This is a genomic window from Streptomyces sp. NPDC020958, assembly GCF_055562175.1.
In genome coordinates this window covers 1-57,340 of the sequence record NZ_JBVHFU010000022.1, presented here as the reverse complement: position 1 = coordinate 57,340, position 57,340 = coordinate 1, and the positions used below count along the sequence as shown (strand labels likewise).

Sequence of the window (57,340 nt, the reverse complement as noted above, 5' to 3'; positions counted from 1 at the left end):
GGTCTCGAACAGCTCCGGTCCCGGGGTGTGGAGCTCGGCGAATCTCGTCGCGTCCCGGCGGGAGGCCCGCGCCGCCCTCCGTGCCTGGCGCTTGTTCTGGTGGCCCGGGCCGCGGCCGCCGATCACGCGGGCGATCGCGAAGAGGATCAGGACCAGGGCCATCAGGACCGCCGCCGAGCCGAAACCGCGGGCGATCATGGTCGGTTCGGGGGACTTGACGAAGTTGAAGACGGCCAGCGGGAGGGAGACCATCGGGCCGTTCGTCGGGTCGGCGTTGAGCGCCGCCGTGAAGCCCGCGGTGAGCAGGACCGGGGAGGTCTCGCCGATGCCCCGGGCCGTACCGAGGATCACGGCGGTCGCGAGGCCGGAGCGGGCGGTGGGCAGGACCACGTGCCAGACCGTCCGCCAGCGCGGCGCGCCGAGCGCCTCGGACGCCTCGGTGAGCGTGCCGGGGACCAGCCGCAGCACCACGTCCGCCGCGCGGATCACGATCGGCAGCATCATCACGCTGATCGCGAAGCCCGCCGCCAGCCCCGACTTCTGCATGCCGAGGCCGAGGATCCACACCGCGTACACCATGAGACCGGCCACGATCGACGGCAGCGCGGTCATCGCCTCGACGATCGTGCGGACGAACCGGGAGAAGCGGCCCGGGATCTGGTTCAGGTACACCGCGCAGGCCAGGCCCAGCGGCACGGTGATCGCCAGCGCGATGGTGATCATGACGAGCGTGCCGAGCATGGCGTGCGCGACACCGCCGTGGCTCAGCGGGTCGAGGGGGCCCGCCGCCTGCATGTCCTGGGTGAAGAAGTTGCCGTGCGGCAGGGCCTCGCGGCCGCGCCACGCGGTGAAGCCGACGACCAGCGCGAGCGCGCAGAACATCAGCCCGCCCGCCGTCCACAGCACGACGGTCATCACCCGGTCCCGGACCGCCTGGCCGTCCTCCTCAAGGCCGGTCAGTACCGCGTGGACAGCGAGGAAGGACAGGTAGGCGGTGACGAGGAAGCCCAGCGCGCCGGAGAACGGCGCGAGTTCGCCGAAGAGCAGGACGGCGACGCACAGCCCGGAGGCGGCGGCGCCGAGCAGGGACAGCACACCGGAGCGGGTCGGCCCGCCGATCCGGCGCGGGACGTCGGGAAGCGGGGCGGGTACGGCGGGCGTGGCGGGCGCGGTGTCCGCGGCGGTGTCCGGGTGAGTGGCCCCGGCGGCCTTCCCGGTGGCGCTCCGCGGGGCGTCCTGGGGAGCGCCCTTCTCAAGGTCTGCGACGGTCATCGTCACGCCTCGCTCTGTGCGCCGGACCGTGACCGGGCCACGATCGAGGAGGCGGTGAAGTTGACCGCCAGGGTGAGCAGGAACAGCGCGAGGCCCGCGGCCATCAGCGCCGACATGCCGAACGTGGAGGCATCGCCGTAGTGCAGGGCGATGAGGGAGGAGACGGAGTTCGAACCGGTCTGCAGGATGTGCGGCTGGATGGTGAAGACCGGCGAGATGATCAGGTAGACCGCGATGGTCTCGCCGAGCGCGCGGCCCAGGCCCAGCATGGTGCCGCCGATGATCCCGCCCGTCCCGTACGGCAGCACGACCGCGCGGATCATGCCCCAGCGGGTGGCGCCGAGTGCGTAGGCGCCCTCCCGTTCACCGGCCGGCGCCTGCGCGAACACCTCGCGCATCACCGAGCACTGGATCGGCGCGACCATCAGCGCGACGACGATCCCGGCGACGAACGTGGACGCCGTGTAGACGCTCTCGGAGGCCAGCGGTTCGCCGGGCCGGGTGCCGTCGACATGCAGGACCGGGATCCACCCGAGCCAGTCCGACAGCCACCTGGACAGCCCGATCACGTGGCTCTGGAGGAAGAACAGCCCCCACAGGCCGTAGACCACGGACGGCACCGCGGCCATCAGGTCCACCAGGGAGACGAGCGTGCGGCGCAGCGGGCGGGGCGCGACGTCCGAGATGAACAGGGCGGTCCCGATGGCCAGCGGCACGCTGATCGTGACGGCGACGGCGGCGATCAGCAGGGTGCCGGTGAGCACGGCCGCGATGCCGAACCGGTGGACGTCCGGCTGCCACTGGGCGGTGCTGAGGAAGGCCCAGACGCCCCGGGCCCGCAGCGCCTGCCCGGCGCGGAGCAGCAGGAACAGTCCCACCGCGGCCATGATGGCGAGGACGACGACGCCGGCGGCCGTCAACTGGACCCGGAACATCCGGTCCCCGAGCCCGCGGGCGGCGGACAGCCGCCTGGGCACGGGTCTTTCGGATTCCGCCCCGGCGGAACCCTCGAGCGCGGACACCACTGTGCCCCCCTAAACGGAAACGGTTCTCCCCAAGCGGCTCCGAATCCGGGTGCCGCGCCGCAGAGTCAATGGCCGGTTCCTTTCGCTCCAGCCCGCCAGAAGTGGAGAGAGTGTGAACAGTCCATGCCATTTCGGTGGGGGAGATGTGGGTGCCTGCGCACCGGAGGGTCGGCCGGGGCGTGGCCGGCGCGTGGCCCGGGGGACACCGTCGGGCCGTCGCGCGCGGGATTCAGCCGCGGGCCGCGCGGTCCAGGGCGTCCTTGGCGGCCTGCTCTCCCTGGCCCAGCAGCGCCTTCTCCAGGCTGTGGTCGTCCTGCCGGGAGAAGCGTTCGCCCGCGGCGACGTCCTCCTCGCTCAGCACCCGCCCGCACCACTCGCCCCGGTCGGCGGTGCGGTCGTCGAAGGGCACCGCCGCGCCCTCGCCGAGGACGGCCCAGCCGCCCTCGTGCCAGCGCAGGGCGAGCAGGTAGGTGTGGCCGACCTGGAGGCGGGGCGCGTCGGTGGCCGTGTCGGCCACGCGGGCGCCGCTGGACCGGGAGACCTCCCAGCCGGGGGCGACCATGTCGAAGGCGGCGCCGAGGGCGTGCCGGGGCGAACTGCGCGACCACAGCCTGTCGTCGGTCCGGAAGCTCACCAGCCGGTCCGTCGCGGACGCCACGGCCCCCTTGGCATAGGTCCGCCGGTTCGTCTCCCGCTCGGCGGTCGGGCTGGCGACGACGACGTGATCGGCGTACGACACCCAGTCCTTCGCGGTCTGCGACGGATACAGGTCCCCGGAGGTCCCGCACCCCACCACCGTCTCCAGCCCCGGCGCGCCGACCACCACCCCCGCGGCGATCCCCACGGCGGCGAGCAGAGCGGCGACGGGGCGCGCCGACAGTCGCCGAGGCATGACGAAACGTTCCCCCATGATGAAGAAAGACCCCCGTGTCCCCTGTGTTCCCGTGTCCCCGGATGTGCGTCCCCGGGGTGCCGGTGCGGCCCCCGGGGCGGTGGAGACGGTCAGATCTCCACGCCGTGTTGATCACCATAGGTACGGCCGAACGAAAGTGAACAAGAATCACCTCGGCCCGGCACAGAACTGTGACGCGGCACGGAACTGTGACGCGGTCCAGAACGGTGACACGGACGGCGGCCCGGCAACCCGTTCCGGTGATCGTGTCGGCCGAGCACGCACCCCGGTGCCGGCTCCGGGCGGCCCAGGTATAGCGTCGCGCAGTGGGCCCGGCCTGACCTGACCCGTTTCGTCCCGGAGTGAAGGAGCGTGGACCCGTGAGCCGGATGGCCGAGCTGACCGCCGGCCGGCTGCTGACGTCGTGGCAGCTGGACGTACCTGCGCTGCTGCTGGTCGTGGTCCTGGGCGGGCTGTACGGCTGGGGCGTGCTGCGGGTGCGCGGCCGGGGCGGGGTCTGGTCCCCGGCCCGGACCGCCGCCTTCGCGTTCCTCGGTCTGGGCACGCTGGTCGTCGCGACGATGTCGAGCCTCGCCGTCTACGACCACGTGCTGTTCTGGCCCGCGGCCGTGCAGAACATCCTGCTCGACCTGGTGGCCCCGCTCGGCCTCGCCCTGGGCGACCCGCTCCGGCTCGCGGTGGAGGCGCTGCCGGTGGAGGCGGCGGCCAGGGTCCGCCGGGCGATGACCGGCCGCGTGCTCCGCCTGCTGACCTTCCCCCTGGTCAGCACGGCGCTGGTGCTCGCCACCGAGCTGACGGTCTACTTCACGCCGTACTTCGCGACCGCGCTGCGCGTGGGCTGGCTGCACGAGCTGATGTACCTGCACCTGCTGGCGGCGGGCTGCCTCTTCGTCGTACCGGTGCTGACCCGTGAGGAGACGCTGCCGGCGTGGTGCAGCCACCCGGTGCGGGCGGGCCTGGTCTTCCTGGACGGGGTGATCGACGCGATCCCCGGGGTCGTGGTGATGACCCACGGGACGCTGATCGCGGGCGCGTGGTACCTCCACCACCATCAGAGCTGGGCCCCCGACGTCCTGCACGACCAGCAGATCGGCGGCGGCGCGATGCTGAGCATCGCCGAGCTGGTCGCGCTGCCGTTCCTGCTGACGGTCCTGTTCCAGTGGGCGCGGGCGGAACGGGTCCAGACGGCGGCCCTGGACCGCCGCCTGGACGAGCAGCAACTGGCCGCCACCGCGACCGTCCCCGCCCCGACCGCATCGGAGCCCACCGCCCCCACCGCCCCCGCCCCCGACCGGGTCCGCCCCTGGTGGGAGACGGAGGAGAACGAGGTCGCCTCCCGAATCCGCCGCCAGCACGGCGACCGGTGAGGGCCCCGGCCCAACAGCGACGAGGAGAGCGAGTCCGAGGCGGCTGAGGGGGCGCTGCTCGGCACCCGCATCCCATGCATGACCAACCAGCACAGGGAATCGGCCATTTGGCAGATTTTACGTTGGTGAGCGGGCGCCGTTCGGTGCCTGTCGTCGGTGCCGTACCACTGGGTCGCCCCTCCCCGCAGGTCAGACAGGGTGCGACGGCCTCGGCCGGTCGGGCGCGTGGTCCGGGCGGGCCGTCCGAGGGCCCTCTTTGCCCGTTCGGTCAGCCGGAGCGGCTTCGCGGGTGGGGAGGGGTGTCCCACCTGTGCATACGGGGCGGGGACGGCGGCCGCCGGAAGGTTGTCGCGAAGCGTAGGCGTGTGACGGTCCTGACGTGGAGGCCCGGCAGGACGCTTCCTATGGTGGGAAGCGACGTCGCCGGACGCGCCGAGCGCGGCGACACCGGAGGCCGCGAACCGGATCCGGGGGAGTACGGTCCACGAGATGTCCGATGTCGGAGTGACCTCATGGAAAACCTTCAGTTCGCCGAGATGCTGATGCGCACCAGACTGCGTTCCGGCATCACCCAGCAGCAGTTGGCCGACCTCTCCACCATCAGTTCCCGCGCGATAAGAAACCTGGAGAAGGGTCATGTGCGCCATCCGCGCAAAGAGACCGTCCAGCTGCTGGCCGACGCTCTGCGCATCGACGGGTCCACTCGGCACCGGCTGCTGAAACTCGCCGTGGAAGAGGAACGCGTAGACCCGGTGGAGTCCTTTCGTGACGCTCACGGAGCTCACGGACTCCCCGAACAGGGACCACGGTTGTCCGGTTCCTCGTTCGGTCAGGGATCGATCCCGCTCGCCTCTCCCGCCTCCGCCAGGGGAACGCGCCCCGACACCGACCCGGACGCGGAACCTGCCGGTCCACCGGATGTGCGGCGCCCGGTGCACACCTGCGCGTACGAGTACAGGGCCGTGCCGCTCCCCGAGGGGCCCGGCGCCGGTGCCACCGGCGTCCTCAACGACGTGGCCCGCGACGGCTGGCGGTTGGCCGCCGTCGACGGCGGCACCGCCTACCTGGAACGCCGCACCCGCTGAGGTCACGGACGCGCCCCGGCGATACGCCGGAGCCCGGCCGTGACGCTCCCACGCGCCCTGCGGGGATCCCGCTCCTGAGCGGTGCCTCCGCAGGGCGCGCACACCTGCCCGCGATCCGGTCGTCCGGCCGGCGGAATTCCGGTTATATTCCGCCGGAAAATTCCGGACCGGCCACTTCCCTCCTCTAGCTTGGAGCAGGCCAAGTTCTTCCCTGACCCTTTAGAGAACGAGGGAGCACGAAGAATGTCAGCACCCGCAGCCATGGCCGACACGCACCTCCCACCCGGCCCGCGAGCACACCTCGGCTCCGAGCGCACCCGCCGGATTCTCCGTCTGCAGAACTTATTTCTGCGACATGCCCGGGAATTCCTGTACGAAGCCGGATTCGTGGAACTCCTCCCTCCCGTCATCGGCCCGGTCACCGACCCCGGAATTCGCGGCGCCAAACAGGTCGACGTCGACTTCTACGGCCACCGCTACAAACTCATGACGAGCGCCTTCGTCTACAAGCAGGCGGCCCTGCTCGCCTACGACAAGATCTTCTACGTCGCTCCGAACGTACGGATGGAGCCGCTGGAGACCTGCTCCACCCAGCGCCATCTCGCGGAGTTCCATCAGCTGGACATCGAGATGGCGCACACCAGCCGCGAACAGGTGATGGACCTGGCCGAGGAGCTGATCGCCACCGCCACCCGAGCGGTCGTCGCCGAGTGCGAACCGGCGCTGCGCGACCTGGGGCGCGACGTGGACGCGCTGCGGGCGATGCTCGCGGCCCCGTTCGAACGACTCGCCCACACGGACGCCGTCACCCGCCTCGTCGACGGCGGCCATGCCCAGAGCGCGGCGGCCGAGATCGACTGGGAAGGCGAGCGCATCCTCTCCGAGGGCAGCGCCCGCCCCGTGTTCCTGACCGACTATCCCAAGGGCTCGCGCGTCTTCCTGGAGCGCGAGGACAGTCAACGGCCGGGCGTGCTGAGGACGTTCGACCTCCTGATGCCGGAGGGGTACGGCGAGGTCATCAGCGGCGGCGAACGCGAGTCGGACTACCGGCGTCTGATCACCCGGATGCGCGAGACGGGGGAGAACCCCGCCAAGTACGGCTGGTACCTGGACGAGGTGAAGCAGGGCATACCGCCGAGCGCGGGCTTCGGGCTCGGTGTCCAGCGCTTCACGCGCTACCTGGTGGGTGCCGACTACGTGTGGCAGACCACCGCCTTCCCGAAGCTTCCCGGCGTCGTCTCGCCCTGACCGCGGAGGTGCCGCGATGACCCGTATCACGAGCCACCCGCAGCGCGAGAGCGGCGCGAGCGCGCGGGGCGCGGTGCTCCCCGCCGCCGCGCTCCTCGACCGTCCTCCCCGCCTCCCCCCGCGCCCGGCCGGCCCCGTCGTGAAAGGGGCCGGCCCCGTGGGACCGGCCGCAGCGGCCACCACGGGAGGGCCCGCCACCGCCGGGCCCGCCACGGTGCCCGCACCGGCGCAGATGTTCGCGCCGGCCGCCCCGCCCTCCGCCGAACCGCCCCGTGTCCTCCTGGTCGACGGGGACCCGGTCTCCCGCCAGGTCTTCGGCGGCACCCTGCACGCGGACGACCAGGTCAGCCTGGTCGCCACCGGCGACAGCCGCCGCCCGCCCGCGGAGTGGCCGCTGCACCGGGCGGACCTGACGATCCTGGTCTCCGGACCGCTGGAGAACCACGTCCTCAAGGCCCAGGACGTCAACCGCCGCGGCGGCCGGACCCTCCTGGTGGGCGTCGACTGGTCCAAGCACCGGCTGGACGCCGCCCTGGCCTCGGGCACCTCGGGCTGCCTGAGCAAGGACTGGGCGCTGTCCCACCTGCCGCAGGCCGCCGCCGCCGCCGCGACCGGGCACATCGTGCTCTCGCCCGACCTCGTCGGACTCTGCGTGGCCATGCAGCCCGCCGACGCCGGCCGCGATCTCGCGGTCCGGCTGCGCTGCCTGACCCGACGGGAACGGGAGGTGCTGACCCTGCTCGCGGAGGGGATGTCGACCGGCGAGGTGTCCGACTGCCTCGTCGTCTCCCCGGCCACCATCAAGAGCCACGTCTCCCACGCCCTGACCAAGCTGTGCGTGCGCAACCGACTCGAAGCGGTCCTGCTCATGCAGGCGGCTCTGGGCTGCGGCGTCCAGCACGGCGAACTCCGCCCCGGAGAGATCTGAAAGGGACCGATCATGCCCGCATACGTCCTGGTGGGATACAGCGCGGACCTGCTGCGCGTCCTCGACGGCTTCCTGGCGCCGGACAGCGTCCTCGTCGTGGACGAACCGGAAGTCCTCGCCGTGCGGGGCGCCCGTGACCGCACCGGCGAGATCGCCTGCTTCGCCGACGTCCTGCCCGCCCCGGTCCAGACCGACGCGGACCGGCTGCCCGCCCTCGTCACCCCGCCGCCCGGTGTACGGGCCGTGCTGCCCGGCAACGACTACGGCGTCGTGGCCGCAGCGGTCCTCGCCGACGCCTGGGGCCTGCCCGGCCCCGGCACCGAGGCCGCCCGGACCTTCCGCGACAAGCGCCGTCAGCGGCGGCTCGCCGACGAGGCGGGCATCCCCCAGCCCGCCTGGAGAGAGGTGTCCGACGCGGCCGAAGCGGCGGAGTTCGCCGCCGGGTGCCCCGACGGGTTCGTCCTCAAGCCCGCCACCCTCCAGTCCAGCGAAGGCGTCCTCGTCCTCGAACCCGGCGCGGACGTGGCGGCGGCCTGGCGGCACACCACCGCGCGCAACGCCATCGGCGGGACCATGCGCCTGAACGGGGGGCCCGGCCCCTGCCTGGCCGAACGACGGCTCCTGGGCGAGGAGTTCAGTGTCGAGCTGCTGCTGCGCGACGGTACCGCGCTGTTCTGCAACGTGACCGCCAAGCGTCTGCTCGGCGGGGTCCATCCGGTGGAGATGGGACACGTCGTCCCGGCTCCGCCCGAGGGCGGCGTACGCGAATCACTGCGCGCCAGCATGCTGGTCCTGGCCCGCGCGTCCGGATTCCGCACCGGCGTCATGCACGGCGAGTGGATCATCGAGGACGGGGTGCCGCACCTGGTGGAGTGCGCCGCGCGGCTGCCCGGCGACCAGATCCACCGGCTCATCGAACTCGCCTACGACTGGGATCTGTTGCGCAACTGGTTCCGTGTCGCGGCCGGGGAGGAGCCCGCTGCGGTGCCACGGCGGCCGCAAGGCGCCGCCATCCGGTTCCTGGGTGTCCCGCCCGGGCGCGTCACGTCCGTCAGCGGGATCGACGAGGCCCGGTCCACGGCGGGCGTGCGCGACGTCGCCGTCGCCGTGGACGTGGGCTCGCACGTCGAACCGATCCGCAGTTCCTGGGAGCGCTCCGGCTTCGTGATCGCCACCGGGCCGGACGGCCGGGGCGCCGAACGCACGGCCCGTACGGCGTCCGAGCGCATCGTCATCGCGACCGAGCAGGACGCGCTGGCCGGCGCCTGACCCGGACCACCCGCCCCGGACCAACCCCCCACACGCGCCCCGCCGGGACCTGTCCGGCGGGGCGCGTGCGCGTGCGGGGGTGGGACGCACGACGGGACCGCCGCGCACCGGCGCGCGGCGGTCCCGTCGTCCGCTTCAGGCCAGGGCCGGCCCGGTGCCCGTGTCAGCCCGGCGCCGCCGCCAGTTCGCCGGCCACGCCGGCCACGGACGGACGGCGCAGCAGCGTGCGCAGCCGCACCTCGTGGCCGAACTCCGCCTTGATCCGGCCCAGGAGGCGCAGCGCCAGGATCGAGTGGCCGCCCAGACGGAAGAAGTCGTCGTCCACACCGACCCGTTCGACGCCCAGCACCTCGGCGAACAGCACGCACAGCCGCGCCCGCACGGGATCGTCCGGAGCCGGCGAGGACGCGGCCGCCGAGCCGTACTCCGGGGCGGGCAGCGCCCGGCGGTCCAGCTTCCCGTTGGGCGTCGTGGGGAACCGCTCCAGCGTCACGTACGCCACCGGCCGCAGGTGCTCGGGCAGTACGGCGGCCGCGTGCGTGCGCAGCTCCTCCGGCTCCGCCGGCGTACCGCCGTGCGGCACCACGTAGGCGACGAGCCGCTGGTCACCCGGCCCCTCGGTGCGCACCAGCACCCGGGCACCGGAGATCCCCGGGTGCCGGGCCAGCGCCGTCTCCACCTCCGAGGGCTCGATCCGGAAGCCGCGCAGCTTCACCTGGTCGTCGCGCCTGCCCAGGTACTCCACCGCCCCGTCGGCGCGCCACCGGGCCAGGTCCCCGGAGCGGTACATGCGCGAGCCGGGCGGCCCGTAGGGGTCGGCCACGAAGCGTTCGGCCGTCAGCCGGGCCTCGCCCAGGTAGCCGTGCGCCTCGCCCACACCGCCGAGGTACACCTCGCCCACCATGCCGGGCGGCAGCACCCGCAGGTGGTCGTCGAGGACGTAGAAGTGCTTGTTGGCGACCGGTCCGCCGAGGGGGACGGAGCCGTCGAGGCAGTCCTCCAGGGTCACCCGCCGGAAGACGGTGACCATCATGCACTCCAGCGGCGAGTAGGCGTTGACCAGAGTCAGCCCGGGGCGGCGGCGCAGCAGGCGCTCCAGGTGTCCGGGGGAGGCGGCCTCGCCGCCGGTCAGGACGAGCCGGACCGTGTCGAACGCCGAAGGGTGGGCGTCCACAAGGAAGTTCAGGAGGCTGGAGGAGAAATGGGCCACGGTGACGCGGTGTTCGCCCATCAGCCGCACGGCCACCTCCGGCTCGGGCGCCCCGCCCGGCTGCAGGACGCACGTGGCGCCCGCGAACAGCGCGGACAGCAGCTCGAAGGCGAAGGCGTCCCAGGACATCGGCGAGCACTGGAGCACCACGTCCGACGGCGTCACCGGCGCGAACGCCTGCCCCAGCAGGCTGCCGACGAGCGCCCGGTGCGGCGCCACCACACCCTTGGGCCGCCCCTGCGACCCCGAGGTGAACAGCACGCAGGCGAGATCCTCGCCGTCGACCGGCGTCCCCGGATCGGTCCCGGGCGCCCCTTCGATACGCGGATCGTCGATCCGTACGAGACGCGGGCCGTCCCGCTCCGCCACCTCGTCCGGCAGCGGGCGGTCGCTCACCACGGTCCGGCAGCCGGTCGCCCGTACGCACTCGGCGGCCCGCGCGCCGGGGAAGTCCGGGTCCAGCAGCACATAGGCGGCACCCGACTTGAGGGCCGCGAGAAGGGCCGTCACCAGGCGCGGGCCACGCTCCAGGCGCACCCCCACCCAGTCGCCGCGGCCGATCCCGAGGCCGATCAGGTGGTGGGCCAACCGGTTCGCGTGCCGGTCCAGTTCACCGTAGGAGACGCGCTCGCCCTCGAAGACCAGGGCGGTCGCGTCCGGTTCGCGGGCTGCCCGTTCGGCGAACACCGTGTGCACGCACGGATGCCGGGGGAGCGGAAAGCGTTCGCCCCTGCCCGCGTCCAGCATCCGCCCGGCCTCCTGCGCGTCACACGGCTCGATGTCACCGGGGCGCGCGCGGGGATCGTCCGCGATCACGCCGAGCACCCGCGTCAGCTGGGTGGCCAGGACGCGCGCGACAGCCGCGGGCACACGGCTCGTGTCGTGGTGCAACCGCACCGAGAGGCGCTCCCCGGGCGTCACCACCACCGTCACCGGGTAGTGCGCCGTCTCCTCGCAGCCGACCTCGCCGATCCGCAGTCCGCCCACGTCCCGGCTTCGCGGCGGTACGTCGGGCACCGCCTCCACGGTCACCGTCGTGTCGAGCAGCGGCCCGTCCACGCCGGCGGCCCTGGCCGCCTCGCCCAGGCCCACGTGGTCGTGCGGGGCCAGCGCCAGCCGCCGCGCCCGTACGTCGGCGAGCAGGTCGGCCAGGGTCGCCGAGGCGCCCGTCCGGACCCGCACGGGCACCGTGTTGACGAGCATGCCCACCATGTCCTCGACGCCGTCCAGTTCGGCCGGGCGGCCGCTGAGGACGGAGCCGAACGTGACGTCGTCCCGGTCGGTGTGGCGTGCCAGCACCAGCGCCCACGCGGCCTGGACGGCCGTCGTGAGGGTGGCGTTCAAGCTCCGCATCCGCCCGCCGAGTTGGGCGGTCCGCGCGGGTGAGAGCTCCCGCACGACCGTCGCCCAGCGCGCGGCCGTCCCAGCCGACTCCGGCGCGAGCAGCGTCGGCGGCGCGTCCGCCAGTTCCTCCCGCCAGGCCCGCTCGGCGGCCGCCCGGTCGCGCCGCGCGAGCCAGCCGAGGAAGCCGCGGTACGGCACCGGTGGCGCCAGGTCCTCGTCGGCGTACCCGGCGAGGACCTCGCGCAGCAGCACGGAGGCGCTCCAGCCGTCCAGCACGCAGTGGTGCGCGGTGACCGCCAGGCGGTACCGGTCGGCGCCGTCGCGCACCAGGTCGAAACGGATCAGCGGGCCGCCCTCGACGCCGACGCCGCCGGTGCGCGCGGCGCGCAGCACGGCGTCACCGTCGTCCGGGCCGGCCACCGACCAGTGCGGCTCCACGGCACGGGGGACGACCTGCACGGGCTGTCCGTTGGCCCGGTGGTGGATGCGGGCCCGCAGGTTGGGGTGGCGCACCAGCGTCCGCCGTACCGCGTCGCGCAGCCGTGCCTCGTCCAGCGGGCCCTCCAGCGGGACGGTGTACTGCGCGACGTAGAGCCCGCGCGCCCCGTCCTCCGCCAGGGAGTGGAACAGGATGCCCTCCTGAAGAGGGGTGAGGGGGAGTATTTCGTTGATGGCCGGTGCTGACATCTGTCCTCCGCTCAGGGACGGATCGGGGGCCCGGCCCGGGGCCGCCCGCGCGGGGGCCCGGCCCGGGTGGCGGTCAGCCGCGCGAGAGCTGCGCGGCCAAGGAGGCGTACTCGCCGGGATCCAGGTCGGGCAGCAGCTCCGGCTCCGCGGCGGTGCCGGCCGCCGGTGCCGGCGTGCCCACCGAGGCGGCGACTTCGGCCAGCGTGGCCGATCCGAGGACGTCGGCCACGGTGAGCGCGAGGCCCCGCGCGCGGGCCCGGTTCACCAGCCGCATCGCCGCCATGCTGTCGCCGCCCAGGCCGACGAAGGAGTGCCCCGGCGTCGCGTCGCCCGCCGGGCGCCGCAGCACCTCGTCGGTCGCGCCGCACAGCCAGGCCGTCACCTCGTCGGCGGCCCGCGCGGTGGCGGCCCGCGCGGTGGCGGCGGCCGCGGTGGCGGCGGCCGGCGTGGCGGGTGCCGGGCCGGGGCGCGGCGGCTCCGGCAGCGCCGCCCGGTCGAGCTTGCCGTTGCCGGTCAGGGGCACCCGCTCCAGGACCGCCCAGGCCGTGGGCACCAGCGCGTCCGGGAGCGAGTCCCGCAGGTGCGTGCCCAGGGCGTGCGGCTCGGGTACGGGCACGCCCTGGGCGGGTACGACGAAGCAGGCCAGCCACCGGTCGCCGTCCTGCGGCCCGGCGAGGACGACCGCCGCCTGGGTCACGGCCGGGTGGGTGCACAGCACCGCCTCGATCTCGCCGAGCTCGACGCGCCGGCCCCGGAACTTCACCTGCCCGTCGGTGCGGCCGACGAACTCCAGTGCCCCGTCGGCCCGTCGGCGCGCGAGATCACCGGTGCGGTAGAGGCGCGAGCCGGGCGGCCCCAGCGGATTGGCCACGAAGCGCTCCGCCGTCTGACCCGGACGCGCCAGATATCCCTCGGCGAGTTGCGCGCCCGAGAGGTACAGCTCACCCGTCACCCCGACGGGCACCGGGTCGAGCCGCTCGTCGAGCACGTGCGCACCGGTGTCCGCGACCGGGACGCCGATCGGCACGCTGTCCGGGTCCGCGCCGGGGCGGCAGGGCCACGCCGTGGCCGCCACCGTCACCTCGGTCGGCCCGTACAGGTTGAGCAACTCGGCGCCGAGCAGGGCCAGGCAGCGGTCGCGCAGCGACACGGGCAGCGCCTCGCCGATGCAGATGATCCGCCGCAGCGTCCGGCAGTGGACCGCGACGTCCGCGTCCAGGAACAGGCGCAGCATCGAGGGGACGAACTGGATCGTCGTCACGCCCCGGTACGCGACGAGCGCGGCGAGGCCGTGCGGCTCGCGCTCCAGGCCCGGTGGCGCGACGACCAGGGCGGCGCCGCAGATCAGCGGCCAGAAGTACTCGTACGTGGACACGTCGAAGCCCACCGGTGTCTTCACCAGCACCCGGTCGTCGGCCGCCAGCGGGACCGCCTCCCGCATCCACCGCAGATGCCGGGCGATGGCCTCCTGGCGCACCACGACGCCCTTGGGGCGGCCGGTGGAACCGGAGGTGTACATGAGATAGGCGGGGTCATCGGGGCGCGCGCGCACCACCTCGGCCCCCGGGGTCGTCCCCGCGGGGGACGCCGTGGGGAGCGTGGTCAGGACCCGGTCCGGCGCCGCCTCCTCCAGGATCAGCGCGGCACGCTGCGCGGGGGTGTCCTTCTCCAGCGGCAGATATGCCGCGCCGGCGGTCAGCACGCCGAGCAGGGCGACCACCAGGTCGGGGGAGCGGTCCAGGCGGACCGCCACCACACTGCCCGGGCCGATGCCGTCCTGGCGCAGGACCCCGGCCAGTTCACGGACGCGGCGCCACAGCTCCGCGTAGTCCAGGGTGACCTGGTCGGAGACGACGGCGGTGGCGTGCGGGGTGCGCTCCGCCTGAGCGGCGACGAGCGCGGGGAGCGTGCGGGCGGTCACCGTCCCGGCCCCGATCCGGTGGGGGCCGGCTCGCCCGGCCGGGGCGCCACCACGGTGAAGTGGCGGTCCACGTACTCCAGGCAGGCAGCCCGGTCCCGGCGGGTGAGCACCACCTGCCAGCCGTCCGGCACCCGGATGCCGTCGGGCCACAGCGAGTGCCGCCCCTGGTCGTTGACGAGCACCAGATAGGGGGCCGAGTCATCCTCGAACGGATTCGCCATGGGGCACCTCTTCCTTCCGTACGGTCGGCAGCGGGCCGACGTCGTCCCTGTTCACCGCGGTCGTGTCGTACTTGCCGAGGGCGCTGATCAGCATGCGCACCTCCAGGTCCAGGCAGGCCGCCAGCCTCAGCAGTCCCTCCTCGGGGTCCTCGTCGGCGGCGACCAGCGCCGCCCGCCCCAGGCCCACCCCCCGCGCCCCGAGCGCCAGGCACTTCACCGCCCGGGTCCCTTCCCAGATCCGGCCCCCCGCGAGCAGGCACCCCGGGCCCTCGCCGGCGGCCAGCAGGCAGTCGTAGAGCGGCAGTCCCACGTGGTCGAGGAAACCGCCCGGCGCCCAGCCCGTGCCCCCCTCGGCGCCGTCCACCGTGACGCTGTCCGCGCCGGCCGCCCAGGCCACCCGGGCGGCCGCGCCGACGTCCCGGCCCGGGTGGAGCTTCACCCACACCCGGGCCCGCGGGTAGTTGTTGCGCATCAGGTTGATCTGCTGGCGCAGGATCTCCTCCGTGTACGTACCGGGGCTGGAGGACCGCAGCGTCCGGCGGTCACCGGGGATCGGCAGCAGCGCGTACTGCTCCGCCACCGCCGCCGCGGCCTCGCCGTCCATCAGCGTCATCCCGCCCAGGCCCGGCTTGGCGCCCTGACCGGTCTTCAACTCGAAGGCCAGCCGCCCCGCTTCGAGGAACGGCTGGGCCGCCGGGTCGCTGTAGACCAGGTTCCACACCTCCGCGTCGGCGTCCTCGGTGCTCTGCTGCACCACGATCCCGCCGTGGCGGTCGTCGCCCTCCTCTCCGTACGCCTCGATCCGGGCCAGCAGCGCCCTGGCGGGCTGTGCCCCGAGTCGGCCGTAGCCGATGACCGGCACCACGTTCTCGCCGACGACCAGGGGGATGCCCAGCCGGGCCGCCTGCCGCCCGAGGGAGGTGCCCAGGTCGCCGCGGGCCGCGGCGGTCGAGCCGAACGCCGAGACGTAGAAGGGGAGCCGGGACGGAAATCCGCCGATCACGGTCTCCAGGGACACGTCCGACGGCATTGGCTCGCGCCCGAGGTCGATCAGTTTCTCCAGGCGCTGCTCCATGAACACCGGGGGGAGCAGCCGCAGCCGCTCCAGCGGATCGTCGTGCCCCGGCCCGGACCAGCCGCTGCCGTAGAGCGTCGCGCCATAGCCGTCAAGCGGCGGAAAAGCCGCCTCGACACCCGTGCGCGCGCGATGGCGCACGGCGGCCTCCGGAAATCCTGGCGCGCGCAGCATGCCGCTCATGCGGGCCTCCCGTAATGGAATGTGAGATCCCGTCGCAAAGGGTGGACACCAACGTAGCCCGCGGTGCGGACCCACCCGGAACTTCCGGTCGGAAGTTTCCCGGAAACCGCTCGGAACCGGACCCGGAGAGGAGGCCATCTCCGCCCCCGGTGGAGGGAGTTGGGCGTGAGAATGATTGACCGTCTCGCGATGCCCGTGGCTCGATGAGAGCATCTGGAAGGCCGCGAAAGGGGCTACCGATGGAAAAACGTCGAGTTTCCATTTTCGACACCACTCTGCGGGACGGCGAACAGGCGCCGCGCAATTCCATGAAACCGCAGGAAAAACTGGAACTCGCGCTGCGGATCGAGGCACTCGGGGTCGACGTCGTCGAGACCGGCTTCCCCGCCTCCTCACCCGCGGAGATGGAGGCCACCCGGCTGATCTCCCGCCACCTCACCCGCGCCCGGTTCACCACGTTCTGCCGCGCCGTGCGCTCCGACATCGACTGCGCGGTGGCCGCCGGTGGCACCCGCAACCACGAGGTGCAGATCCTCGCCACCTCCAGCGAGCTGCACCTCGACCGCAAGCGCCGCATCTCCCGCAAGGAGTCCATCGACGAGATCGTCGAGTGCGTCACCCACGCCCGCCGGATGGGCGTGCCCTACATCTCGCTCGCGCTGGAGGACGCCTCGCGCGGCTCGGACGAACTGCTGCGCGCCCAGATCGAGGCGGGCGTGGACGCCGGGATCACCTGCGTCGTGGCGGCCGACACCTCCGGCTGCATGACCCCGGCCGAGTACGGTGAGCTCATGGGCAAGGTCCGCTCCTGGACACCGCCGCCCATCAGCGTGTTCACCCACTGCCACGAGGACTTCGGGCTCTCCACGGCCAACACCCTCGCGGGCCTGCAGGCCGGGGCCGACGGCGTGCAGACCACGGTCGGCGGCATCGGGGAGCGCGCGGGCAACGCCGCCCTGGAGGAACTCGTCGCGCTCCTGTCGTACAAGAGCGACTCGCTGGGCCTGTACACGGACATCGACACCGTGGCCATGTACGGCGTGTACGAGGCGCTGCGCGACATCATCGGGCTGGACCAGCCGCGCAACAAGGCGATCTTCGGAACGTACGCCTTCGGCAGCGCCGCCGGTATCCACCAGGCCGGGATACTGCGGGACCCCGCCACGTACGAGTTCGTGGAACCCGACCGCTTCGGCCGGGAGCGCTCCCTGCTCATCGCCCGCCACTCCGGCCGCTCGGTGCTGCGCCACCTGCTGGAGAACATGCGGGTGGACGTCGACGACGACCGGATGGAGGCGCTCTACCGCCGGCACATCACCGAACGCGACGGCGGCGACTGCGAGGACATCTCGGTCCTGCGGCGCAGGCTCGCCGACGAACTGTCAATCCCCTCGAACTGTGGAGATCTTCTAAGCGGCCAGCTCCAAGGCGGAGTTGGCCCGGTGGTCGTGCTCGTAGTCGATCGGACTCTGATATCCACACACGCTGTGTAGTCGGTGCGTGTTGTAGAAGCCGGTGATCCAGGTCGCGATCCGCAGCCGGGCCTCGGTGCGGGTGGCGAACGTGTGCCGGTAGACGTACTCGACCTTGAGCACGCTGTTGAACGCCTCGCTGACGGCGTTGTCGAAACACGACCCGACGCGGCCCATGGACTGGGTCACGCCCAAGCGGCGACAGGCCCGGCGAAAGCGCCGGGAGCCGTATTCGCTGCCGCGGTCGCTGTGGAAGATCACGCCCTTCACGTCACCGCCGCGGGTGGCCGCGGCCATGTTCAAGGACGCCACAACCAGTTCGGCGTCATGGCGTGCGCCCATCGCGTAACCGAGCAGCCGGCGCGAGAACAGGTCGATGACGGTGGCCAGGTAGAGCTTGCCCTCACCGGTGGTGATCTCAGTCATGTCGCCGCACCACACCTGGTCAGGAGCGTCCGCAGTGAAGTCCCGCCGCACGAAGTCCGGGGCCGCCGACCGTTTGCCGGGCCGGGTCAGCCCGCGCCGTCGGCGGACCTTCCGTCCGGCCAGGCCGAGTTCGGCCATCAGACGGGCGACAGTGTTCACCGAGACCCGCCAGCCCGCGCGGACCAGGAGGAGCCAGACCTTCGGGGAGCCGTAGGTGCCGCCCGAGCCCTCGAAGATCTGCCGGATCACGTCCGCCAGCTGCCCGCGCCGGATCTCACGGGCGGTGGTGGGCTTGTCGCGCCACTTGTAGAACCAGGACTCCGACACCCCCAGGACCCGGCAGGCCAGACGGTGCGGGACGCAGTGCGCGGTCCTCTGGTTACCGATGAACGCGGCCAGGGCGGCCGGGTCCGTCACGGTCACTTCACCCAGAGGACCATGCATCGCTTGAGGACATCACGCTCCATCTCCAGCTCGCGTATCCGCTTGTTCTTCTCCGACATCTCCCGCCGCAGCCGCTCCAGCTCGGCGCGCTCGGCCTCGCGCATCCGTCCACCCGGCGGCGCGGGCTCGGTCGGCCGGTCGGACGACGCCGACCCGTTGCGCCTCCACCGCGACACCCAGCTGTGCAGCGTGCCGGAATGCACGCCGAGTTCCTCGGCGACCTCCGGGATCGGCCTGCCCGTCTCGATCACGATGCGTACAGCACCCTCACGAAACTCAGGCGTGTACGTCCGTTGCTTGGACCCCATGAACCCCAACTTCCCCTGCAATCACGGACTCCACGCTACGAGGGGAGGGACAAACTGCTCACCGTCGGGGCGGCGCGCTGAGACGCAACGCCGCGCACGAGGGCGGTGGGAGCCGGACTTCACGGTCCGGCTCCCACCGCCCTCGTCGTGCCGGGCCGCCTTCGTACGGGGCCGGGCCCGGCCGCCGTGCTCTGCGCGGGCGCGCGTGGGCGGCCCGTCGTCGGTGACGGGCCGCCCGGGGTCCCGCGCGGTGCGGGCCGGCGTGTCAGTCGTCTATGAGCCCCGGCACCCCGTCCTTCCAGCGGCCCGTGAACGAGTCGGCCCTCGCCTGGTCGCGGAACGCGTACGTCTTCAGCAGCCAGCGTGTGGCGGCCCGGTCCGCGTCCAGGATCTCGATGCGGTCCCGGCTGTGCAGCCCGTCCTGGTTGGCGAAGAGCAACAGGTCCCCGTCGCGCAGGCGATGGCGCTGCTTCTCGGCGACGACCAGGGCGTTCTTCATGGCCAGCAGCGCGTCCTTGGCCTCGCCGGGGGCGTCGGGCAGCACGGTCGTCGTCGTCTCCAGGTAGCGGATCGAGTGGTCGCCCTCCAGGATCGGGTGCGCGCCCGAGGACCGCTGGGTGCTGTTGGTGGCCTGGGAGAAGACGTCGAACGAGGTCGTGAAGTACGGCTGCCGCAGGATCTCCTGGTCCTCGTCCGACAGATACCGCAGCAGGGCGCGCCCGCTGACGAACGTCGTGTAGATGACCTCGTCCTGCGGGCAGCGCATGCCCAGCAGGGCGATGTGGTCGGCCCGCGCCCAGTGCGCGGTGCGGTCGTTGTGGAAGGGGAGCTCGCTGTCGCTGAACCCCGTCTGCATGCCGCTGTACTTGTTGATCGCGATGACGTCGGTGAAGAAGTCCCCGTTGTTCCTGCTCCCGTACGCCATGAGCGGCGTCCGGGTGAGCCGGGCGACCAGGGCGAGGAACGCCTCACCGACGAAGGTCGTCTTCTTGCGGTACTTGTCGGCGACCGGGTCGTCGAGGTCGAGGTCCGGGATGTGCGGGTCGACGGGGCAGTTGCGCAGCACGTGGGCTTCGCTGATGCCGTCCAGCCGGTCCTGCCGGACGCGCTCGCAGACTTCCACGAGGAACCGCGGCGCGTCGACCTCCGCGACACCCGCGACGAATTCCCGGTGGTCCCGGTACGGATTCCCTGGCACGGCGCCGAGCACGGCGGTCAGTTCGTCGCGCTGGTCCGGGGTGAGTACGTGAATCGGTTCCATTCCGCCATGCTGCGCCCGCGGCCCGCGCGATTCATCGGTCGGGCGGCCGAGCGAACTCCACCCCGGGGCGAGCGAGTTCATCACGGCTGTCGATTCCCGGGTCTCGACCCCGGTGTTTCGATGGGCCGGAAAGCCGGACAACCGGGCGAGGGACCACGAGAGCCCCGGCCGAGACGATCACCAGGAATGCGGAGGTGCCCGCCGTGTCATCCCAGGCAACGGCCCCGGACGTGTCATCCGTGACGACGGCCGCGGGCGTGTCCCCCCGGACACTCGCGGCGAAGGTGTGGCGCGAGCACGTCGTGCGCCGGACCAAGGCCGGCAACGACCTGCTCTACATCGACCTCCACCTGCTGCACGAGGTGAACACCCCTCAGGCCTTCGCCGGGTTGCGGGACGCCGGCCGCACCGTACGCCGTCCGGACCTCACCCTGGGCACCGAGGACCACAGCACCCCCACGCGCGCCGTCGACCACGTCGACCCGGACCCGGCACGGCGGCTCCAGCGGCGGACCATGGCCCGCAACTGCGCCGAGTTCCGTATCCCGATGCACCGGCTCGGCAGTGCCTCGCAGGGCATCGTGCACGTCATCGGACCCGAACTCGGCCTGGTGCGGCCGGGGACGACGGTCGTCTGCTGCGACTCGCACACCACGACCCTGGGGGCGTTCGGCGCGCTGGCTCTCGGTATCGGCACCAGCCAGGTCGAGCACGTCCTGGCCACCCAGACCCTCGCCCTGGCCCGCCCGAAGGACATGGCCGTCACGGTGACCGGCACCCTGCCCGCGGGCAGCACGGCCAAGGACCTGGCCCTCGCGGTGATCCACCGGGTCGGCTCGGCCGGCGCGCAGGGCCACGTGGTGGAGTTCCGCGGCGAGGCCGTGCGGGCGCTGTCCATGGAAGGCCGGATGACGCTGTGCAACATGGCCGTCGAGATGGGCGCACGGGCCGGGATCGTGGCACCGGACGAGGTCACCCGGGACTACCTGCGCCGGGCCGCCCCCCGCGACGCCGGGCGCTTCGACGGCCTCGCGCAGACCGGGGACGACGACGCGGTCTTCGACCGTGAGGTCACCCTGGACGGCGCGGCCGTACCGCCCCGCGTCTCGTGGGGCACCAACCCGGCCCAGAGCGTGCCGCTGGACGGCCGGGTGCCCGACCCCGGCGAGCTGGGCGACGCGGCCGAGGCGTCCGCCGCCCGCCGCGCCCTGGACTACATGGACCTGGCCCCCGGCACCGCCGTCCGCGACATCGCGGTCGACACCGTCTTCATCGGTTCCTGCACCAACAGCCGGATCGAGGACCTGCGGGCCGCCGCCGCCGTGCTGCGGGGCCGCCGGGTCCAGGTGGACACCGTGGTGGTGCCCGGCTCGGCCCGGGTGCGCGCCGAGGCGGCCGCGGAGGGTCTGGACGAGATCTTCGCCCGGGCCGGGGCCGACTTCCGGGCCGCGCCCGGCTGTTCCATGTGCGTCGGCCTGGGCGAGGACCGGCTCGCCCCCGGGACGCGCTGCGCCTCCACCACCAACCGCAACTTCGAGGGCCGCCAGGGCACCGGATCGCGCACCCACCTCGTCTCGCCCGCGGTCGCCGCGGCCACCGCCGTACGCGGCCGGATCGCGAGCCCCGACGACCTGTGACGGACGAGCGGCGCCCGCCCGGAGCGTGACCTCACGGTGGCGCCGGTCGGCACACCGCTCCGGTCGCCGCACGCGCCATCACCCCCACGACCCACCCGAGGACCCCACCGACGAGGAGAGGAGACGGCGATGACGCCGACGACTTCGGCCCCGCCCCCGGCCACCGCTCCCACGGCCCGCCCGCCCGCCGGCGTACACGTGGGGACCGCGGTCCCGCTGCGCGTACGCGACGTGGACACCGACCAGATCATCCCGGCACGCTTCTGCACCAACACCGGGCGGACCGGCTTCGCCGACGGCCTGTTCGCCGACCGGCGGGCCGACGACTCCGGCTTCGTCCTCGACGACCCCCGCCACCGCGGCGCCAGCGTGATCGTCGCCGCCGAGAACTTCGGCACCGGCTCCTCGCGCGAGGCCGCCGTCTGGGCGCTGGCCGAACACGGCATCCGCGTGGTCCTCTCACCCCGGTTCGGGGACATCTTCCGCGCCAACGCCTGGTTCAACGGGCTGTACGCCGTCACCGTGCCGCAGAGTTTCGTCGACGCCGTCTGGCGGGCCGTCGACGCCGACCCGGCCACCGAGGTCCGCGTGGACCTGGCGGACCTCACCGTCACCGTCGCGGGAATCGTCCAGCCCTTCGCGCTCGACGCCGACACCCAGATCCGGCTGCTGCGCGGCCAGGACGCCATCGGCGCCACGCTCCACCACGAGGACGACGTGCGCGCGTACGAGGCGCGCCGGGCCCCCACCCCGACGACCACGGCCCGCTTCCCGGCGGCCGGTCCCCGCCGTGCGCGGCGGTCCCACTCCGCCCAGGAGGCGCCCATGTCACCCGAGGACCGCGTCCACGCCCTGTACCGCCGCATCGACGAGGGCGACTTCGCCGGCTTCGCGGCCCTCTTCCACGAGGACGCCGTCTACCACCGGCCCGGCAGCCCCGCGCTGGTCGGCCGCGACGCCATCGAGGCGTACTACCGCGACGAGCGCACCGTCGCCGACGGCACGCACACGCTCTCCCGGGTCCTCCTGAGCGACGGCGCCCTGGCGGTCGACGGCGCCTTCAGCGGCCACCTCAGCGACGGCCGGGAGCAGGCCCACCGGTTCGCCGAGATCTTCGAGTTCGGCCCGGACGGGCTGTTCACGCGCCGCGACTCCTTCCTGTTCGTCCTCAACTTCTGATCACCCACCGCTGTCGACGCACCCCGGAGGACCACCAGATGACCGTCAGCAGTGCCGCACCCGCACCCGCTCACGCCGCCGGCGCGACCTCGCCGGGCGAGTCCGGCATCGGGAAGGCGGAGATAGGCGACTTCACCCCGCACATGGTGACGCTGCGGTGGACCGAGGACGACGGCTGGACCGTGCCCCGGCTCGGCCCGCACGAGAACCTGTCCGTCTCCCCGGCGACCGCCGCGCTCAACTACGGCCAGTCCATCATCGAAGGGCTCAAGGCGCACCGCCAGCCCGACGGCTCCTTCGCCGTGTTCCGGCCCCGCGACCACGCCCGCCGCTTCCGGAGCTCGGCCCGCCGCCTGGCCATGCCCGAGCTGCCCGACGACCTCTTCGTCGAGGCCCTGGACCGGCTCGTCGAGGCGAACACCGACGTCGTCCCGGACCGCCCCGGGTACAGCCTGTACCTGCGGCCGTACATGTTCGCCTCCGAGGCCAACGTGGTGCCGCGCCCCGCCCGCGAGTACACCGTCGTCGTCATCTCCTTCCTGATCGGCAGCTACTTCGGGGACAGCCCCGACGGCGTCTCCGCGTGGGTCTGCCGCGACTACGCCCGTGCCTTCCCCGGCGGGACGGGAAGCGCCAAGACACCCGGCAACTACGCGCCCACCATGCCCGCCCAGCTCGCCGCCGGCCGGGCCGGCTGCCAGCAGGTGGTGTGGCTGGACGCGGTGGAGCGCCGCTGGGTGGAGGAGATGGGCAGCGCCAACCTGTTCTTCGTCCGCGGCAGCGGCGACGACCTCACCGTCGTCACCCCGCCGCTGAACGGCAACTTCCTGCCCGGCATCACCCGCGACTCGGTCATCGCCGTCGCCACCGAACTCGGCCTCCGCGTCAGTGAGGAGCCCGTGGCCCTCGACGCATGGCGCGAGGGGTGCGCGTCGGGACTGATCACCGAGACGTTCGGGTGCGGCACGGCCGCCGTCGTCACGGCCGTCGGACGCGTCCGCGACGGCGACCGCGAGTGGACCGTCGGAGACGGCACTACCGGGCCCGTCACCAGCGCCGTCAAGGAACGGCTGCTCGCCCACCACCACGGCCTGATCCCCGACGTCCACGGCTGGCGGCACGCCACGACGACGGGGGCACGGCGATGACCACGACCACCACCTCGCTCAGTCCGGCGCGCGTCGACGCGGCCCGGCTGCTGGACACCCTGGAGCGGCTGCGCGCCATCGGGGCGACCGGCGACGGCGGCGTGACGCGCCGCGCCTTCACCCACGAGGACGTCAAGGGACAGGAGTTCGTGGCCGGGCTGATGCGCGAGGCCGGACTCACGGTCCACGTGGACGCCGCCGCCAACCTCGTCGGCACGCGTCCGGGCCGCGACCCGGACGCCCCGACGCTGCTGCTCGGCTCCCATCTCGACACCGTCCCCGGCGGCGGCGCCTACGACGGGGCGTACGGCGTCCTCGCGGCCGTCGAGGTCGCCCGCACGCTGCACGAACGCGGCACCCCGCTCGACCGGCCGCTGACGGTGATGGCGTTCAGCAACGAGGAGGGCACCACCGGCACCCCCGCCATGTTCGGCTCCCGCGCCGTCGCCGGCTGCCTCGCCCCCGGCGAACTGGAACTGCGCGTCGCCGGGGAGGACCGCCCGCTCGCCCAGGTCCTGGACGCCGCCGGAGGTGACAGCCTGCGCGTCGACGACGTCCGCCGGAGCGCGGGCTCCGTCGCCGCCTACCTCGAACTGCACATAGAACAGGGGCCGGTGCTCATCGGCTCCGGCGCCGAGATCGGCATCGTCGAGGGCATCTCCGGGCGCCTCACCGCCGAGGTCACCGTCCGGGGCCAGGCCAATCACGCGGGCACCACCCCCATGGCCGACCGCCACGACGCGCTGCTCGCCGCGGCCCGGATCACCGTCGGCGTCCCCGGACTCACCGGCACCGACGGCGTGGTCAGGGTCGCCACCGTCGGCGACTGCCAGGTCTCACCCGGCGCGTGGAACGTCGTCCCGGGTGGGGCCACGCTCGTCGTCGACCTGCGCGACATGTCCGAGGACAACCTGGAGGCCGGCCTCGACCGGCTGCGGGTCCTGGGCGAAGAGGCCGCCCGGGCCACCGGAACCTGCGTCGACGTCGCCGAGGTGCAACGGGTGAGCCCCACCCCCTGCGACCCGGACCGGCGGGACACCGTGCGCCGCGCCACCGACGCCCTCGGCCTGTCCAGCGTCACCCTGCCCAGCGGGGCCGGACACGACGCCCAGTGGATGGCCCGCATCGCCCCCACCGGCATGATCTTCGTGCCCAGCGAGGAGGGCGCGAGCCACGTCCCCTACGAACGCACCGCGCCCGCCGACCTCGTCCGGGGCGCCGACGTCCTGCTCGGCTGCGCCCTCCTGGAGGGAACGACGTCATGACCACCGCGACCCGGCAGCCCGCCCACCCCATCCAGCGGGGCATGTGGCTGGCCTCCCAACTCGACCCGATCGGCTCCGAGTTCACCGTCTCCACCGCCGTACGCCTGACCGGCCCCCTGGACCGGAGCGCACTGCGCGCCGCACTCGGCGACGTACTCGCCGAACAACCCCTGCTGCGCTCCCGTTTCGCACGCTACGGCCACAACGGTCTCTCCCTGGTGGCCGATCCGGACCTCGCCGCCCCACTGGCGGAGACCGACCTCGGCACCCTGCCCGCGACCGCCGCCGAGGACACCGCGCGGGACCGCGTCGCCGCCGCCGCACGCGTCCCCTTCGACCTGGAGAACGGCCCCCTGCTGCGCGCCATGCTGGTACGCCTCGGTCCCGAGGACCACATCGTCGCACTCCACCTGCACCACGCCGTCTGCGACGGCGACTCCGTGCAGATCCTGTACGACGCCTGGAGCCGCGCCTACGCGCACCGCACCGGCGCCGGCCCGTCCCCGGCGACGCAACCGCCCCCGCGGCCGTTCCCGTACGACGACACCCCCGACTACTTCCGCCACGCCACGGTCTCCGAGCAGGAACACGCCGAAGGACTCGCCTACTGGAGCCGTCGCCTCGACGGCGCGCAGCCCCTGGCGCTGCCCCTGACCGGTACCCCCGGTCGCACGGACCGCGACGGGGCCGGACACCGCTTCGCGCTGTCCGCGTCCCTGGTCCGGCGGGTCGACGCGTACGCCCGCGAGGCGCACACCACGCGCTACGCCGTCCTGCTCACCGCGTACGCCGCCCTGCTCGCGCGGCTGTGCCGCACCGAGGAGGTCACCGTCGGCACGACCGCGTCCACCCGGCTGACCGAGGAAGCGCGCCAGGCCGTCGGCCCCCTGTTCAACACCCTCGCCCTGCGCACCGGCGTCCGGGCGGACCTCACCTTCCGGGACGCCACGGACACGGTGACCGACACCGTGCTCGATGCCTTCGAGCACGTACGGGTGCCGTTCGAGGACGTCCTGGACACCGTGCGCACCGCCGCCTCCTCGGGGCTGCGCAACCCGCTGTTCAACGTGTTCTTCGAACTCGACCACGACACGGCGCCCGCCTTGCGCCTGCCCGGCTGCGCGGCGACCGCGTTCCCCTTCCCCGACCACGCGCCGAAGACCGACCTGATGCTCGTGCTGAGGCCCGACGCCGAGGGCCTGACCGGCGAGTTCACCTACCGCACCGCCGTCTGCGACGCCACCGGCGCCCGCGCGCTGGCCGAAGGCTTCACCGCGCTGCTCGACAGCGCCCTCGCGACGCCCGACACCCCCCTCACGGACCTGCCCGTCATGCCGGAGCACCGCCGCGCCGAGGTGCTGGAGCGGTTCGCCCACGGAGGCAGCGCGCCGTTCGAGGACCGGTGCGCGCACCGGCTCTTCGAAGAACAGGTCCGCCGCACCCCCGAGGCCGTGGCCGTACGCGAACTCGGCGAGGGGACGCGTACGTTGACGTACGCGGAGCTGAACGGCCGGGCCAACCGACTGGCCCGCTACCTGGTGGACCAGGGCGTGGCCGCGCACGACCGCGTCGCGCTGCTCCTGCGCCGCTCGCCGGACCTCGTCGTCGCCTGCCTCGCCGTGTGGAAGGCCGGCGCCGCGTACGTACCGCTCGACCCGGCCTTCCCCGACCCCCGGCTGGCCTTCGTCGTCGAGGACACCGACGCGCGTCTGGTCGTCACCGAGTCGGCCCTGGCAGGACGGGCCGCGGCCCTCGGCGGCGACGTGGTCGTGCTCGACGAGGCGTGGCCCGCCGTCGCCGTGCACGCCGAGAGCGACCTGCCCGGGGGGCCGGACGCCGGCGCGCTCGCGTACGTCATCCACACCTCCGGCTCGACCGGCAGGCCCAAGGGCGTGCTCGTGGAGCACCGCGGCCTCGCCAACTTCCTCGCCTGGTGCGTGAGCCGGTACGCGGCCGAGGGCGACGGCGGTGCCCCGCTCTTCTCCTCCATGGCCTTCGACATGGTGGTGCCCGACCTGTACACCCCCCTGCTCACCGGCCAGTCCGTCGCCCTGGCCCCGGACGGTCTTCCGCCGGACCGCCTCGGCGAGGTCCTCGCGGGCGGAGCCCCCTACAGTTTCATCAAGCTGACCCCGGGCCATCTGGAACTGCTCACCGCCCAGCTCACCCCCGCGCAGGCCCGCGGCCTGGCCCGGCTGCTCGTCGTCGGCGCCGACGCGTTCCCGCCCGCGGCCCTCGCCGCCTGGCGCGCGCTCGCCCCCGACATACCGCTGCTCAACGAGTACGGGCCGACCGAGGCGACCGTGGCCAACAGCGCGTACGAGATACCGCCCCCCGCCGCCCCGGGAGCGTGCGAGGCCGAGGCACCGGCCACCCTGCCCATCGGACGGCCCATCCCCAACACGACGCTGTACGTCCTGGACGGTGACGGGGCACCCGTGCCACCCGGTGTCGTCGGCGAGATCCACATCGGCGGGGCCTGCGTCGCCCGCGGCTACGCGAACCGGCCCGCTGCCACGGCCGAGCGGTTCGTCGACGACCCGTACGGCCCGCCCGGCGCACGGCTCTACCGCACCGGCGACCTCGGCCGCTGGCTGCCCGACGGGCAGGCGGAGTTCCTCGGCAGGTCCGACCACCAGGTCAAGATCAACGGTTACCGGGTCGAGCCGGGCGAGGTCGAGGCCGCCCTCGTCGCGGCCCCCGGCGTCCGCCAAGCCCTCGTGGTCACCGCCGACACGCCCGCCGGCGCCCCCGCCCTGGTCGCGCATGTCGTGCCGGAGCCGGGCAGTGCCTTCGACGCCGCCGCCCTGCGCGCCGAACTCGCCCGCACCCTGCCCGCGCATCTCGTGCCCGCCCGGATCCTGGAGCTCGCAGCAATTCCGCTCAACGCCAACGGCAAGGTCGACCGGGCGGCCCTGCCCGAGCCGGAGTGGGGCGGCGGGGCCACCGGCGCGCCCCGGGGTCCGCGCACGCCCGCCGAGGAAGCCGTCACCCGGGCGTGGGCGGAGGTCCTGGGCCTCGCCCCCGACGCGTTCGGCCCGGACGACAACTTCTTCGGCCTCGGCGGCAACTCCCTGCTCGTCCTGACCGTGGTCGCCCGCCTGCGCGGCCTGCTCGGCGCCCAGCTCACCTTCGCCCGCTTCCTCCAGGACCCGACGGTCGCCGGGATCGCCGCCGCGCTCGGCGAGACCGCACAGCCGTCCGGCGGCGGCCGCAGCCTGGCGCCGCTCGCCCCCGACGGCGACGGCGTGCCCACGGTGTTCGTCCACCCCCTGGGCGGCACGGTCTTCTGCTACCGCCACCTCGTCGAGATCCTGCGCGGCGAGGGACCGTTGTACGGGCTCACCCTCGGGGCCCTGCGCGGCGAGGACCCCGACGGCGACGACCGCCTGGAGGACACCGCCGCCCGCTACGCCGCGGAGATCCACGACACCGTGTCCGGTCCGGTCAACGTGGTCGGCTGGTCGGCGGGCGCGGTCACCGCGTTCGAGACCGCCCGGCAGCTCCGCGCGCTCGGCGGGGACGTCGCCCACCTGGTGCTGCTCGACCCTTCCACCCCGCACGAGAACACCCGCTGGCGCGGCTATGTACGCCAACTTCGCCGCATCCGGACCAGGTTGGGTCTGGCCGACGACGAGGAGCGGGAGGCGGAGTTCCAGGCGGTGCTGCGCGGCGACCTGTTCCAGGCCATGGGCATCGACCCCGCCACCTGCCGCGACTACTCGCTCTTCCCCCAGGACGTGCTGCTCATCTGGCAGCGCCAGCTCGAAACACTCGGAGGTTACGAAGTCGGCTTCTACGACGGCCCGATGACCGTCCTGACCTCCCAGGAGAAGGACGGCGACGACCAGATCCTCCTCGTGGCGCAGTGGCAGGAGCACGCCGGGGGACCGGTCAAGCACATCCAGGTGGGCGGCGACCACCTGGGAATGATGCAACTGCCCGCCGCGGCCTCCTCGGCGGCGGCGCTGCGGGAACTGATCGCCCGGGGAGGGAAGGCACGCGATGACCACGCACACTGACAGGACCGCCGGCACGGACGCCGAACAGATCATCGGCGAGTTCTACTCCGAGTTCCCTTACCCCTGGCACGCCACCCGTCTCACCGCACCCGACGACCCGTCTCTCCATCCAGCCCTGCTCGCACAGGAGCTGGGTGACTTCACCCACCGGCGCCTCCCGCGTGACGCCCGCGTATGGGTGCCCGGCTGCGGCGTCAACCAGGCGCTGATCGTCGCCCTGCGCTTCCCCGCCGCCGAGGTCGTCGGCAGCGACGTCTCCACGGACTCCCTGGACCTGTGCCGCACCGCACGCGACCAGATCGGCGTGACCAACCTGAGCCTGCGCGAGGAGGGCATAAGCGACGCCCCGTACCGGGAGGAGTTCGACTACGTCGTGTGCACCGGGGTGATCCACCACCACCCCGACCCCGGGATGCTCCTCGCCCGCCTCGCCGCCGCCCTGAAACCGACCGGCGTCCTGGAACTCATGGTCTACAACGCCTACCACCGGCGCGAGATCACCGCGTTCCAGGAGGCCATGCGGCTGCTCGGACGCGAACAGGACCTCTGGTTCGCCCGCCGCGTCGCCGGCTCCCTCACCCGCGACAGCGAACTCACCCGCCAGCTGCGCGCCGACCTCGGGGAGCCGGAGGAGCAGTTCGCGGACAGCTGGCTCAACCCCTGCGAGCGCAACTTCACCGTCCGTACCCTGCACGAGACGGCACGCACGGCCGGGCTCGCCCTGGAGGCACCCTGCGCCAGCCCGCTCGCCACCGGCCTCGACCTGTACGACTGGCGGGTGCCCTCCGGCGACCAGCAACTCAGCCGCCAGGCCGACAGGTTGACCGAGGTGGAGCGCTGGCAGGTCACCCAGGCGCTGAGCGTCGACCGCAGTCCGCTGCTGTGGTTCTACCTGCGCCGCACGGACAACCCGTGGCCCGCCCTGCGCGAGTCGGACCGCGACGAGGCGTTCCTGGACACCGCGTTCGTCCCCGTGACGACGAGCGAGCGGGTGTGGGTGATGGGGCGCGCGGGCGGCTACCAGCCGCTGGACGCCCCCCAGCCACTGGTCGCCGGCCCCGCGCCGGTCGTGCCGTGGCTGCCGGACGTGGCGGACGGCGAACGCACGGTCCGTGAGCTGCTCACCGACCGCGGCGGAGTGCCGGACCGCGACGAACTGCGCGACCTGCGCATCCGGCTCACCACCCCGGCGTTCCCGCACCTGCGGGCCGTGTCGGTCCCGTCGGGAGCGTAGGCGTCCGCGGACGGGAGGCAAGGGGGTGGGCCCCACACCGACCGGTGTGGGGCCCACCCCCTTGCCCTTCCTCACCCCTTCCTCCCGCTCAGGCGGGGGCCATCTGGCTCACGGGCGCCGGGCGGGGGAGCCCCAGCAGGTCGAGCGCCGCATCCGGAGCGTCGGCGACCTTGACGATGGAACGCTCCCGGGGCGTGAAGAAACCTTCCTCGCACATACGGTCCAGCATCGATATCAGCGGCTGGAAGAATTCCCGGACATTGACGAGGACAACCGGCTTTTGGTGATATCCCAACTGGTTCCAGGTAGCCACCTCCATCAGCTCGTCGAGCGTGCCGAATCCACCCGGCAGCACCAGGAACGCGTCCGACAGCCGGTACATCAGCGCCTTGCGCTCGTGCATGCTGGGCACCACGAAGATCTCGCCGCACGCCTCGACCGCCCGCTCGCGCTCGTGCAGCGCGTGCGGGATCACCCCGGTCACCTTGGCTCCGGACCGGTGCGCGGCCTGGGAGACGGCGCCCATGACGCCGGCGCCGCCCGCACCGTAGACCAGATCGGCACCACGGAGCCCGAGCCCCTCGCCGAGCGCGGTCGCCATCTCCACGTAGTGCGGCGTACGGCCGCCGCGCGAACCGCAGAGCACGCCGATGCGCCGCGAGCTCGATGTGGGAAAAGCCATGTCGAATTCCCTTCCTGGGACGGTGGTCGGGTTCTCTTCGGCAGGCTAGAGGAATTCTCCGGGAATCTCGCCGCGCACCGGCGTATTTCCACCCGAGGGGGAGGATTCCGCGTCGTCCGGTCGTTTCCACACAGTGAAATATATATTTCAGGTCGGCCGAAAGCCCTGATCCTGGCGCGAGCAGGTGGGCGCAAATCGCCCCAGAACGGCGCTAATGTGACCGTGCTCCGAAGGTGCGGCCTTGCACCCGATGGCATCCCGGCGCAGTATTGAAAGATGTCTTTCACATCGCGAGCGAACTCCGTTGCCGGTCCCGGACGGGTCCCGATCACTGATGTGCGCGTCCTGGGCGCCTTCGCGCACCCCCTGCGCCTCCGCCTGCTGCACCACCTCATGCGCAAGGGACCGGACACCGCGAGCCGCTGCGCGGAGGCGGTCGACGACTCGGCCTCCAACTGCAGCTACCACCTCCGCCTGCTCCACCGCTACGGACTGGTGGAGCGCGTCGAGGCGGAGGACGGCTCCGACGCCCGTGACCGGCCGTGGCGCGCGGTCGCCACCGGATTCGACTTCCTGCCGGACGGCCAGGGCCCCGAGTCGCTCGCCGCCCACTCGGCGGTCGTCGGGGCCGAGCTGAGCGAACTCACCCGTCTCGTGCGGCACTTCCTCGCCGACTTCGGCTCACTGGAGGAGCCGTGGCAGCGAGCGGCGGTGTTCGACTCCTACGCACTCGCCCTCACGCCGGACGAACTCCTCCACCTGACCTCGGTGATCGACCTGCTGGTACGCCCGTACATCATCGCCAACCGCCGTGACGTGCCGCCCGACGCGGCCGAGATCAGCTTCAGCGTCCAGGCGTTCCGCCGGCCCAAGGAGCAGAGTTGACCCCCGTACTCCGCCGGAAGAAGCCCGCCGGGTCCACAGGTTCTGCCGGGTCCGTCCGGAACCCCGCGAACTCCCCGATACGCAACCCGCGCTTCCGCACCTTATGGGCGGCCGGGCTGCTCGACGACACGATCGACTGGATGCTGGTCACCGCCATCCCGATCTTCGTCTACCGCATGACCGAGTCGGCGATGACGACCTCCCTCGCCTTCCTGATCGAACTCGCCCCGGGCGTCCTCGTCGGCTCCCTCGCCGGGATCGCCGCGGACCGGTACGACCGCAAGAAGCTGCTGCTCGTCTGCACGCTGCTGCACGCGGCCCTGGCGGCCCTGCTCCTTCCGGTCACCTCCGGCGACCAGCTGTGGCTCGTCTACGCGGTGATCGCGGGGCGCGCGGTGTGCGCGCAGTTCGTCCTGACGTCGAAGAACGCGCTGCTGCCCGACCTCGTGGAGCCCGGGCAGAGCGCGGCGGCCAGCAACCTGGTCGTCCTGAACTCCAACCTCGGCCGCCTGGGCGGCAGTCTGCTCGGCGGCATCGTGGTCGCCGGGGGACTGCGCCCGGTGGCGGCGGGCTCGGTCATCGGCCTGCTGCTGACGGCCGGGGTGGTCAGCCGGATCCGTCGGCCCGACCGCGCGCCGGTCAGGCCCGGGTCGGAGGCGGCCACGACAGGGAGTGCGCCGGCCGGACCGATGGCCACGTCGGCGTCCGCGGGCTCGGCGGCCGACGAGAGGGCCCAGCGCGCCGAGGCGGCCGACCTTGCGGCTGCCGCGGGCCCCGGCCGGATGTTCCGGCACTGGCGCGAAGGCGTCGCGGTGATCACCGACGACCGCCGCCTGCGCGTGTCCTTCCTCGCGGCCATCCTGTGCGCCGTGGGCCAGGGCCTGTTCGTCGTCCTGTTCGTCGTCTTCGTCGCCACCACCCTGCACGGCACCGACGCCGAGATCGGCCTGCTGCGCAGCATCCAGGGCATCGGCGGCATCGCGGGCGGCCTGGCACTGGGCTTCCTGGGCACCCGCGTGCACCCGAGGCCGCTGATCACCTGGGGAGCGCTGTCCTTCTCCGGACTGGCGCTGCTGATCTGGAACGCGCCGATGGTCACGACCGCCTTCGGCGTGTACGTCGCACTGTTCGCCGTGGTGGGTCTGCCCGGTGGCGTCTACTACGCCGGGGTGCTCGGGATGGTCCAGCAGCGGGTCCCCGCCGACCACCTGGGCCGGGCCCTCGGCTCCTTCTACACCGTGTCCAACGGCGCGCAGGCCATCGGCATGGCCCTCGCGGGCCTGCTCGCCGACCGCCTGGGCCCGGTACCGCTGCTGAACGCGCAGGCCGTGCTCTACCTGGCCGCCGGCCTGATGGCCCTGCTCGTGCTGGGCGCCCGCAACACCCCGGAGACCCCGGCGACCGCGACGCCCCCCGCCCCCGCGCAGGCACCACCGCTGCCCGACCCCCACGGATAGCACCGCGGCCCCCGCGCCGGCGCCCCGCCCGCCGGGCGGCGGGGCGCGTGCGCTGCGGGGGAGAGCATCAGGGCGCTCTCCGAGTACCTCGGCCACTCAGGCCCGGGGCTTCACGCTCCAGCCGTACAGGCACCCGCTGCCGTCCAGCCTGCCCTGCGACATCCAACGGCCAGAACGTACTCTCAGCAGATATACACTCAGAGTATATCCCCGGTGTATGGTCCTCGCATGAGTGTTCCTCTCACCCTGTTGGGGCTGTTGGAGCGAGAGCCGAGCCACGGCTACGACCTCAAGCGCGACTACGACACCTTCTTCAACCGCGGCAAGCCGCTGCCGTACGGGCAGGTCTACACAACGCTCGGCCGGTTGGCGCGGGACGGGAAGGTCATCGCCGGCGAGGCGGAGCCCGGCGTCGGTCCCGAGCGCAAGCGCTACGTGATCACCGAGGCGGGGGCGACGGAGTTCGAGACCTGGCTCACCGAACCGGTGGCTCCCGAGCCCAACCTGCAGACCGTGCTGTTCACCAAGGTCGTGCTGGCCCTGATGCTCGGCCGGGACGCCCAGCAGTACCTCGACACCCAGCGGGCCGCCCACCTGCAGCGGATGCACGAACTGACCCAGCTGCGCCGGACCGGCACGCTCGTGGACGTCCTGCTCGCCGACCACGGCCTGTTCCACCTGGAGGCAGACCTGCACTGGATCGAGGTGACCGCGGCCCGAATGGACGCGCTCGCCGAGGAGGTGCGCGCGTGACCGCCCTCATAGAGGCCCGCGACCTCACCCTGTCCTTCGGCGAGACCCCCGCGCTACGCGGCGCCGACCTGGCCGTGGAGGCCGGCGAGGTGTTCGCCGTGATGGGCCCGAGCGGCTCGGGCAAGTCCACCCTGCTGCACTGCCTGGCCGGCATCCTCGTCCCCGACTCGGGCGAGGTGCACTTCGACGGACGTCGCATCGACACCCTGAACGAGGCCGAGCGCAGCGCCTTGCGCCGCGACACCTTCGGCTTCGTCTTCCAGTTCGGCCAGCTCGTCCCCGAGTTGACCGCCGAGGAGAACGTCGCCCTGCCGCTGCTGTTCTCCGGAAAGCGCCGGGCGGCCGCGCTCGCCGAGGCCCGGCCCTGGTTCGCCCGGCTGGGCCTGGACGGCCTGGAGCGGCGCCGCTCCGGGGAGTTGTCGGGAGGCCAAGCGCAGCGGGTGGCGCTGGCCCGCGGCATGGTGGCCCGGCCCAAGGTGCTGTTCGCCGACGAGCCGACCGGGGCGCTGGACTCGCTGACCGGCGAGCAGGTGATGGAACTGATGGTGGACGCGGCTCACGAGGAAGGCACCGCCGTCGTCCTGGTGACCCACGAGCCCCGGGTCGCTGCGTACGCCGACCAGAAGGCCATGGTCCGGGACGGCAGGGCCAGCCTGCTCACGACCGGACGGATGGCCTCGTGATCGCCTTCGCCCTCCGACTCGCGGTCAGTGGCGGCCGGGCGGCTCTCGCCCGACTGGTCATGATCGCCGCCGCGGTCGCCATCGGCGTCGGGCTGCTGCTGTCGACCTTCGCCAGCATGAACGCCGTCGAGCGGACGAACCAGCGGCAGGTCTGGCTCGACACCGGCGCCGCGAGCCGTACCGAACAGACGTCGGGGGACCCACTGTGGTGGTGGCCGCACGGCGACTACTACGACGGCAAGTCCCTCACCGAGGTCGACGTCGCCGCGACCGGCCCGACCTCGCCCGTCCCGCCCGGGATGACGCACCTTCCCGCGCCCGGCGAGTACTACGCCTCTCCCGCGCTGGTCAAGCTGATCCGAGCCACCCCGGCCGACCAGCTGGGCGACCGCTTTCCCGGGCGGCTCACCGGCACGATCGGCGACGCCGCTCTGGCCTCCCCGGACTCACTGATCGCTGTCATCGGCCGTACCTCCGCCCAGATCAAGGGCGCACCAAGGGCGAGAACGGTCACCACCATCGCCGGCACCCGGCCATCCACCTGTGCCAACGAGTGCTGGGACCACGCGGTGCGCGGCGACGCGCTGACACTCATCTCCTCCGTGGTGGCCGGGGCGTTGATCTTCCCGGTACTGATCTTCATCGCCACCGCGACCCGTCTGTCCGCCGCCACGCGGGAACAGCGGTACGCGGCGATGCGGCTGGTCGGCGCCACTCCCCGGCAGGTGTCGCTGCTGTCGGCGGTGGAGTCCGCGCTGGCGGCGGCCGCCGGGACGGTTGTCGGCTTTGGGCTCTACGCCGCGCTGCGCCCGCTGGTCGCCACCATTCCGCTCACCGGGCAGCAGCGGTTCTTCCTCTCGGATCTCACCCTCAGCACCCCGCAGGTCCTCGGCGTCGTCGTCGGCGTGCCGGTGGCGGCGGCGATCGCGGCACGCCTCGCCCTGCGCCGGGTCACCGTCTCCCCGCTCGGCGTGACCCGCCGGGTGACCCCGCGCCCGCCGCGCGCCTGGCGGCTGATCCCGCTGCTGGCCGGCCTGGCGGAGCTGGCGTACTTCGTCTTCGTCGGCCGTCGCCCGGCCACCGGGAACGGCCAGACGGCGGCCTACCTCCCCGGTTTCCTGGTCGTGATGCTGGGCCTGGTGATCGCCGGGCCGTGGCTGACCATGACCGCTGCCCGGCTCGTTGCCCGGCGCACGGGACGACCGGCCGCCCTGATCGCCGTGCGGAGGCTCGCGGACGACCCGAAGGCCGGCTTCCGCGCCGTCAGCGGCCTCGTCCTGGCTCTCTTCGTGACCACCGCGACCGTCAGCATCATCGGCACCATCAACCACAACCGCGGCACGCTCGACGGCGACCGGCAGACCCGGACGGTGGTGGAGGTCGGCGGCGACCGCGAGGCGCCCCTGGCCGGGACCGTCCCGACACGGCTGCTCACCGAGGTGCGGGCGACCCCGGGCGTGCGGGGCCTGGCCGTCGTCCACGCCAACCCCGACGGCGTCGGCAAGGTGGCGTACCGGCGAGTCCACCCGGGCGATCCTCCTCCAGACGCGCCGGCACTGGTGGCCTGCTCCGACCTGGCGCAGACTCCCATGGTCGGCCGCTGCCCGGCCGGCGCGAGCGTCACGGCCGTCGACTCCTACGCCTTCGTCAGCCTGCAGTCGCACCCGAGCTTGCCGTGGCCCGCCGCCGCGATCAGCACCGCAGCCGTCGCCAAGCTGCCCGTGAAGATGCTCTACGTGGCCACCGACGGGTCGACAGCCGCCATGGAACACGTACGGACCCTGCTCACCACCGCCTACCCGCGCCAACAGGCGCGCACGGTGGGCGACTGGGGCACCGACCTGCAGCAGGAGCTGGCCGGCTGGCGGCAACTGGCCGACGTGGTGCTGCTGACCACGCTGCCGATCGCAGGGTGCAGCCTGGCGGTGAGCGTGGTGGCGGGCCTGTCGGATCGCCGACGCCCGTTCGCGCTGCTCCGGCTCACCGGTGCGCCGCTGCGCATGCTGCAACGGGTGATCGGACTGGAGAGCACGCTGCCGCTGCTGGCAGTGGCAGCGATCTCGACCGGTACGGCCTTCGCCGCCTCGGCCCTGTTCCTGAAATCGCAGATGCACTACGACCTGGTGTCACCGGGCGCGGCGTACTACGCGCTCGTCGCTGTCGGCCTCGTCGCCTCGCTGGGCATCATCGCCTCGACTCTCCCCCTGCTCAAACGCATCACCGGCCCAGAGGCCGCCCGCAACGGCTGACACGCCAACTCCCCGCTACGGCCCCGGACACCTTCCCAACGGTGTCCGGGGCTGATGGAGCCCTCGGCAGTAGGAGCCCTGACGATGTACATCCCTCCGGACCATCCGTGGCAGTGTCCTGCGGTGAACCTCGTCGAAGAGGTCTTCCCCCCCGAGCGCCCGAAAAAGCTGCGGTGGGAACCTCTTGCTGCCCCGCCCTGGCCGCCGCCGACGCCTTCGATCAGTGGGAGAGCCTGCTGGCCGGCTCCCTGCGGGAACATGGCGCCGAGGCGGAACAGGCCATGCGGCTTTCGACACTCATCCTGGCGTCCGTCGAGGGCACGGTCGCCATGTGCCGAGCCCAACGCAGTACCGAGCCGCTCGACCGCACCGCCGAGCGGCTGCAGGCGCTCGTCGCCGACGCGATCAAGCGCTGACGCCCGCCAAGGGGAGGGTGCGGCGCGGACGGCCTTGGCCTTCTCCTCGGTGAATACGCCGCTGTCCAGGAGGGAGAGGGCGACGGCCCCTCCCTGGCATCAAAAAGGGCGAGGCCCGAAGACCTCGCCCGAAACCACTGAAAGCCCAGGTCACGGCCGCACAAGGCAATAAGGCTGATGCCCCGCCTCATGCAGCCGGTGCGAGAAGTCCCGCCACTCGTGCAGCAACTGGGGGTGGGAGGGCGCTGACCTGGGGTGTCTCGGTGGAATGTGCGTTGACCTGGGGAAACTCGTCTCGGTAGTTCTCAAGGGTCAACGCCGTTTCCCAGGCTCATGTGCCCTGGATGTGCCCTCGCCCTGTCTGCAGAACCGGCAGGCAAGCGCCGATCTCGGCCACCAGCCTGCTCAGCGCAGACGTGAGGCTGTCTTGCTCGCTGTTTCTGATCCTGGTCACATGGTCATTGGCCTTTGATGGGATGCGAAACGGGGGGGCGCGTGAGCGGCTTACAGGTCTCCGTATGGAAGCGCTACGGACATGACCGTCTCTACGTGAATCAGTCGGACGGCAAGAAGGTCGCATGCTTCGATCGCCGCACGGGGTATCTGGTTCTGGTTGAGGAACAGCGGGACGCGGTACTTGATGTCCTTGCGCCCTATCTCACTGCTTCTTCTTCGCCAGTAAGGACCTGGGCGAGCCGGAGGACTGGTCGGTCGCCCACCAGAAGCTGGCTCTGGCCCGTCGCGGTGCCGGCGACCTGAAGCAGGCACTGCACTACATCGACATCGCGCGCACCACCGGCACGGTCGACTCCCCGATGCAGCGGGTGAGGCTGGACGGCGCGTACGGGCACATCCTTCTGTCGGATGCGGCGACCCGGAATGATGGGCTGTCCGTCCTTGAACAGGCGGCACAGGTGGCCCGGCAGTACGGGCTGAGCCACCAGCTGCGCAGCATCGAGGGCATTCGAAAGGACGAGCAGGGATGAGCCAGGGAGTGCCAGTGCCGGAGCACGAGCAGCGCCAGATCACCGACGAGCAGTTCCACGACGCGACGCTGATCTGGAACTACCACCAGATGGGTCACGCGCAGCGGCCCTGCTCGGCGGCGATCGGCCTGGGCAGCCACGACCTCGGGGTCGCGACCACGGCGGTCGACCTGTACCGCGCCGGCCTTTTCCCGGTCGTGGTTTTCAGCGGCGGCAACAGCCCCACCACTCGCGCCCGCTTCCCGCGCGGCGAGGCTGTGCACTACCGCGAGCACGCGCTGGGCCTGGGGGTGCCGGACGAGGCGATCATCGTGGAGCCGAAGGCCGCTAACACCGGCCAGAACATCACCTACTCCCGCGAACTGCTGGCCGAGGCCGGAGTGGAAGTGCAGTCGCTGCTGCTCATCTCCAAGCCGTACATGGAACGCCGCTCGTACGCGACCTGTCGCAAGCTGTGGCCCGAGGCTGAGGTCGTGTGCGCCTCCGAGCCGCTGGAGTTGGACGACTACATCAAGTCCATCGGCGACGAGAAGCTCGTCGTCGACATGCTCGTCGGTGACCTGCAACGGGTGATCGAGTACCCGAAGCTCGGCTTTGCCGTCGAGCAGGACGTACCGGGGGATGTGTATGACGCTTACGAGCGCCTCCTGGGCGCCGGCTTCGACAGCCGCCTCATCAGCACCTGAGCCGCCCCGCGCCGATGCGTCGGACGGGCTGTGCGCGATCCACCAACCGAACCTGTTTCCCCGGCTGTCCACGCTGGCGAAGCTGTTCTCCGCCGACCTGTGGATCGTCCTGGACGACGTGCAGTTCGCCCGGCGCGACTACCAGAACCGCGCCCGTCTCGCCGCCCTGGACGATCCATCCCGACAGCAGTGGCTCACGCTCCCGACGCACCTTCCCCACGGGCGCCCGACGCTGATCAGCCAGGCACGGCTCGTTGATCCGCGTCGTTCGCGCCGGACGGTCCAGCTTCTCGTCCGCCAGTACTACGGCCGCAGCCCCTACTGGGGCGCCGTGTCCGAGGTACTGGACGCGCTCGACGAGTCGGACCGTGTGGCCGACCTGGCGAGGACATCGACGATCGCCCTGCTCAGCGCTCTCGATTGGTCGGGGAAGGTGCGGGACAGCAGCGAGATCCCGACCCGGCAAGGCCGCTCCGAGCGCCTCGCCGACCTGGCGGCAGCCACCGGCAGCACCCACTATCTGTGCGGCACCGGTGGTCTGCGTTACCTCGACGGTGCTCCTTTCGACGCCCACGGCATTCCCGTGCTGCCCTTCCACACCCCTGTGGACAACCCGCTCTGGCGGTGGGCACGTCGATCCAGCGGTCTGTGGGCTCTGGGCAAGATCGGGCCCGATGCGCTGGCCGATCAGCTGGCCGCCCAACGAGAAGCCCACCATCCTGGAGCCCGCGCGTGACCGAGCCCGCCACCATGGAACCGGCCAAGAAGCCCTTCCTGTACGTCGTCGTCTGCGCCTCCGGCATCGCCGGTGACGTCGGCAAGCTGATCACCGGCGCGCAGGAACGGAACTGGGACGTCGGGGTCGTCGCCAGCCCGAAGGGCCTCGGCTTCCTTGACACCGAGGCGATCGAAGCCCAGACCGGCTACCCGCTCCGCTTGGCGCGTGCCCGGCGAGGCCCGGCCGCTACCGCCCGCGGACGCCATCGCGGTTGCGCCGGCCACCTTCAACACGGTCAACAAGTGGGCCGCCGGCATCTCCGACACCCTCGCTCTGGGCATCCTGTGCGAGGCATACGGGATGGGCATCCCGACCGCTGTCCTGCCGTACCTGAACTCGGCCCCGGCCGCCCATCCCGCATACCGCCGGAGCCTTGAACACCTGCGCGAGATGGACGTACTGATCGGCTCGTACGAACCTCAGCGGCCCAAGGTCGGCGGTGGCGCGGATCGATACCGGTGGGAGGAGGCATTGGAGCTTCTCGCCCCTGCGGTGTGCGGGGCGACGTGATCAGCGACGTCGTCCCCTGGCCTGAAAAACTGAAACGGAAACCGAGGCGGAAGACGACGGCGCCCCGCCCGCCGACCAGGGCACATCAGCGCCCCCAACGAAACCAATGTGCCCTCACTGTGCCTCGGCCGCCTGACGGCCCCTCCCTGGCACCAAAAAGGGCGAGGCCCGAAGACCCCGCCCGAAACCACCGGAACCCCAGCTCAGGGCCACACCAGGCAGTACGGCTGGTGCCCCGCCTCATGCAGCCGGTGCGAGAAGTCCTGCCACTCGTGCAGCAGTTGGTACACGTTGAACGCGTCCCTCGGGCCGCCCCGGTCCGGGACCGTCGACCAGATGAAGGCCGCCGCGCCGACCGCTTCCTCGCCCACGCCCCGCAGGGGGTCCACCACCGTCATGGGGAGCTTGACCACCGCGTAGTCGGGGTGCAGGACGACCAGCTCCAGCGGGGGCACCTTGTGCAGCGGCACGCCTTCGATGCCCGTCAGCACCATCGCGGCCATCGTCTCCGGCTTGATCTTCGTGAACATGCCGTTCATGCCGAGCTCGTCGCCGCCGAGTTCCTCGGGACGCATGGAGATCGGGACACGGGCCGCGGTCGCGCCGTCCGGTGCGCCGAAGTACTTGTACGTCACCCCCACCCGACCACCATTCCTGCTCCCGGTCTCGGGACGGTCGATTCCGCGATCGATCCGCCGGGCCCTCTGGTCCCGCTGATCCATACGTCGATCACGCCGATCGGACTCACCCGGTACGCCGCCCTGTTCCCGACGTGCTGCTTCCGCCGCTTCCTCCGCGTCGCGCCGGTGCCTTCCCTGCCGGGCACGTCGAGGACCCAGGTCATCCGTCCCCTCGCCCAGTCCGCCACCGCGATGCATATCTCCACCCGACTGCTTTTCTAGGACGCGTGGCCCCCGCCGCGCAACCCGATCATCGTGTCAGTGACCTCCCCCACGGCCGCCCGCCGAAACGTGCGTCGAAACACCAGTCCGCAGGATCTTTACAGCCCCCGGCCACCTGCGTACCGGATGAGCTGGGTGTATCGGATCACAGTCTCGCAGATGCCCCGACCGCTGCGGGGAGAACGGCCACCTCGGCCTACCCTGAGGAGGTCACGAGCAACCGGAGTCCGAGAAGTCGGAGAAGTCGCACGTCATGAGTGCACAGAGCGAAACGCCCTATCCCTACGACGCGCCCGTCTCACAGGCGCTCTTCGACCGCGCCTCCGCCGTCACGCCCGGCGGCGTGAACTCGCCGGTGCGCGCCTTCCGCGCCGTCGGCGGCACCCCCCGTTTCATGGTGTCCGGCAAGGGCGCCTACCTCACCGACGCCGACGGGCGGGAGTACGTCGACCTCGTGTGCTCCTGGGGGCCGATGATCCTGGGGCACTCGCACCCCGAGGTCATCGCCGCCGTCCAGGAGGCCGTCGCGCGCGGGACCTCCTTCGGCACGCCCGGTGAGGGCGAGGTCGCCCTCGCCGAGGAGATGGTCGCCCGGATCGAGCCCCTGGAGCAGGTGCGGCTGGTCAGCAGCGGCACGGAGGCGACCATGTCGGCCATCCGGCTCGCCCGCGGCTTCACCCGGCGTACCAAGGTGATCAAGTTCGCCGGCTGCTACCACGGACACGTCGACAGCCTCCTCGCCGCCGCCGGCTCCGGCGTGGCCACCTTCGCGCTCCCCGACACGCCCGGTGTCACCGGTGCGCAGGCCGGGGACACGATCGTGCTGCCGTACAACGATCTCGAAGCCGTCCAGGAGGCCTTCCACCGGCACCCCGGTGAGATCGCCTGCGTGATCACGGAGGCCTCGCCGGGGAACATGGGCGTCGTGCCGCCGGGGCCCGGGTTCAACCAGGGGCTCAAGAACGCCTGCCGGGAGAACGGCGCGCTCTACATCTCCGACGAGGTCATGACCGGGTTCCGCACCAGCCGGGCCGGCTGGTTCGGGGTCGACGGCGTGGTCCCCGACCTGATGACCTTCGGCAAGGTGATGGGCGGCGGGTTCCCGGCGGCCGCGTTCGGCGGCCGGGCGGACGTCATGGCGCACCTCGCCCCGGCCGGGCCCGTCTACCAGGCCGGCACCCTCTCCGGGAACCCCGTCGCCACCGCCGCCGGACTCGCCCAGCTGCGGCTGCTCGACGACGCGGCCTACGCCAAGGTCGACTCCGTCTCCGAGCAGATCCAGGCGCTGGTCACCGAGGCGCTGAGCAAGGAGGGCGTCGCGCACCAGGTGCAGACCGCCTCCAACATGTTCTCCGTCTTCTTCACCAACCGCCCGGTGCGCAACTACGAGGACGCGCGCCGCCAGGAGTCCTTCCGGTTCACGGCGTTCTTCCACTCCCTCCTCTCCGACGGCGTCTATCTGCCGCCGTCGTCCTTCGAGTCCTGGTTCGTCTCCACGGCCCACGACGAGCGGGCCATCCAGAAGATCGCCGACGCCCTCCCGGCGGCGGCCCGAGCGGCCGCGGAGGCCACGGCAGCATGAGCGAGCAGCAGGACATCACCGTCGTCCATGTGATGCGGCACGGCGAAGTGGATAACCCGCAGGGGGTGCTGTACGGGAGACTTCCCGGCTACCACCTCTCCGAGCTGGGGCGGCAGATGGCCGACCGGGTCGCCGAGCACCTCTCGTCCCGGGACGTCGTCCACGTCGTCGCCTCCCCGCTGGAGCGCGCGCAGGAGACCGCGACCCCGATCGCCAAGGCGCACGGGCTCGACCTGGCCACCGACGGGCGGCTGATCGAGGCGGAGAACATCTTCCAGGGCAAGACCTTCGGGGTCGGCGACGGGGCCCTGAAGAACCCCGCCAACTGGAAGTACCTGGTCAACCCGTTCAAGCCGTCCTGGGGCGAGCCGTACGTCGAGCAGGTCGTGCGGATGAAGGGCGCGCTGGACGCGGCCCGGGACCGGGCGCGCGGCCACGAGGCCGTGCTGGTCAGCCACCAGCTGCCGATCTGGATCCTGCGGTCGTACGTGGAGAAGCGCCGGCTGTGGCACGACCCGCGCAAGCGGCAGTGCACCCTGGCCTCCCTGACGACGTTCACGTACGAGGGCGACCGGATCATCTCCGTCGGGTACAGCGAGCCCGCGATCGATCTGGTGCCGGTCCACCTGCGGGCCGGGGCCCAGCCGCGGCAGGGGCAGGGCAAGGCCTTCGGTGCGTGAGGTGCTTGTGCACGAGCCCTCAAACCTTGCTGCATGAAATTAGTCTTAAAATATGCGGTTCCTTTCGGAACCGCCCCGTTCGTCGCGCCCTCTGAGTGGGTGACCACCAGAGGACGTGACGAATCGGGGAACCATGCGGACCTTCACCCGAAGGGGAGTACTCGGCGTCGGCGCGGGCGCCGCGGCCGGACTCGGCCTCACCGGCTGCGGCACGCAGGCACCGTCGAACGGCAAGAACCACGCCGACGGTTCCGGCGGGCAACCCTCGCAGAAGCCCACCGCGACCGCCCACCCCATCGGCGACGGCTCCACCTCGCGCACGGGCAAGCAGCCCCACCAGCCCGCCGCCCCCGAGCCGCTGGAACCCGGCCAGACCCCGCCGCAGTTCGTGATCTTCTCCTGGGACGGCGCGGGCGAGGTCGGCAACGGTCTCTTCCCGCGCTTCCTCGACCTGGCGAAGGAACACGGCGCGTCCATGACCTTCTTCCTCTCGGGTCTCTACCTCCTCCCCGAGTCCAAGAAGCGTCTCTACGAGCCCCCGAACAACCCCCGCGGCGCCTCCGACATCGGCTACCTCGCCGACGACCACATCAAGGCGACCCTCACCAACGTCCGCCGTGCCTGGCTCGAAGGGCACGAGATAGGCACCCACTTCAACGGCCACTTCTGCTCGGGCCACGGCACCGTCGGCAACTGGACGCCCAAGCAGTGGCTCAGTGAGATACGGCAGGCGAAGGCGTTCGTGAAGGAGTGGCGGACCAACACCGGCTGGACCGACCTGCCCGCGCTCCCCTTCGACTACGACAAGGAGCTGGTCGGCGGCCGTACGCCCTGTCTCCTCGGCCAGAACAACCTGCTGCCCACCGCCCGCCAACTGGGCTGGCGCTACGACGCCTCCTCGCCCGGCGGCCGCCAGGTCTGGCCTGAGAAGAAGCTCGGCATCTGGGACCTGCCGCTCCAGCAGGTGCCGTTCCCCGGCCGCAGCTTCGAGGTGCTGTCCATGGACTACAACATGCTCGCCAACCAGTCGGTCAACTCGACCAAGGCCCCGGCCTACAACTACCCGGCCTGGCGCAAGCAGTCGGCCCAGGCGTACATAGCGGGATTCGAGCGGGCATACACGACAAACCGGGCGCCGTTCTTCATAGGCAACCACTTCGAGCACTGGAACGGCGGCATCTACATGGACTCCGTCGAGGAGGCCTTCAAGCACATCGCCCGGGAGAAGGAGAAGGGCGCCGACGTACGGATGGTCTCCTTCCGGCAGTTCGTGGACTGGATCGACGTGCAGAAGCCCGAGGTCCTGGCGAAGCTGCGCACCCTGGACGTGGGGCAGCGCCCCGCGGGCGGCTGGAAGGGCTTCCTCAAGCAGGGAACCGCCGCCTGAAAAGGGCCTTTCCCGGACCAAGGGGGGTGCGCAAGATCCCCAGAACGGGCATGCGAAACTTTTCACATGAGTACCCGTAGCCGCGCCCTCCTGCTCGGCGCCATGGCCGCCGCGACGGCCCTGACCCTGTCCGCGTGCGGCAACGGCGGCACTTCCGGCGGAGGCGGCAACACCAACTTCGTCACCGGCAAGAACGGCATCGACACGGTCGCGAAGGGCCACCGCGCGGCGGCCCCCGACCTGTCCGGCAAGACCATCGACGGCAGGACGCTGGACGTCGCGAGCTACAAGGGCAAGGTCGTCGTCATCAACGTCTGGGGGTCCTGGTGCAGCCCCTGCCGCGCCGAGGCCCCCTACTTCGCCTCCGTCTCCAAGGCGTACGCGAACAAGGGCGTCCAGTTCGTCGGCATCAACACCCGCGACACCAGCACCGGTGCCGCGGTCGCCTTCGAGAAGCAGAACGGCATCGACTACCCGAGCCTGTACGACCCGACGGGCAGGCTGATGCTCCGCTTCAAGAAGGGCACGCTCAACCCGCAGGCCATCCCCTCCACCCTGGTACTCGACCGGCAGGGGAACGTCGCGGCGCGCTCCCTGGCGGCGCTCAGCGAGGAGAACCTGCTGAAGATGCTCAAGCCGGTCGTCGCGGAGAAGTGACGTGAGCGCACTCCTGACCGTCGCGGCCGCGACGGACGGACCGAACACGACGGTCATGAACGGCGCGCTGCTGGTCGCGTTGCCGATCGCCCTGCTCGGCGGACTCGTCTCCTTCTTCTCCCCGTGCGTACTGCCGCTCGTGCCCGGATACCTCTCCTACGTGACGGGGGTCGCCGGCACGGATCTCGCCGAGGCCAGGCGCGGTCGCATGGCCATCGGCGCCACGCTCTTCGTCCTCGGCTTCACCGCCGTGTTCGTCTCGGGCGGCGCCCTCTTCGGGTACTTCGGCTCGACGCTGCTGGAGCACTCCGGCGTCCTCAGCAAGGTGCTCGGCGTCCTGATGATCGTCATGGGCGTGTTCTTCATGGGCCTGATGCCCTGGTTCACCCAGCGCGAGTTCCGCTTCCACCGGCGTCCGGTGGCCGGTCTGATCGGGGCGCCCCTGCTCGGCGCGCTGTTCGGGATCGGCTGGACCCCGTGCATCGGCCCCACGCTCTCCGCCGTGCTGAGCCTCTCCTCCCAGCAGGGAAGCGCGGGCCGCGGTGCCATACTGACCGTCGCCTACTGCCTCGGCCTCGGCGTCCCCTTCGTGCTCACCGCCGTCGCCTTCCGCAAGGCCCTCGGCGCCTTCGGCTGGGTCAAGCGGCACTACGTGTGGGTGATGCGCATCGGCGGCACGATGATGATCGTGACCGGTGTGCTGCTGCTGACCGGGGCCTGGGACAGCCTCGTGCAGGAGATGCAGGGCTGGTCCGACGGCTTCACTGTGGGGATCTGATCGATGAGCAAGACCGACACCGAGCACACCGACCACACCGGGAAGAACACCGAGCCGGACCTCGGCGAGGCGGGCTCCCAGCTCTCCACCGCCCCGGTCGAGCCGCCCGTCGTCCCCGGCCTCGGCCCGGTCGGCTGGGCCCGCTGGTTCTGGCGCCAGCTGACCTCGATGCGCGTCGCCCTGCTGCTGCTCCTGCTGCTGTCGCTGGGCGCGATCCCCGGCTCGCTGATCCCGCAGACCGGCGCCGACATCAACAAGGTGGCCGACTTCCAGAAGGCCCACAAGACGCTGGCGCCGGTCTACGAGAAGCTCGGCCTCTTCCACGTCTACAGCTCGGTGTGGTTCTCGGCGATCTACATCCTGCTGTTCGTCTCCCTCGTCGGCTGCATCATCCCGCGCGCCTGGCAGTTCGTGGGCCAGCTGCGCGGCCGTCCGCCGGGCGCCCCGAAGCGGCTGAACCGGCTCCCCGCGTACACGACCTGGCGCACCGGCGCGCCGCCGGAGCAGGTCCGCGAGGCCGCGCTCACGCTGCTGAAGAAGCGGCGCTTCCGCGCGCACGTCGCCGGGGACGCGGTCGCCGCCGAGAAGGGCTACGTCCGCGAGTTCGGCAACCTGGTCTTCCACGTCGCGCTGATCGTGCTCCTGATCGCCTTCGCCTCCGGCCAGATGTACAAGTCCGACGGCACCAAGCTGGTCGTGGAGGGCGACGGGTTCGCCAACTCGATCATCCAGTACGACGACTTCAAGTCGGGTTCGATGTTCAGCACCGACGACCTGGTGCCGTTCAGCTTCCACCTGCGGAACTTCAGCGCCGGCTACCAGACCAGCGGACCCAGCAAGGGCACCCCGACCACCTTCAGCGCCGACATCGACTACGTCGACGGCGCGTACGGCAAGTCGAAGCGGACCACCGTCAAGGTGAACCAGCCGCTGCACATCGACGACGCCAAGGTCTACCTCGTCAGCCACGGCTACGCGCCCGTCATCACGGTCCGCGACGGCAGGGGCGACGTCGTCTACCGCGACGCGGTGCCGCTGCTCCCGCTGGACGGCAACATCACCTCCCAGGGCGTGCTCAAGGTGATGGACGGCTATAAGAACGCGCAGAACGTCAGCGAGCAGCTCGGCATCTCCCTGTTCTTCCTGCCCACCTACGGCGGCGGCTCCTCCGTCCTGTCCAGCTTCCCGGCGCTGGACAACCCGGTCCTGAACCTGACGCCGTACCACGGCGACCTCGGGGTCGACTCCGGGATCCCGCAGAGCGTGTACCAGCTGGACAAGTCCCACATGAAGGAGTTCAAGGACTCCAAGGGGGCCCAGTTCCGGGACAACCTCAGGCCCGGCCAGACCATGCAGCTGCCGAACGGCGCCGGTTCCGTGACGTTCGAGAAGGGCGTCAAGGAATGGGCCGGCTTCGAGATCGTCCAGGAGCCCGGCAGCGGCTGGGCGCTCGCCGGCGCCCTCGCCGCGATCTTCGGCCTGGCCGCCTCGCTGTTCATCCAGCGCCGCCGCGTGTGGGTGCGCGCGGTGCCGGGCCCCGACGGCGTCACCGTGGTAGAGATGGCCGGTCTCGGCCGTAGCGAGTCCGCGAAGGTGCCCGAGGAGCTGGGCGACCTCGCCAACCTCCTGTACGACCAGACGTCCGGGGCCCCCGACCCCGAGGACGACGCCCCCGTCACATCCCCCGACCCCGAAGTCGTACCTGCCGAAGGGCCTGAGAAGCGATGACTTCAGCCGCCGCAACCGTGCTCGCCAGCGCGACCAACGAGCATCTCGCGAGCATGAGCAACACGCTCGTCTACTCCTCGATGGCCGTCTACACGCTGGCCTTCTTCGCCTACATCTTCGAGTGGCTGCTCGGCAGCCGCAGCCGGGTGGCGCGCACCGCCAACGCGCTCACGAGCACGGCGGAGACCAAGCGGACCGGCCCCGCCGTCACGGTCAAGCAGGCCGGCGGCACCGCCGTGCTGGAGCGCCCGAAGGTGGTCGTCCGCGCCGCGGCCGGCTCCCGCGACGTCCCGGACGGCCCCGGCGCCCACGGCGGCGACGAGCAGGGCGACCTCTACGGCCGGATCGCGATCTCCCTCACGGTCCTCGCCTTCCTGGTGGAGCTGGCCGGTGTGATCACCCGGGCGGCCTCCGTGCAGCGGGCGCCGTGGGGCAACATGTACGAGTTCAACATCACGTTCTCCACGGTCGCGGTCGCCGTCTACCTGACCCTGCTGGCCCTGAAGAAGAACGTCCGCTGGCTCGGCCTCTTCCTGATCACCACGGTCCTGCTCGACCTCGGCCTCGCGGTCACCGTCCTCTACACGGCGAGCGAGCCGCTGGTGCCGGCGCTGCACTCGTACTGGCTGTACATCCACGTCTCGACGGCGATCTTCTGCGGCGCGGTCTTCTACGTGGGCGCGGTGGCCACGATCCTCTACCTCTTCAAGGACTCCTACGAGAACAAGCTGGAGAACGGCGGCAAGCCCGGCAGCTTCGCCAGCTCGGTGCTGGAGCGCCTGCCCGCCTCGGCGTCCCTCGACAAGTTCGCGTACCGCGTCAACGCGGCGGTCTTCCCGCTGTGGACCTTCACGATCATCGCGGGCGCGATCTGGGCGGGCAGCGCCTGGGGCCGCTACTGGAACTGGGACCCCAAGGAGACCTGGTCCTTCATCACCTGGGTCGCCTACGCCTGCTACCTGCACGCCCGTGCCACCGCGGGCTGGAAGGGCCGCAAGGCCGCCTACCTGGCGATGATCGCCTTCGGCTGCTGGCTGTTCAACTACTACGGCGTCAACATCTTCGTGACCGGCAAGCACTCGTACGCGGGCGTCTGAGCCGCCGAGGGGCCACACTGGTCCCATGGCCGTCCTCCAGCTGCTGATCCGACTGCCGAGGCCGATGGACCAGGTCTGGCCGAGCCTCTCCACCCCGGAGGGCCTGGCCGCCTGGTTCGCCCCCACGGACGTCCTGCAACCGAGGCTGGGCGGCACGGTCACCCTGGGCGACCTGGGCACCGGCACGGTCACGGCCTGGGACGTCGACCGCGTCGCGGAGTACACGGTCGACCCCGGCGGCAGAATCCGCTTCCACCTGGAACCCGACGGAGAGACAGGCAGCGTCCTGCGCTTCACCCACGAAGTCCAGGGAGAGGCGCCGACAGAGCAGGGCTGGCGGGACCGTTTCGAGCGCCTGGGTGCATCCCTGGGATGAAAACAAGGCGCGAAGCGCCGAGTTTTCAGGGGCGCTGGGGGTACCCCCGGCCGAAGGCTGGGGGAGGAACTGCGCGCTCAACCCCCACCGGACCCGCAGCTCACGACGGCGGCAAACACTCCGCCCCCGGAGGCTTCCCCTCCGGCCAGGCCACGGTCACGAACCGCGACCCACCCGCCGCCCGCAACTCCACGATCGGCACCGCCTTGTCGTACGGGTTCCCGTGCACGTCGAGGCAGATCCACCCGCTCGCCCCGGCCACCCGCAGCGACCCCTTCACCTGCGGCCACTGCAACCCCACGTCGGCCAGCGCCGGCACGGCCCGCCCCTCCGGCACCGCCTCCCGGATCCCGTGCACCGCGAGCCGCATCGCGTCGTACGCGATGATCAGCTGCCCGTCCTCCAGCGCCACCGACCCGACCGGCCCCACCGGCGCCTTCTGCGCGCTCTTCAGCAGCGCGTCCAGCGTCGCCATGTCGGTGGCCGAACCGCCCGTCCTCGGGCTGCCCGCGCCCCACGCGTCGGGATGGGCGAGGGCGGTGTAGCGCACCGACAGGGTGGGTCCGAGGACGGCCCGGTCCAGACGGGCCTCCCCGGTCAGGTACGACCCCTCGTCCCCCGTCAGCACCGTGAACCTGCGGTCCTGGCAGCCCCGTCCGCCCAGCGCGTTGATGAACTGCCGCAGCTGCGTGTGCCGCCCGGCGAACAGGATCGTGTCGGTGGCCCGCGAGGTGTCGCAGATCAGGTTGGTGATCTGCCGGAACGTGTTCGCGGTCGTCCCCTCCTGGCTGCGGTCGGCCGGCGGGGTGAACGGCTGCGGCTCGTACGGCGAACCCTTGAGCAGGGTCAGGAAGGACTTCTGCAGGGTGCGGGTGTACGGGTCGCCCGGCCTGTCGTACACCAGCAGCGCCCGTCCGGCGCTGACCTTCGCGAACGAGGCCAGCGCACGGGCCTCGTCGGTGTTGGTCGGCGACACCCGCGCGAGACCGGGGTAGGGGTCCTTGCCGTCCTGCCCGTTGGCGAGGTCGTCGGCGGTGATGGAGGAGCCGACCACCGGGATGCCGAGCCGGGTCAGCTCCCTGACGGCCTTCTTGTTGTTGTCGGTGCTCTGTCCGACGCCCGCGACGGCCCGCAGCCGGTCCGTGCCACCGGTCATGCCGGCCAGCCGGTCCACCATCTCCTGCCAGTACTGGCTGGTGGCGCCGGGGTTGGCGAGGACCAGCCGGATCCCCGGGGCCTCGCCGTTGGAGTCGTGGTTGGCCTGGTACTGGGCGAGGTAGGCGCCCTGGAGCTCGTGCTGGACGTCGGTGAGACTGGCCGCCGCCGTCGAGGTGTACGGCAGCATCACCGCGACCGTGACGTAACTCCCGGCCTTCAGGCGGGCGTTCTCGCGGGCGATGGCGCGCACGGTGGGCCGCAGCTGCGGGTGCCCGAAGTCGTACGCGGTCGTCGCCACGCCCACGCACTCGGTGCTGCCCTCGGGCCTCGCCACCCCCGGTGCGCAGGAGCGGTCGTCGTGGGTGACCGCACGCACCCCGACGACCACGGCGGCGACCAGTCCGGCCGCCACCAGCAGGGCCAGATAGCGGCGCAGCGGGATCTCCCAGACGCCTTCACGCAACCACGTGCCCACGCCCCGCCCCGCCATCACGCCACCCCGCTCCGCTCGTCGTCGCCCTCGTCGTCGTCCGGCTCCGCGAGCGGGCGGCCCGCGAGCGCGGCGGCCGGCCAGTCCCGGGAGGCCCGCCACAGCAGCGCGTTGCCGGCCGGCCGCAGGTTGGACAGCTGCTCCAGCTCGAAGCGGAGCCGGTCGGCCACCTTCGGGTCGGGCAGCACCAGCGGATCGGCGAGCTGCCACACGGCGTGCAGCAACCGCCGTACCCGCAGGTGGAGTACGGCGTCCACACCGTCCGGCACCCGCTGGTCCGCGTCCGTGCGGCCCAGGGCCACCGCGGTGCGCCGGTCGCCGTGGCCGCCGAAGTCGCGGCCCTCGGCGTCATGGGCGTGGAAGTAGGGCGCGGAGGCGATGAAGCGCAGGTTGTCCAGCCAGTCGCGGGCGTCCAGGAGCGCGAAGCCGTCGCGGAGGTGGGCGACCGCGGGCTCCGTCCTGCCCAGGGCCAGTTGGTGGTGCAGCCGGAAGCGGGCGAGGCGGTCGGTGCCGAGGAGTTCCGCGTAGTGCCCGGTCAGCGTCGTGTGGGCGGTGCGCCAGCCGGCGTGGTCGGGGTCCCGCAGGTGCAGCCGCAGGAGCAGGAGGGTGCGCACGAAGGAGTCGCCGACGAACTGGCCGGGCACGACGGGCAGCCCCTCCAGGACGAGCCGGCTCTGCAACGCGCGTACGTCCGCGGGACCGAAGTCGTCCGGGAGCAGCGCGGCGGCCAGCGCACAGGCCGAGTCGTGGTCGTGGGCGGCGGCCAGGACGGTGAGTTCGTCGAGGCGGTCGGCGGGGACCAGCCGGTCGAGGAGCTGGAGGTAGGCGGGGGCGGCCGGGCCCTCGTCGGTCAGCCGTACGTCGGCGGTGAGCAGTTCGCCGAGCGCGCCGGTGCGGTCCGGGTGCTGTGCCGCGGTCTCGGCGAGCAGGGTGACGCCCAGCGGGTTGCCGCCGGTCAGCCGGTGCACGGCCTGCGGGAGCCGGGGCGCGGCCGGGGTGTCCACGAGGTGCAGGGTGTCGTCGGGGGTGAGCGGCGGGAGGGCGACCAGCAGCGCCCGGGAGGACGGCGCGGCCGCGTCCGGTGTCCAGCCGGTGCGCCGGGCCACCTCGGCCAGCTCCCGTCGGGCGCCGTTGCGCAGCAGCTCCCGGCCGTCGCCGCGCAGTCCGGCGACGAACGCCACGTGGTCGGTGACGCCGTCGGCGCGGTCCCGCAGCACCGCGTCCAGCAGGCCGGGTCCCGGCCCGGTCCCCACGTTGTCGAGCAGTACCAGCGGGCGGCCGAGCCGCCGCATGCGCGGCAGCACCCCCGCGTAGGCCTCCGTCAGGTCGGCGAGCAGGGCGCGCACCAGATACCGTTCGGCGTGTTCGCGGGAGGTGCCGCCCGCCCGGAAGTGCCCGGAGAGCAGGATCAGCCCGCGCTGGGCGTGCCCGCCCGCGTTGGGGTAGGTGCGGTACCAGACGGACGCCTTCTGGTGGCGGCGGCTGCTGAAGCCCTCGGCGACCGCCTCCAGGGTGGCCTCGATGGCCCCGGAGACCAGGGGGCCGGTGCCGGTCGCGGCGGCGACCACCTTCGCGGCGACCTTCCCGGCCCACCGCCCCGCGAACCCGCTGATCCACGAGCCGCCCTCGCCCAGCAGCAGGATCCGCTCCACCTCGCGCCTGATCCGCTCCGAGTCGGCGTCGCCCCAGCCCCCGGCGGCCACCGCGACCAGGCCGGACATCAGCCGGGGGAAGGTGATCCGGCCGGCGCCCGTCACCGGTTCGGCGAGCTGTTCGGCGACGACCAGCAGCGCCTGCGCGAGCGGTGACCAGGACTCGGCGGGCCGCTCGGGAGGCGGCGCCGCGAACTGCGGGTCCGCGCAGTCGGCCAGCGCGACCGGGGTGTGCCCCTGGTAGGCGTCGCGCAACTCGCCGAGCACCGCGCTCTTGCCGAGCCCGCGCGCCCCGGTCAGCACGACGAACGGCAGCTCGCCGGGATCCTCGACGGGATGGGCACGGTGGTGGTACGGCCGTAACCCGACGATTCTCGGCACGAGCCCGGCCGGCTCGACGTCGAACAGCGCTCCACGCCCGTGCAACCGTCTGTGCAAGGCAGTCCCCCCTCGACGCAAGTGTAGAAAGGGGAAGTTGCTTCAGGCCAGATCGCGTGATGGCAGTTGGGTCACGAAACCGGCCCGGTGGGGTCAGCCGACGGTGATCGAGTCGAGTTTGTCCCTCAGGTAGACGTGCGAGTCCACCGGTGGATACGTCACCCGTCCGACCGGTGCCGGAACGGACTCGACGATCGTGCCCGGGGTGCACTCGCCGAAGTAGACGAGGGACATCAGCTCCTCGGTGGGGGCGTCGGCAGGTGGCGGGAGCACCCGGTGGCGGCCGGAGCGCCAGCGGTCGCCGGTCCAACGGGCCATCAGATCGCCGATGTTGATGGTGAAGGCCGCCGGGTCGTAGGGGGCGTCCTCCCAGCCGCCCGCGTCGGTGTGGACCTGGAGCCCGCCCTTGCCGGCCTGCCGGTCCAGGATGGTCACCGTGCCGAAGTCGGTGTGCGGGCCGATCCGGAACTGCCCCGGCTCGGGCTCGCCGACGACGTCCGTCCCCGGGTACCAGTTGATGTTGAAGCCGTACGTCGGATGGTCCATGTGCCGGGAGAAGAAGTCCCGTTCCAGGCCGAGCGCGTACCCCAGCAGGGACAGCAGCTCCTTCTCCAGCTCCGCCATCCGCTCCAGGTACTCCTCGCAGAGCGTCCGCAGTTCGGGGATCTCGGCCGGCCACACGTTGGGCGCGTACCACTCGGCGTTGACCGCCGGGTCCGCGAAGGGTTCGTGGGTCGCGAAGGTCAGCGACTCCTTCAGGTCCGGCGGGGTCTCGGTGCCCTCGGAGTAGCCGTTGGCCTCCGCGCCCGGCCCGAGCCAGCCGCGCCCGCCGACCTTCGCCTCGTACCTCTGCTTGGCCCCGGTGGGCAGCGCGAAGAACGCGCGGGCGGCCGCCCGTACCGCGGCGCGCAGCTCCGGGGCGACCCCGTGCCCGGTGACGAGCAGGAAGCCGGCGGTCCGAAGGGCCGCGTCGACGGTCCGGGCGATCTCCTGCCGGCCGGCCTCGTCGCCGTCCAGCCAGGGCCGCAGGTCGATGGTGGGGATGCGGGGGCCGGAGCCGGAACTCGTGCTACTCACCGATGTCCTCGTTCCACAGAGCCGGGTGGGTGTCGATGAAGTCACGCATCAGTCCGACGCACTCCGGGTCGTCCAGCAGGACGATCTCCACCCCGTGCTCGGCGAGCCAGTCGTGGCCGCCGTGGAAGGTGGCCGCCTCGCCGATCACGACCCGTGAGATGCCGAACTGGCGGACCAGGCCGGAGCAGTACCAGCAGGGCGACAGGGTGGTCACCATGGTGGTGCCCCGGTACGTCCGCTGCCGTCCCGCCGCGCGGAAGGCGGCCGTCTCGGCGTGCATGGACGGGTCGCCGTCCTGGACGCGCCGGTTGTGCCCGCGGCCGAGCGGCTCGCCGTCGGCGCCGTAGAGCGCCGCCCCGATGGGGATGCCTCCCTCGGCGAGCCCGGCGCGGGCCTCGGCCACCGCGGTGCCGAGCCAGGCGCGGGCCTGTTCCTGGTCCAAAGGCTTCATGACTTCACTCTCCTGTGGCCGAAACACCGGGGCAACGTGCGGAAAGTACTCTCCGGGCAATCCGCAGCCGGACGAAATGTCAGCGCCGCTCTCCGCGCCCTGGAGGCCCCGTGCCCGCACTCACCCTCCGCGAAGTCCTGGCCCTTGATCTGGTGCTGGCGGCCCGCCCCGAACTGCTCGCCGGGGAGAACGCTCTCGACCGGCCGGTCCGCTGGGTCCTCCCCCTGCTTCTCGACTTCGCTCGAAGCGGGGGGACCCCCACCAGCGAGGTCTACGAGGGCGCCAACTTCCTGGACGGCGGTGAACTGCTGCTCACCAACGGCTTCGGGCTGACCGACGCGGCCGAGGAGGTCCGCCGCCGCTACGTCCGGGAACTGGCCGCACGCGGCGCGGCCGGTCTCGCGGTGGAGGTCGGCCGGGCCCTGCCGGCCATGCCCGCCGAGGTGACCGACGAGGCCCGCCGGCTCGGCCTGCCCCTGCTGGCGCTGCACCGGGTCGTGCCCTTCGTCCGGATCACGGAGGCCGCCAACCGCGCGATCGTCGCGCGCGGGCTGTCCGGGCGGTCGGCGGCCCGGCCCCGGGGCGACGACCACACCGCGGCCCTGCTGGCCGACCTGGCCGACCGGGCCGCGCTCAACCAGCCGGAGGTGGACGCCCGCGCCGCGCTCGCCGGGTTCCGGCCGGGGCCCGGGGCGCGCCTGATCGGGGTGTCGGTGCACGGACCGCGGGAGACCGGTGCCGTGGACCGGGCGGTACGACTGCTGGGCGGGGTCCCGGTGCTCCGGGCCGCCTTCCCCGGAGACGTGCTGGCCCTGCTGGCACTGCCGGCCGCCGGTGGCCGGGGGAGCGCCGGACCGGTGGGGAGGGGCGCGGGGCCCAGCATCGGCGACCCCGTCCGCGCCGTCCAGGAGGCCTTTCGCACGGCCGCCGGTCTCGGGCTCACCGTCGCCGTGGGCCACGCGGTCGAGGCCGACGGCGGCTGGCTGCACTGGAGCGAGACCCTGCGCGCGGCCCGTACGACCCTGGAGCTCGCGCTGACCGTGCCGCCCGCCGAACCCGGTGCGGCGGACCGCCCGTCGGTGGCCTCCGCCCGTGCCCTGGCCCTGGAGCGCGAGCTGACCCGGGGCGGGATCGCCGCCAACCGGGACCGCCTCGCCGCCCTGGTCCAGCACACCCTGGGACCGTTGCTGGCCTGGGAGGCGGCGCACGCCAGCGACCTGGTCCGCACCCTGGAGCTGCACCTGCGCCACGGCTGCTCCCCGACCCGGACGGCCGCCCTCCTGCACATCGGCCGCCAGTCCCTGTACCAGCGGCTGGAGCGCATCGAGTCACTGCTCGGCCTGGAGATCGACGATCCGGACCTGCTGGGGGAACTGCTGACGGCGGCCTGCGCCCACCGGGTGGTACGGGGGACGGGCGCGGCCCGGTCACGGGGGTTGCGCACGGTGGCCTGAGGGACCGGCCAGGGACCGGCCTGGAAACCTCACCCGTTCGAGGCAGCCGCGCGCGGCACGCGAGGGCATCCGGGTGCGGGCCGCGGCCGCCGCGCACACGCTGGGGGCGTGGGCCATGGGACCGGCGGTGACGCGATGATCGTGACGGTGGTGGCGGTGCCGGACGGGGACACCGCGCGCATCTCCGTGGCCGAGGCACGTCACCGCCTCGCCACGGAGCCGTTCCTGCTCCTCGGTGTCGAACTGCCCGAGGAGGAGGGGCCGGCGCCGGATCCGGTGCTCCGGCGGCTCGGACTGGACGACACCGACCTGGAGTGGTTCGGCCGGCAGGACGCGTCGCCGCGGGCCGAGTTCCTGGGGGACACCGCCGGGTTCGTCGTGCCGGTGGTCCACGAGGGCGGCGTCGCGTACGTGCACGCCCTGGCCTCCGAGCGCCACCTGGTGATCGTCCACCGGGGCCGCCGGGCCGGACTGGAGCGGGCCGTCACCGCCCAGGTGCGGCGGGAACGCCCGCACGACGCCGTGGCCACACTGTTCCTGATGCTCCAGGAGGCGCTCACGACCTTCCGCCGGGCCGCGGTCCACGCGCTGCTCCAGGTGGAGGAGCTGGAGGACGACATGTTCGAGGCGCGGCGCCCCGGGCAGGTCTACCGGCTGTCCCAGCTGCGCCGCCACTCCGCCGTCCTGCACCACGCGCTGCTGCCCTACCTCCAGGGCATCGACGAGGTGATCACCCGCAGGATGATGAGCCGCGACTTCCCGGTGGAACGGCAGCGGCTCGCCCAGGAGTTCCAGCGGGCGGGGCGCCTGGTCCTCGCGGACATCGAGTCCCTCCAGGACGCCACCCGCCGGGCCTTCGCCAGTTACGGGTCGCTGGTCGCGGGCGAACAGAACGGCGTGATCAACCGGCTGGCCATCGTGTCCGTCATCTTCCTGCCGCTGTCGTTCCTGACCGGGTTCTTCGGCATGAACTTCGAGTTCCTGACGAACCGGCTGGAGACCAGGGACGAGTTCTGGCTGCTCGCCGTGGGCCTCCAGCTGCTCGCCGTGCTCGGCTCGCTCTTCCTGCTGCACCGCAGCCGGATCTGGCGCCGGCTGCGAGACGACGACTAGGGTCTGTTGCGAAAGTGGATCTTGTTCGTCGATGATCAGGTCCCGTGGGGCGTGGTGATCTGACGAACGGCCAGTGGGCCCGACTTGAGCC

The 57,340-nt window shown here is 72.3% G+C and carries 46 protein-coding genes and 3 pseudogenes (1 of these 49 cut by a window edge); 33 read left to right on the top strand and 16 right to left on the bottom strand.

All coding sequences use genetic code 11. The annotated features are described in order from the left end of the window. From pstA to ACZ3KP_RS37765, 3 genes are all read right to left on the bottom strand, one after another. Nucleotides 1–1,272 carry the 5' portion of a phosphate ABC transporter permease PstA gene (gene pstA / locus ACZ3KP_RS37775; protein ID WP_467505291.1) on the bottom strand. The gene continues 234 nt to the left of window position 1, outside the view, so the window shows 1,272 of its 1,506 coding nt (coding positions 1–1,272); the start codon lies at nt 1,270–1,272; the stop codon falls past the left edge of the window. Between the two features lie 2 nt (nt 1,273–1,274). Beyond that, nucleotides 1,275–2,249 carry a phosphate ABC transporter permease subunit PstC gene (gene pstC, locus ACZ3KP_RS37770; protein WP_467505289.1) on the bottom strand — a complete coding sequence of 325 codons (975 nt, stop codon included), beginning with the start codon at nt 2,247–2,249 and terminating at the stop codon, nt 1,275–1,277. 277 nt (nt 2,250–2,526) lie between these two features. Further along, complete coding sequence (locus tag ACZ3KP_RS37765) at nt 2,527–3,189, bottom strand: hypothetical protein (RefSeq protein ID WP_467505287.1); 663 nt, start codon at nt 3,187–3,189, stop codon at nt 2,527–2,529. Between the two features lie 389 nt (nt 3,190–3,578). Here ACZ3KP_RS37765 and ACZ3KP_RS37760 point away from each other — a divergent pair, with 389 nt between their 5' ends. From ACZ3KP_RS37760 to ACZ3KP_RS37740, 5 genes are all read left to right on the top strand, one after another. Then, nucleotides 3,579–4,577 (top strand): cytochrome c oxidase assembly protein, encoded by a 999-nt coding sequence (locus ACZ3KP_RS37760; protein ID WP_467505390.1) that lies wholly within the window; start codon nt 3,579–3,581, stop codon nt 4,575–4,577. A gap of 512 nt (nt 4,578–5,089) precedes the next feature. Continuing rightward, complete coding sequence (locus tag ACZ3KP_RS37755; RefSeq protein WP_467505285.1) at nt 5,090–5,662, top strand: helix-turn-helix domain-containing protein; 573 nt, start codon at nt 5,090–5,092, stop codon at nt 5,660–5,662. Between the two features lie 243 nt (nt 5,663–5,905). Beyond that, nucleotides 5,906–6,910, top strand: a complete 1,005-nt coding sequence (locus tag ACZ3KP_RS37750; RefSeq protein ID WP_467505283.1) for an asparagine synthetase A — start codon at nt 5,906–5,908, stop codon at nt 6,908–6,910. Between the two features lie 16 nt (nt 6,911–6,926). Next, nucleotides 6,927–7,838, top strand: coding sequence for a response regulator transcription factor (locus ACZ3KP_RS37745; RefSeq protein WP_467505281.1), 912 nt, complete (start codon nt 6,927–6,929; stop codon nt 7,836–7,838). Between the two features lie 12 nt (nt 7,839–7,850). Beyond that, nucleotides 7,851–9,107, top strand: a complete 1,257-nt coding sequence (locus tag ACZ3KP_RS37740) for an ATP-grasp domain-containing protein (protein ID WP_467505279.1) — start codon at nt 7,851–7,853, stop codon at nt 9,105–9,107. Nucleotides 9,108–9,270: 163 nt separating this feature from the next. Here the strand turns inward: ACZ3KP_RS37740 and ACZ3KP_RS37735 are convergent, their stop codons facing one another. From ACZ3KP_RS37735 to ACZ3KP_RS37720, 4 genes are all read right to left on the bottom strand, one after another. Next, nucleotides 9,271–12,348 (bottom strand): amino acid adenylation domain-containing protein, encoded by a 3,078-nt coding sequence (locus ACZ3KP_RS37735; RefSeq protein WP_467505277.1) that lies wholly within the window; start codon nt 12,346–12,348, stop codon nt 9,271–9,273. A 73-nt stretch (nt 12,349–12,421) separates the two neighbouring features. Beyond that, a complete protein-coding gene (locus ACZ3KP_RS37730; RefSeq protein ID WP_467505275.1) occupies nt 12,422–14,269 on the bottom strand; it encodes an amino acid adenylation domain-containing protein in 1,848 nt (615 codons plus the stop codon). Then, a complete protein-coding gene (locus ACZ3KP_RS37725; protein ID WP_467505273.1) occupies nt 14,266–14,490 on the bottom strand; it encodes an MbtH family protein in 225 nt (74 codons plus the stop codon). Before ACZ3KP_RS37725 ends, ACZ3KP_RS37730 begins: the two co-directional genes overlap by 4 nt. Further along, a complete protein-coding gene (locus ACZ3KP_RS37720; protein WP_467505271.1) occupies nt 14,468–15,748 on the bottom strand; it encodes a glutamate synthase-related protein in 1,281 nt (426 codons plus the stop codon). Before ACZ3KP_RS37720 ends, ACZ3KP_RS37725 begins: the two co-directional genes overlap by 23 nt. A 203-nt stretch (nt 15,749–15,951) precedes the next feature. On the opposite strand from ACZ3KP_RS37720, the gene ACZ3KP_RS37715 reads away from it, so the two are divergent. Then, a complete protein-coding gene (locus ACZ3KP_RS37715) occupies nt 15,952–17,241 on the top strand; it encodes a LeuA family protein (protein WP_467505269.1) in 1,290 nt (429 codons plus the stop codon). Here the strand turns inward: ACZ3KP_RS37715 and ACZ3KP_RS37710 are convergent. From ACZ3KP_RS37710 to ACZ3KP_RS37700, 3 genes are all read right to left on the bottom strand, one after another. Further along, nucleotides 17,158–18,069, bottom strand: a complete 912-nt coding sequence (locus ACZ3KP_RS37710) for an IS3 family transposase (protein WP_467505267.1) — start codon at nt 18,067–18,069, stop codon at nt 17,158–17,160. The genes ACZ3KP_RS37715 and ACZ3KP_RS37710 overlap by 84 nt on opposite strands. After that, the gene (locus ACZ3KP_RS37705; protein ID WP_143614919.1) at nt 18,066–18,398 is read right to left on the bottom strand and encodes a transposase; all 333 of its coding nucleotides are present in this window, start codon (nt 18,396–18,398) and stop codon (nt 18,066–18,068) included. The genes ACZ3KP_RS37710 and ACZ3KP_RS37705 overlap by 4 nt, the downstream gene beginning before the upstream one ends. A gap of 265 nt (nt 18,399–18,663) precedes the next feature. Continuing rightward, on the bottom strand, nt 18,664–19,659 hold the full coding sequence (locus tag ACZ3KP_RS37700; protein WP_467505265.1) for a TauD/TfdA family dioxygenase: 996 nt from the start codon (nt 19,657–19,659) through the stop codon (nt 18,664–18,666). Nucleotides 19,660–19,916: 257 nt separating this feature from the next. On the opposite strand from ACZ3KP_RS37700, the gene leuC reads away from it, so the two are divergent. The 7 genes and pseudogenes from leuC to ACZ3KP_RS37665 all read left to right on the top strand — a co-directional run bounded on the left by leuC (nt 19,917) and on the right by ACZ3KP_RS37665 (nt 30,144). Next, a complete protein-coding gene (leuC, locus tag ACZ3KP_RS37695) occupies nt 19,917–21,296 on the top strand; it encodes a 3-isopropylmalate dehydratase large subunit (protein WP_467505388.1) in 1,380 nt (459 codons plus the stop codon). Between the two features lie 198 nt (nt 21,297–21,494). Further along, nucleotides 21,495–22,037, top strand: a pseudogene (leuD, locus tag ACZ3KP_RS37690) (3-isopropylmalate dehydratase small subunit); the annotation flags it as partial. 84 nt (nt 22,038–22,121) lie between these two features. Then, the gene (locus tag ACZ3KP_RS37685) at nt 22,122–22,475 is read left to right on the top strand and encodes a nuclear transport factor 2 family protein (protein ID WP_467505386.1); all 354 of its coding nucleotides are present in this window, start codon (nt 22,122–22,124) and stop codon (nt 22,473–22,475) included. A gap of 38 nt (nt 22,476–22,513) precedes the next feature. Continuing rightward, on the top strand, nt 22,514–23,623 hold the full coding sequence (locus ACZ3KP_RS37680) for a branched-chain amino acid aminotransferase (protein WP_467505263.1): 1,110 nt from the start codon (nt 22,514–22,516) through the stop codon (nt 23,621–23,623). Next, nucleotides 23,620–24,888 carry a M20 family metallo-hydrolase gene (locus ACZ3KP_RS37675; RefSeq protein ID WP_467505261.1) on the top strand — a complete coding sequence of 423 codons (1,269 nt, stop codon included), beginning with the start codon at nt 23,620–23,622 and terminating at the stop codon, nt 24,886–24,888. Before ACZ3KP_RS37680 ends, ACZ3KP_RS37675 begins: the two co-directional genes overlap by 4 nt. Next, nucleotides 24,885–28,910, top strand: a complete 4,026-nt coding sequence (locus tag ACZ3KP_RS37670) for a non-ribosomal peptide synthetase (protein ID WP_467505259.1) — start codon at nt 24,885–24,887, stop codon at nt 28,908–28,910. The genes ACZ3KP_RS37675 and ACZ3KP_RS37670 overlap by 4 nt, the downstream gene beginning before the upstream one ends. After that, nucleotides 28,894–30,144: a class I SAM-dependent methyltransferase gene (locus ACZ3KP_RS37665; RefSeq protein ID WP_467505257.1), complete on the top strand. Its 1,251-nt coding sequence runs from the start codon at nt 28,894–28,896 to the stop codon at nt 30,142–30,144. Before ACZ3KP_RS37670 ends, ACZ3KP_RS37665 begins: the two co-directional genes overlap by 17 nt. An 88-nt stretch (nt 30,145–30,232) precedes the next feature. On the opposite strand, the gene ACZ3KP_RS37660 is transcribed toward ACZ3KP_RS37665, so the two are convergent. After that, on the bottom strand, nt 30,233–30,826 hold the full coding sequence (locus ACZ3KP_RS37660; RefSeq protein ID WP_467505255.1) for an LOG family protein: 594 nt from the start codon (nt 30,824–30,826) through the stop codon (nt 30,233–30,235). Nucleotides 30,827–31,102: 276 nt separating this feature from the next. Between ACZ3KP_RS37660 and ACZ3KP_RS37655 the strand changes: the two genes are divergently transcribed. From ACZ3KP_RS37655 to ACZ3KP_RS37610, 10 genes and pseudogenes are all read left to right on the top strand, one after another. After that, nucleotides 31,103–31,711, top strand: a complete 609-nt coding sequence (locus ACZ3KP_RS37655) for a helix-turn-helix domain-containing protein (RefSeq protein WP_467505253.1) — start codon at nt 31,103–31,105, stop codon at nt 31,709–31,711. Further along, complete coding sequence (locus ACZ3KP_RS37650; protein WP_467505251.1) at nt 31,708–33,168, top strand: MFS transporter; 1,461 nt, start codon at nt 31,708–31,710, stop codon at nt 33,166–33,168. Before ACZ3KP_RS37655 ends, ACZ3KP_RS37650 begins: the two co-directional genes overlap by 4 nt. Before the next feature lie 228 nt (nt 33,169–33,396). Further along, on the top strand, nt 33,397–33,921 hold the full coding sequence (locus ACZ3KP_RS37645) for a PadR family transcriptional regulator (protein WP_467505249.1): 525 nt from the start codon (nt 33,397–33,399) through the stop codon (nt 33,919–33,921). After that, nucleotides 33,918–34,604 (top strand): ABC transporter ATP-binding protein, encoded by a 687-nt coding sequence (locus tag ACZ3KP_RS37640; RefSeq protein ID WP_467505247.1) that lies wholly within the window; start codon nt 33,918–33,920, stop codon nt 34,602–34,604. The genes ACZ3KP_RS37645 and ACZ3KP_RS37640 overlap by 4 nt, the downstream gene beginning before the upstream one ends. Continuing rightward, nucleotides 34,601–36,853 carry an ABC transporter permease gene (locus ACZ3KP_RS37635; protein ID WP_467505245.1) on the top strand — a complete coding sequence of 751 codons (2,253 nt, stop codon included), beginning with the start codon at nt 34,601–34,603 and terminating at the stop codon, nt 36,851–36,853. The genes ACZ3KP_RS37640 and ACZ3KP_RS37635 overlap by 4 nt, the downstream gene beginning before the upstream one ends. 173 nt (nt 36,854–37,026) lie before the next feature. Further along, complete coding sequence (locus ACZ3KP_RS37630) at nt 37,027–37,269, top strand: LmrA/YxaF family transcription factor (protein ID WP_467505243.1); 243 nt, start codon at nt 37,027–37,029, stop codon at nt 37,267–37,269. Nucleotides 37,270–37,949: 680 nt separating this feature from the next. After that, nucleotides 37,950–38,255 (top strand): annotated as a pseudogene (locus tag ACZ3KP_RS37625) (hypothetical protein); the annotation flags it as partial. Further along, the gene (locus tag ACZ3KP_RS37620) at nt 38,252–38,941 is read left to right on the top strand and encodes a YdcF family protein (protein WP_467505241.1); all 690 of its coding nucleotides are present in this window, start codon (nt 38,252–38,254) and stop codon (nt 38,939–38,941) included. The pseudogene ACZ3KP_RS37625 and the gene ACZ3KP_RS37620, both read left to right, overlap by 4 nt. Further along, nucleotides 38,883–39,677 (top strand): WbqC family protein, encoded by a 795-nt coding sequence (locus ACZ3KP_RS37615; protein ID WP_467505239.1) that lies wholly within the window; start codon nt 38,883–38,885, stop codon nt 39,675–39,677. Before ACZ3KP_RS37620 ends, ACZ3KP_RS37615 begins: the two co-directional genes overlap by 59 nt. A 14-nt stretch (nt 39,678–39,691) precedes the next feature. After that, nucleotides 39,692–40,229 (top strand): annotated as a pseudogene (locus ACZ3KP_RS37610) (flavoprotein). Between the two features lie 203 nt (nt 40,230–40,432). Here the strand turns inward: ACZ3KP_RS37610 and ACZ3KP_RS37605 are convergent. Next, a complete protein-coding gene (locus ACZ3KP_RS37605; protein ID WP_207921793.1) occupies nt 40,433–41,107 on the bottom strand; it encodes a hypothetical protein in 675 nt (224 codons plus the stop codon). 277 nt (nt 41,108–41,384) lie between these two features. On the opposite strand from ACZ3KP_RS37605, the gene hemL reads away from it, so the two are divergent. The 8 genes from hemL to ACZ3KP_RS37565 all read left to right on the top strand — a co-directional run bounded on the left by hemL (nt 41,385) and on the right by ACZ3KP_RS37565 (nt 49,416). Then, nucleotides 41,385–42,713 (top strand): glutamate-1-semialdehyde 2,1-aminomutase, encoded by a 1,329-nt coding sequence (gene hemL / locus ACZ3KP_RS37600; RefSeq protein ID WP_132890357.1) that lies wholly within the window; start codon nt 41,385–41,387, stop codon nt 42,711–42,713. After that, a complete protein-coding gene (locus ACZ3KP_RS37595; protein ID WP_467505237.1) occupies nt 42,710–43,393 on the top strand; it encodes a histidine phosphatase family protein in 684 nt (227 codons plus the stop codon). The genes hemL and ACZ3KP_RS37595 overlap by 4 nt, the downstream gene beginning before the upstream one ends. 133 nt (nt 43,394–43,526) lie before the next feature. Beyond that, nucleotides 43,527–44,780 (top strand): polysaccharide deacetylase family protein, encoded by a 1,254-nt coding sequence (locus ACZ3KP_RS37590; protein WP_467505235.1) that lies wholly within the window; start codon nt 43,527–43,529, stop codon nt 44,778–44,780. 66 nt (nt 44,781–44,846) lie between these two features. Further along, complete coding sequence (locus ACZ3KP_RS37585; RefSeq protein WP_467505233.1) at nt 44,847–45,437, top strand: TlpA family protein disulfide reductase; 591 nt, start codon at nt 44,847–44,849, stop codon at nt 45,435–45,437. A 1-nt stretch (nt 45,438) separates the two neighbouring features. Then, complete coding sequence (locus tag ACZ3KP_RS37580; protein WP_467505232.1) at nt 45,439–46,215, top strand: cytochrome c biogenesis CcdA family protein; 777 nt, start codon at nt 45,439–45,441, stop codon at nt 46,213–46,215. A gap of 3 nt (nt 46,216–46,218) precedes the next feature. Continuing rightward, a complete protein-coding gene (gene resB, locus ACZ3KP_RS37575; RefSeq protein ID WP_467505231.1) occupies nt 46,219–47,943 on the top strand; it encodes a cytochrome c biogenesis protein ResB in 1,725 nt (574 codons plus the stop codon). After that, the gene (gene ccsB / locus ACZ3KP_RS37570; RefSeq protein ID WP_361337722.1) at nt 47,940–49,040 is read left to right on the top strand and encodes a c-type cytochrome biogenesis protein CcsB; all 1,101 of its coding nucleotides are present in this window, start codon (nt 47,940–47,942) and stop codon (nt 49,038–49,040) included. Before resB ends, ccsB begins: the two co-directional genes overlap by 4 nt. A 25-nt stretch (nt 49,041–49,065) precedes the next feature. Continuing rightward, a complete protein-coding gene (locus ACZ3KP_RS37565; protein WP_467505229.1) occupies nt 49,066–49,416 on the top strand; it encodes an SRPBCC domain-containing protein in 351 nt (116 codons plus the stop codon). 100 nt (nt 49,417–49,516) lie between these two features. On the opposite strand, the gene ACZ3KP_RS37560 is transcribed toward ACZ3KP_RS37565, so the two are convergent. The 4 genes from ACZ3KP_RS37560 to ACZ3KP_RS37545 form a co-directional block, all read right to left on the bottom strand. Next, nucleotides 49,517–51,064 (bottom strand): type 1 periplasmic-binding domain-containing protein, encoded by a 1,548-nt coding sequence (locus ACZ3KP_RS37560; protein ID WP_467505227.1) that lies wholly within the window; start codon nt 51,062–51,064, stop codon nt 49,517–49,519. Then, nucleotides 51,064–53,154, bottom strand: a complete 2,091-nt coding sequence (locus ACZ3KP_RS37555; RefSeq protein ID WP_467505225.1) for a hypothetical protein — start codon at nt 53,152–53,154, stop codon at nt 51,064–51,066. Before ACZ3KP_RS37555 ends, ACZ3KP_RS37560 begins: the two co-directional genes overlap by 1 nt. Before the next feature lie 93 nt (nt 53,155–53,247). Further along, nucleotides 53,248–54,231 carry an isopenicillin N synthase family dioxygenase gene (locus ACZ3KP_RS37550; RefSeq protein ID WP_467505223.1) on the bottom strand — a complete coding sequence of 328 codons (984 nt, stop codon included), beginning with the start codon at nt 54,229–54,231 and terminating at the stop codon, nt 53,248–53,250. Next, nucleotides 54,224–54,682, bottom strand: coding sequence for a nucleoside deaminase (locus tag ACZ3KP_RS37545; RefSeq protein WP_358981166.1), 459 nt, complete (start codon nt 54,680–54,682; stop codon nt 54,224–54,226). The genes ACZ3KP_RS37550 and ACZ3KP_RS37545 overlap by 8 nt, the downstream gene beginning before the upstream one ends. Nucleotides 54,683–54,792: 110 nt before the next feature. Here ACZ3KP_RS37545 and ACZ3KP_RS37540 point away from each other — a divergent pair, with 110 nt between their 5' ends. Continuing rightward, on the top strand, nt 54,793–56,136 hold the full coding sequence (locus tag ACZ3KP_RS37540; RefSeq protein WP_467505221.1) for a PucR family transcriptional regulator: 1,344 nt from the start codon (nt 54,793–54,795) through the stop codon (nt 56,134–56,136). Nucleotides 56,137–56,244: 108 nt separating this feature from the next. Continuing rightward, a complete protein-coding gene (locus ACZ3KP_RS37535; RefSeq protein ID WP_467505219.1) occupies nt 56,245–57,249 on the top strand; it encodes a magnesium transporter CorA family protein in 1,005 nt (334 codons plus the stop codon). The last annotated feature ends 91 nt before the right edge of the window (nt 57,250–57,340 follow it).

Bases quoted from the DNA above. Each gene is read 5' to 3' on its own strand.
- ACZ3KP_RS37560 (WP_467505227.1), bottom strand. From the start codon at position 51,064: ATGGCGGGGCGGGGCGTGGGCACGTGGTTGCGTGAAGGCGTCTGGGAG.
- ACZ3KP_RS37605 (WP_207921793.1), bottom strand. From the start codon at position 41,107: ATGCATCGCGGTGGCGGACTGGGCGAGGGGACGGATGACCTGGGTCCT.
- ACZ3KP_RS37740 (WP_467505279.1), top strand. From the start codon at position 7,851: ATGCCCGCATACGTCCTGGTGGGATACAGCGCGGACCTGCTGCGCGTC.
- ACZ3KP_RS37565 (WP_467505229.1), top strand. From the start codon at position 49,066: ATGGCCGTCCTCCAGCTGCTGATCCGACTGCCGAGGCCGATGGACCAG.
- ACZ3KP_RS37765 (WP_467505287.1), bottom strand. From the start codon at position 3,189: ATGCCTCGGCGACTGTCGGCGCGCCCCGTCGCCGCTCTGCTCGCCGCC.
- ACZ3KP_RS37700 (WP_467505265.1), bottom strand. From the start codon at position 19,659: ATGGAACCGATTCACGTACTCACCCCGGACCAGCGCGACGAACTGACC.
- resB (WP_467505231.1), top strand. From the start codon at position 46,219: ATGAGCAAGACCGACACCGAGCACACCGACCACACCGGGAAGAACACC.
- ACZ3KP_RS37670 (WP_467505259.1), top strand. From the start codon at position 24,885: ATGACCACCGCGACCCGGCAGCCCGCCCACCCCATCCAGCGGGGCATG.
- ACZ3KP_RS37665 (WP_467505257.1), top strand. From the start codon at position 28,894: ATGACCACGCACACTGACAGGACCGCCGGCACGGACGCCGAACAGATC.
- ACZ3KP_RS37620 (WP_467505241.1), top strand. From the start codon at position 38,252: ATGAGCCAGGGAGTGCCAGTGCCGGAGCACGAGCAGCGCCAGATCACC.
- hemL (WP_132890357.1), top strand. From the start codon at position 41,385: ATGAGTGCACAGAGCGAAACGCCCTATCCCTACGACGCGCCCGTCTCA.
- ACZ3KP_RS37595 (WP_467505237.1), top strand. From the start codon at position 42,710: ATGAGCGAGCAGCAGGACATCACCGTCGTCCATGTGATGCGGCACGGC.
- ACZ3KP_RS37590 (WP_467505235.1), top strand. From the start codon at position 43,527: ATGCGGACCTTCACCCGAAGGGGAGTACTCGGCGTCGGCGCGGGCGCC.
- ACZ3KP_RS37645 (WP_467505249.1), top strand. From the start codon at position 33,397: ATGAGTGTTCCTCTCACCCTGTTGGGGCTGTTGGAGCGAGAGCCGAGC.
- ACZ3KP_RS37735 (WP_467505277.1), bottom strand. From the start codon at position 12,348: ATGTCAGCACCGGCCATCAACGAAATACTCCCCCTCACCCCTCTTCAG.
- ACZ3KP_RS37675 (WP_467505261.1), top strand. From the start codon at position 23,620: ATGACCACGACCACCACCTCGCTCAGTCCGGCGCGCGTCGACGCGGCC.
- ACZ3KP_RS37545 (WP_358981166.1), bottom strand. From the start codon at position 54,682: ATGAAGCCTTTGGACCAGGAACAGGCCCGCGCCTGGCTCGGCACCGCG.
- ccsB (WP_361337722.1), top strand. From the start codon at position 47,940: ATGACTTCAGCCGCCGCAACCGTGCTCGCCAGCGCGACCAACGAGCAT.
- ACZ3KP_RS37615 (WP_467505239.1), top strand. From the start codon at position 38,883: ATGACGCTTACGAGCGCCTCCTGGGCGCCGGCTTCGACAGCCGCCTCA.
- ACZ3KP_RS37585 (WP_467505233.1), top strand. From the start codon at position 44,847: ATGAGTACCCGTAGCCGCGCCCTCCTGCTCGGCGCCATGGCCGCCGCG.
- ACZ3KP_RS37660 (WP_467505255.1), bottom strand. From the start codon at position 30,826: ATGGCTTTTCCCACATCGAGCTCGCGGCGCATCGGCGTGCTCTGCGGT.
- ACZ3KP_RS37705 (WP_143614919.1), bottom strand. From the start codon at position 18,398: ATGGGGTCCAAGCAACGGACGTACACGCCTGAGTTTCGTGAGGGTGCT.
- ACZ3KP_RS37750 (WP_467505283.1), top strand. From the start codon at position 5,906: ATGTCAGCACCCGCAGCCATGGCCGACACGCACCTCCCACCCGGCCCG.
- ACZ3KP_RS37685 (WP_467505386.1), top strand. From the start codon at position 22,122: ATGTCACCCGAGGACCGCGTCCACGCCCTGTACCGCCGCATCGACGAG.
- ACZ3KP_RS37725 (WP_467505273.1), bottom strand. From the start codon at position 14,490: ATGGCGAATCCGTTCGAGGATGACTCGGCCCCCTATCTGGTGCTCGTC.
- ACZ3KP_RS37755 (WP_467505285.1), top strand. From the start codon at position 5,090: ATGGAAAACCTTCAGTTCGCCGAGATGCTGATGCGCACCAGACTGCGT.
- ACZ3KP_RS37680 (WP_467505263.1), top strand. From the start codon at position 22,514: ATGACCGTCAGCAGTGCCGCACCCGCACCCGCTCACGCCGCCGGCGCG.
- ACZ3KP_RS37715 (WP_467505269.1), top strand. From the start codon at position 15,952: ATGAGAGCATCTGGAAGGCCGCGAAAGGGGCTACCGATGGAAAAACGT.
- ACZ3KP_RS37745 (WP_467505281.1), top strand. From the start codon at position 6,927: ATGACCCGTATCACGAGCCACCCGCAGCGCGAGAGCGGCGCGAGCGCG.
- ACZ3KP_RS37760 (WP_467505390.1), top strand. From the start codon at position 3,579: ATGGCCGAGCTGACCGCCGGCCGGCTGCTGACGTCGTGGCAGCTGGAC.
- ACZ3KP_RS37720 (WP_467505271.1), bottom strand. From the start codon at position 15,748: ATGAGCGGCATGCTGCGCGCGCCAGGATTTCCGGAGGCCGCCGTGCGC.
- ACZ3KP_RS37655 (WP_467505253.1), top strand. From the start codon at position 31,103: ATGTCTTTCACATCGCGAGCGAACTCCGTTGCCGGTCCCGGACGGGTC.